Consider the following 57,671-nt stretch of genomic DNA (forward strand, 5'->3'; position numbering starts at 1 on the left):
GACCTTCCAAAAATGTTGTTTTAAATGTTTTTCAAACGCATTTACCATCGCTGTTATATCAATTTCACCGTTGCTCTTTTTAAAATTGTACTTGCCAGTAGCAATATGCGCCCATGCAATCGGTGAAATCCGGGCAAACTTATTAATAAGCTCCTGACTTACACCCTCGGCGAGCATTTGTTCATACACAATGTTCAAAATAATGCTGTTATACGCAATGATGCAATTCGCAACCAATCTTACAGATTTCGTTTTTTTAATTTTGAAGGACTGATTTTCGTCACGATTAATTCGATTGGTTGTTCTCTCCCATGCACGGTCTAATTCATCCAGAACCTCATCTAAACGTTCATCGCAATAAACAGGTATTTTTTTATAGCCAAATTCATTGGCAATTTTTTCAGCATCATCAACCACTGATTCAGCCACCAAATCATGATCAACATCACAATAGGTCACGCTATCGTTACAACAGAGCAAATTTTTATCTAACCGGTGATACATTTTTTGATATACAAAAAACTCAAACAAATGCGGATCGATTTGTTCATCGTTCGCGGTTTTCTTCAAATAGGCCTAACAGGTGAATTACGAGAAGATGGAAAGAAACTACTTGGAGTGTCATGACTCAAAATTTATGAAAAATATTTTCGCGATGATAACTGCTTAGAGTAACTTTTCGTTCCAATGATTGTCACACCCCTATTTATACGGGTCCAGGTTCTAAATAAAAACAGTTTACAAGTTGTCAACAGGCTCTATTTATGTCCTACCGCAGTTAATAATATTATATATTTCTCTGTTCCATTAATTTTGAGAATAGTTCGCAACTCATCATCATAAAATGCGCCAACCGCGCAAGTACCTAGTCCACGCGCTTGTGCGGCAAGATAAGTGATTGCTCCACCTATGCCAGACTCTAAATTAGCATATCTGTAATCTCTTTCTCCATGGAGTAGGCCTATCTTATTCAAATCAATACTCCATGCGATAACAAAAGCAGCTCTTTCAAGAAGCTCCTGAGAAAGTCCAGCCTCATAGATCCTTTTTGAGAAATTGCCAGCTCTGATTTGCTCCAAAGCTATTTTTTCAGGAATATATCGATATACACCTTTTGATAAGCCTTTTACATTGCTAACAATAGTATATAATTCAACCCTCCTACCCTCTTCGACAATATGTGGATTCCTAAGCGGAGCAAATGACTGTTGAAGTATCCCAGTAAAATCTTCAAGACTAACCTCTTGTTTGGAAAACTGCCGAAATGATCTGCGATTTTTGATAATGCTAAAAACATCCTCATCTGCTGCCGAACCATCGGGTAATTGAATCAATGCGTCATCGGCTGGTATTTCATTGAGGTTTTTTTTCATGTTGATTTTTGGAATGTTCCTAGTCCCTATTTTCCATTGCACCGAAGTTACTTGATATGAAAGACGAGTTAGTTCAATATCTTGAATCTCCTTAGGTAAATCTGCTACTGTAAATTGTGGTATTTCTGTAAGTGCAGTTAGCTTGTTCTTCCCAAGTACAACCATGGATAAAACACCCTCATCTTGTTGTGATAATCCTAGAACATTTTTCATTTTTTCATCGTCAAAAAAAGCGGTGCTTATATAAGGAATCTGCATTGATGATGCTACAAGAGTAAGATTACCCAAAATATGTCCTGCATCTGGCAGTATGTATCGGAAAGAACGCTCATAATATTTCCAATTAGTACGATCAAAATTGGATGCAATAATAATAATGGCCGAAGCGTTTACATGGATGTCCCTGTAAGGACTGGCATCAGAAAGAGATTGAAGTGATTCTTGGTTACTAATTTTTGTCAGACTATGATTTGCCGGATGATAATAATAGATACCTGGACTAAGTCCTTCCACATTGATTACAGCAACATACAAATCATTGGGGTATAAAGCACCTGCAGATGCGGCAGCCCGTAATAATAATTGTCCTCCGGGATAGTTTAGTGTTTTGGTCACCCCATCTGCATAGTAAAGTACATTAGATAAACTCTGTATATTTAAAGTTACTGCAGATTTTGATACTTCTTGGGACAAACCCTGGGTAAGAGATGTCCCTGAACGGTTGCCTGGTTCCGGCAAAACAACAACTGGATGATGAGGATAACTTTTAAATTCATCAGGTTTGAAAAAATTAAATCGAGGACGAAATCCACCACGACGCGTGATATCTCCTTGATGATGAATATAGTTAATAGAGTTTATTTTTTCTCCTCTGGATTTAAACCAAATACGTTGGCTGTTCGGTATTTCTGGATTACTTTCAATAATAGTTGTAGTTGCTGGGGTCATAAATTCATATACGATAACAGTAATAACCAAGTAGCTGATTGCAATTAGGTTAATTAGAGCGATCTTTCTGACCGAAGGTTTCCATTGGGTACCTGTTTCGTCAAGAAAAACAGAAGGACTATTCTTTTTAAGCCACATAAGAACGAGTGGGAACTGAAACCAAAGATGAACAGCAACTAAAAACAGCAAACAATAACCAAATAAATAATGTAAATCAAAAGCCGGTAAATCCATTCGTGCTACCCAAAATAACCCCAATCCGGCGGTAATGAGCAGATAAAAAATTAAATAAATTGCTGAGATCATATTAATGTCTCTTCGTTTCATTGGACGTCCAATGACGGCGCGAAAAAGCAAATAAGCAATCATCAAAGTAATGGGAAGAGAGAACCAAAAAAATTTATCCATGGTCTATATTTGTTCCGAAGCTTTAAGCGTAAATGTAAAATGATCACTTTATTTAAAAGAGTAATGAATAAAGTAGACCGATTATTTTTAATAATCAACAATGAGGTGAATAGGACAATAAACTTTATTGGTAATGCTTGGATTAAAATCCCACGAACTAGCTCCTATTAGTCAAGCCTATGCAACAAGTTTTAAGAAAGTAAGATAACTTACACTGCGGGGGATGGAAATTTCCATTCTTTCTGCCTGTACACTATTCGCTTATTATTTTCTTTAGAAAGAAATCCCACTTCTTCTACACTTGTTTGACATAGCCATGTAGTTAATTTTGATGGTTTGTGACTATGAAAAGCCTTCGGTGTAAATAAAGCAACATTTTTCCCCTACATACTGGGCCCCCCTTTTTTTGGATTTGGATTAACATCATCAAAGTCACTGTCAGATGAAAAAGATGGCCAAAATGAAAAAGGCTTGCTTGTTGTTTTTTGTTTTTCCTTTTCAGTTTTCCATTTGTTATCTAAGTTAATTCCATCAGTTAATGCAGCGCTCAAATTTTGTTGGATAAATTTAGCAACATTGGAATAAGCTGAAAGTTTATTAAGGCCTGATTTTAATGCTTCTATATCCTCATCTTGACTAAAGTTAGTTAGTAGTGTACGAACTTCATTCAATGCTTTTTTATCCGAAAAATCAAAAATACCGAGTTCTTCCTTGTATGCGTAATCAATAAACTCTTTCAATTCCTTAATTCTTTTCTGAGGTGTTCTAGGTTTGTAATCTTCAATATATTTGTTCATTTCAATGAATAGCTCTGCTAATCTTTCACTTCGAGTTTTTTGTCCTTCGATGATTAGTTCGCAATTGGAGAATTGACTTATATTCTCTAAAGCCTCTTTGACAATAGCAAACATCTTACCTGTTTTTGTATCTTTTTTTCTGTCTTGACATAGGTAGTTGATTTTAGATCGTAATGAAGAAGAATACTCGTCCCCATTCCAAATAAGATCAGTATACATCCTTTCTCGTTCCCATGAATTATTAGCAGTAGCAGCCTCTATAGCTAAAATCAGTTTCATTACTCCCATGAGAAATATTTCAGCAGCTATATCACCGTCTTTGCCGGAGCCAAAATATGTAACTGATTGCAAATCCTCTGCTACTTCTTTTAAATTTCTTGACATGATATATTCCGCAATCATTTTTTGGACGCATTTTGGTGGTATAGCCTGAGGCGATAACACTGGAGGTGTGTCCTTATTCGTCTTAATCTTATTTTTTAGCTCTTTCATAGCTAATAGAAATGTAATGACGGCTTGATTCTTGTCTTCTTTTGATTTCATAATTTTTTCTCCACTATCCACAATAAATTAAAATTGGTCATGTTATATTATAGTTCCAGTTTGAATATTATAAGATCAATGAGTCTTGGGTTTGACCTGATAGATCAATTTAATGGAAGTGTAAAAGCCTATCCGAAAAATCGGTGGTATAGCCCGATCCAGATCGATTTTTCGGATAGGTTCTAATAAGATGAACCATGGTTTCAGCATTAATGACACTGATCTAGAGAACATGGCCCCCATCAACTTCAAAGACTTTACCAGTAATCCAATTAGCCTTTTCCGAAGCAAGAAATAAAGCCATATGTGCAATATCATTTGGTGTGCCTGGTCTTTTTAAGGGAATATTGCTCAGCAAATAGCTCCATAAATCTGGGTTGCTAGCAGCAGTATCTTCATTCATTCCCGCCTCAATAACACCAGGTTCAATAGTATTTACTCGTATTCCATATTTTGCTAAATCCAGAGCAGCATGTTTAGTCCATTTATTTAATGCTGCCTTTGAAGCTCCATAACCAATACCTTTAGGCATGGTTATAGTTCCACTTATTGATGAAATATTTATAATGCACCCTTTATTTCCTCTTTCTGTCATATTCTTAGCACAAAGCTGTGTTAAATAAAGTGGAGAAATACTGTTTACCTGGAAAACTTGTTGCATTTTTTCTGGAGGCAATTCAAATATCGTTTCACGAGATGACATTCCAGCATTATTTACTAATATGTCCACATGTCCTAAATAATTAATTGCTTGTTCAGCAAAAATTGGAACTTGATGCATTTCAGAAAAATCAACATGGAAGGCTTGAGCATTTCTCCCTATTTTTTTAATGGATTGAACGGTTTCCTCTGCACCTTTAGAGTCATTATGATAACTAATGACCACATCAGCTCCTTGCTCAGAAAAAGCCAAAGCTATTCTTTGCCCTATGCTGCGGTTCGCTCCCGTAACTACTACCTTTTTATCTTTAAAGTCCATAGAGTCCCTCGTGATAATCAGCTAAAAACTTTTACAAATCATACATGTACAATAAATACAATTACTGATAAACTGTCAAGTAGGATAATAATACGTTACAAAAAATGGAATACTTATGCGTGTCATTTCATATATCTTGTTATTTTTTCTTAGTATTGCAACTGTCCATGCTGAAATCAAAATAGGAACTATACATTATTATCCTCCTTTTATTATTAATAAATATCAAGGATTTGATATTGATTTAATGAATTACCTTTGTCAAAGGATGAAAATCAAATGTTCTTATACTCAAATGAATGAGAAAGAATTATTTCCAGCGTTACAAAATCAAAAGGTTAATCTAATAATCGCTGGTATCATGATTTCCCCTCAAAGAGAAGCAAACTATTTATTTAGCCTGCCTTATTTACGTAGTCGAGGTGTATTTATCGTTCCCAAACAAAGTAATCTGAAACAGATAACCGATCTTAATGGAAAGAAGGTTGGCGCCAGTAATGACCTCAATGGAGAGGTTTTTATCGACTATTTGCAAACCAGGTTTCAAAATCGATTGAAGATTAAAAAATATGATTCTGTTGATGCTCTGATAAATGCTTTAGAGAATGGTTCTTTATCCGCTGCATTTGTTCACGAATCCTATGCAAATTATTGGAATAATAATGGTCTAGCCAATATTAGAGTATTGGGTCGGCCCAGGAGTGTTGGAGATGGTGTAGCCATAGTAGCTATGCCTGAAGAGCAGGATTTAGTCGAGAAGATTAATAAAGAACTGCAAGGTATTGAAAATAATGGCATCTATCTAAATTTATATAGAACTTATTTTGGTAATGATAAATAATTAGCTTTTCGTGAATTATTCCACGATCTCGCCTTTGAATAGTTGTTTGCCACCAGGCATGGCATTTTTTTCAGTTATAGAGAAAAAACTCAATCAAGTTGTCATTTTTGCTCAATTTTTGTCTAATATTAAAGTAATAACAGTTCCATGAAGAATAGAAATGTTTCTACGTTTCATTTTATATATTACGCTGTTTCTTTTTTGCATCTCCAATGCTTGTGCTGAAGTTAAGATTGGAATTGTTTATTATAACCCCCCTTTCATTATCAATAAGTATGAAGGATTCGATCTTACATTGATGAACACGCTTTGCAAAAGGATGAAGCTCAAATGTACTTTTGTGCGAATGGGTGAGCAACAATTATTTCCTGCACTAGAAAACCGAACGATTGATTTAGCTATTAGTGGTATAGTAATTTCTCCTCAAAGAGAAGAAACCTATTTATTTAGTTTACCTTACTTGCTAAATCATGGCGTGTTTGTTGTGCCACCCCAAAGTAATCTGCAACACATATCCGATTTAAAAGGAAAATTCGTAGGGGTTAAGAACAATCAAGATGATTCTGTTTTTGGTGAATATTTGCAATTTAAATTTAGTAATCAATTTCAAATTAAACAATACGATACTACTGAAGATATGTTTCGTGACTTAGAGAACGGTTTTTTGGATGCTGCATTTGCTCATCAAGAAATTGTTAATTATTGGTACGAAAATGGATTTGCCCGGTTTAAAATTATTGACAGACCCCATCTTGTTGGATATGGCATAGGGATTGTGGGGCTTCCCGACAAACAAGATTTAATAAATAATATCAACAAGGAATTACTAGAAATTGATAAGACTGATTTTTATCTGAATTTATACAAAACCTATTTTGGTAATCAATAAGGTCGTAACAAAGCATTCAAAAAGTGGAGTGATTCATTTTTATGTTTCTTACCCGATTAATATTTCACTAATTTCATACAATATCAATTTAATTTGATTGAATAAATGGGCTAATTATTCCATTTTATTGGTTAGGAGGTCCAGTTAATTTCAGATCCCATCGTTTCCCATCTATTGTGTAAACTCTTAAAAAGTAATGTCCAGATGGAAGAATTATTATCTTTGTTGGAGGTAAGGTGATTTCTGCTTTGGCACTTTCCGGTGCAATTAAACCATACATATCTACGCCGATTTTATTATAATCATAACTATTAAGAATCGCAGATTGTGGTAAAAGACTTAGTTGGCTTGCTGTCCAAATCTCAACCTCATCTTTGGTGTTGTTGAGCAGCTCTATGCGCATAATATAGCTGGGAGTACTACTCGGACCTGAGTTTACCGTGATAGTAAAATGGACTGTTCCATCTTTTTGTAGTTGTCCCCTAGCTAAATCAAGATGAAATACATCCGGATTAACGGGGCCTGCATGGTAAGGTGTAAACACCGCACCTCGATAATAGTTATATGTGCCCACACTAAAGATCGCAGTAAAGATAAAAAAAATCAAGGCAGTTTTTTTAATCGTTGCATAAGCCCATGGACCACTGTTCAAAAATTGGAACCACGATTTCTGCGCTAATTGTGGGTGACGTTTTATAATCCATGCATCAATAGAACAGACTGTGCCCCCCGTCAAAAATAAAGTTAAACCCATTGACAAATTTGAGACCGCCATGGTCCATTCATCAAGACAAGTACTTCCCTGCCAACCAAATAATATCATTAGGACAATACTAATAAATACCGTTAGCATGGCAGAGGCGCGGGTAAAAAATCCAAATATCAGTCCAAGTCCACTGAGAAGCTCCACTAAACTGAATAAGATAATTGCTGCATAAAGAAAAGTAAAATGATGCAATAAAAAGCTAACTACCGGACTTAAATCAAATAAAGCACCCGGCATGGCAGATTGAATTTTATTTGCCATCCATTGAGTTGAATAAGGATCGATTTTTTGGGGAGCATAAATAAAACGCCGAGATCCTCCTCCCCAAAAAATCCAACCCTGAACAAATCGAATAGAAAGAGCCAACCAACCAAACATCCGCCATTCATAAATATTTTTAGTTGCATCTTTGTAGTTAAGCTCCATTATTCTTTGTTCCGAAATTAAAACTTCATCATATATGATTCAACCTTATCCTTATTAATTTTCTTAACAAGGTCTTTGCTCAACCCTGTAGCACCTTCAATTGTACCCACATCGAAATGTTGAACACCATTCATTAGAGTAATTTCATTGATTAGATCAACATGATTAAATCCTTCATAAACCTCCAAGTCATCATTACCAATATTTAAGAAACTATGGAAATTTCCTACAGGGATTGAAATCAAATCTCCGGGATGAATGACTGAGTGATAAACTTTTCCATCATTATCCATCATAGTAAAGAATGCTTCACCTTTGAGTACGAATAATAAGACATCCCCAGAGGTATACCAATGTGGGATCCGTAATACCTTAGGCTTCATTATTGTTCTTTGAATTGCCATTGCTTTCATATGCGGATTAACCGTTGGATCAATCCGTGTAATGGATCCTAAATCAGATTGATATATCGGCTTGGTAGTTATAAAGCTATTTGATAGTACGCTGTATGTATCTGCTTTTATTGAAGATGCTGCTGGATCAAAGGCGCTTAATTTATTTACAGTTGTATTTTTAATTCCAGCTATATCACTTTCCTTAAGTCCCACGGCGCGTGCAAGCACCGCATCAGGTAATGATGCCCAAGCAGTTAAGAAATCTCTATCTGCTGCAATAGGAGAGTCATAAACAACAAGGAATTTCATCTTTTCCGAGCCCACATTTTCTAATGAATGCAGTTTCGCTATAGGAATTATCCAAGTACCGTTTTTTTCAACTGTATAAGTCTTTGTATTCCCTGATCCTTCCCATATAGTAACGCGCATTTTTCCACTAAGTACCGTACCTATTTCTGTTGCATTAGAATGCCAGTGCGGAACTCTCATAGCATCATTAACTACTTCATAATAGAAAAGTAATCCTGAGTTATTAGCCTGTAATTGATTTGCTGTTTCAGCAATTCTAATTCCAGCACTATTTTTATCAATTTGTCCCTGAGTAAATAAATTAATCCTATAAGGAAATTCTGCAGCTATATTTTGTTCCTCATCCTTTAATAACTGTTGAATTTTAGGATCAGAACTTAATTGGGTTGTTTGTGGTCCTAATGAGGTGGTTTCATCACTGTATGGTGCTGCTTGTACTTGCAAAGGCATGAGTCCAGTAAGAAAAATAGTACCAATGATCGTTTGTCGAGTCTTCCCTATCATCACTGCTCCTTTAAATAAAAATAAAATACACTGAATTGATACCGGATACAACTCTTAACCTATTGATAAATTATAAATACAGAAAGAAGTTGATGATGACAACTTTCTAATAATTATGTTATCTATGCATTTGTAATGAATTCAATTTAATACTTTGCTAAGATATACAAATAAATCATTTTTTGACCGAAATGTGCTTTGGAGTTAATTAAAATGACTGATAAGATACGAAAGGGCTTTAGCAAATCGATTGACTGGAATGTAACAACTGATAAAAAAAGAACAAAGACACTCAGCGAAAATACAAAAACAATCGCCAAAGAATTGGATAAAAACCCTATCCCTGATAATAATGAATTAAATCCACAAAAGAAACAATAATTTTGTCTGTTGGTAAATTTGTTTTCACTAAGAGGTTGCATGAACCTCATGTTAGTTCAAATGGATTCACATCGTTCGGATCTCATACATAAAGAGTGAATGTAAAAATTGTCAACGCGCCCTAGCCCTAAATATTTTTAGATATAAAACTTGCTTTTTATTTATAAAAATTTATTATCTTGTAATCATATTTTAGAAAAGGAATTGCTCATGATGTTTTTTAAAAGATTGATCACCCCGAATACCCTTAGTAAAATAATTAAAAAACCCTCTGCTTTTAAACAAATGGATTGGTCTTTAGTTAAAAAAAATGAATATGATCAACTAAGTAGGCCTGTCCAAACGATTGTGAAAGAACTTGAAAATACTTCTTCAACAGATGCTCAAGGACCGACATTAAAAAACTATTAAAAAATAGAAAACCGTCCCTGGTATTGCTTCTTACAATATGGTACAGAAGCTTGAAGGTTTTTTAGAGGTTAAAGTATCTAAGACTTCAAAGTGTTCCGGTGCAGTTAAATGCAGATCCTTGAAGTGCTTTTCATCTAAAACGTCAAGAGTTCCTTCTTGAACAACAGCGACAATATTTTTCTCTAAATTATTAATTGCTGTTGATGTAACATCTGGACGAACAAAAGCAATTTTAGCAGAACCAAATTTGCTTGGATCAATTACTCTTTTAATACTACTTAAAATTGAAAGATCTGCGTTTTGGTAAAGTTCTTGAAGATTAGTAGCTTTACTATTGAGTTGGCTTTGATTAATGAAATCTACATATTGTAATAGATTTACTATATAGATTGTATTGGTTTCACAATCTACAACAACAGCAGGTTTATTCTCCTCAAACTCTTGTTCTTTATCCTGTTCTTTGCTGAATTTTTTCTCAATAGCAAGCTCGTTATTTATCACACTAATAATCACCTTTTTAGACTGATTTTCTTGAATAACGAGTGGAAATCGTTCACTAACACTGCGATATGAACTTAATACATACTCTGGAGGAGTAACAAAATCATTATTTTCAATTCCTCTTTTAATAACACCCTCAACTGCTTTCTCGGGCTTTCTTGTTGAGACAGTGATTAAATAAGTACCATCTTTTTTTAAGCCTATATCAAGCCAACTAGGCCATATATTGCACATTTCTTTGAATACATTAGGTACTTTTTTATTCTGATTCATACGAAGTAATAAGAACTCTCCACTCATGTTATAAGTCACAACAGCTTCATCATGAGTTAATGTTCCAATATGCTTTTTATGAGTTCCCTTAACGCACTCATCATCATAATAAATGGTTCGCTTTCTATCAACAGTAAGAAGTGCGAGCTCGTCTAATGCATATCCAGTTTGTTTCTTTAATTGCAAAGCAAAGCTTTCTGTTGAAATCGATTTACCACTTCCAGGTCCTCCGGCCATCAATACTGTAAAACGCTCTGGATAACTTGTTAAAGGCTCTGGTGCACCAATAAAAGTATTCGCTGCAATTGCGGATACTAATGGCAATGATTCAAGCTTACCTGTATCAATAAGGGACTCAATTTTGTGTTCTGTAATAGCAAATAATTGTTTATCCATTTCTTGTTTAAGCAATGCATCTGCTACTCGTCTTACAGCTAACTCCATTAGTTCAGAGTCAGATAAAGTAATAGTCTCTTTTTCTCTTCGTTTTATGAGTTCCGCTTTGGTTTGGTTAAAAAAATGATGTATCTGTGGATGTTCCGCTTTTGTATCGCTATTAGTTACAATCGAATGAACCCAATCAAAATATTTTGCCCGCTGCATCAACATGTTTAGAACAGGAAGCTCAGGAACTATGTGTTGTGCATGGAACTCTCGTACAAATTGACCAAAATCATTATTTTTAGGAGGGGTTTTTACTAATAGAGGAATTAAAGCTCCTGTGAGTTGTAAGGAGCGTCGTTCCGTTTCAAAAACCATCAAATTACCGATTGATGACCCTTCGTGACCGTTGTAACGTCCAAAACCTTTCAGCATTTGTGTTAATTCTTCTTTCTTCTGGACTGAGTTTTTTAATGCTGTAAACTCAACAGAATCATCTTGAAATATATCTGGAAATGATTTTCTACCTGATAATAGTACTGTTTCAATTGAACAAGAACTTTCGTTGAACTTCTTCCAATTATAATCAGAATAAAACCGCACAATACTTGTATTGGCGCCTAAATATAAGTTTCTGGATAGTTTTGCAAATTTATTTAATTTAGTAAACATGATATACCCTCTTCCAATCGTAGTGACATAATACCCAAAATATATTAATTAAATATTAAGCAGAGGGATCATTTTTTTTCTTATATGTTTTTTATATGCATAAATTATCCTAAATTCAGCAGTTGAATCGTAGTGAGAGAGTCTAATGTGTTGATTTTTTCAGATTTTTTTATCGAAGGTGTATCACCCATACGGTGGGATGAAAAATCAGAAAAATAGCCAGAAAAATCAGTGCGGTAGGCACTCGAAGTAGGTTCAACTGCTGAATTTAGGATAATGCAACTTGTAGTTTTTAAGAAATTTATTATAAACAACAGAAAGAGAGTATTAGCTTATATCAAGGGATTTTGGTAGCGTTGTAAATAACGAGTTGCTAAATGATAAGAAGCATAATCGGTAATATGCCCAGAGTCCCGAAATACTGGTATGCCATTAATATCCGCATTACATTGGCCTTCGATGCATTGCGCCTGTTTAGGATCAATGATGATTAATTGGGTATATTTGTTTTTAAGCCGTAAAAACAAATCATCTTGCCAATTTGATTGCATTGCAAAATCACATTCTTTAGGCTTGTATTTTTTTCTTAATTTAATGTGATTCAAAAAACAATGGTAAGAATCATTTATTACAATTGTTTTGAGTAAAACAGGAGTAGCGCCAGAAGTAATAATAATTTGCAAGGCATCCTCCAGAGCTTTTTCGATTCTTTTTTGAGTAGACTCAACAGGTTCATTGGTAATGAGTTTACCACCTAAATACCCATCCCAATTTTGTCCTAGGATCACAAAATCATAATGATTGTTCTTGATCATTGTATAATAGCGTTTAATTTGTTCATGACATGCCGTATAAACCTCCCTATTCCAATCATATTGCTCGATTCCAGGTAGTGAAAGGCAAGCAGCGGTTGTATGAGCCAAAATAGAGAGATTCGCTTTTTTGGCGAGAGCATCCATAAACCCCCACAAATGATTCGCATGCGAATCACCAAACATGAACCCAGTCCTCGTATTGGAGTTTTTTGCCCCAAGAACACAATTAGTATTTATTTCAACGCTCTTATCTTGAAGACACAATGGTCTGAGTGGATAAGAATATTGTTTTAACTGCTTATTAATTCGTGCCATTTCCGTGAAGCGTTGGGGGTATCCTTCCTGTTTTTTGATCGCGTAGTCACCCATATGAATTAAGACAATAGGAAGTATACATAAATAGATTAAGCTATAAGCAAATCTAATAGTGTGAAACTGTCGTGCTGGTTTTTCAATAAATCGCCAAGAAAAATAAGCAATAATAAAGGTTAAAGCACCTGCGCATAATAAAACCGGTGTTGTTTCTTCAATTTTTAAATAACGAATAAAAACGAATATAGGCCAGTGCCAAATATATAATGAATAAGAAAGCAAGCCGATGAATACGATTGGTTTCATAGAAAGCACGCGTGTTAGAATTGTCTGAGGATGATTTCCTCCTGAAAGGATAAGTATTCCTGTTGCACAACACAGAACCACAGCATACCAGTTTGGGAAGCCTCTATTAATAGGTGCATGCATTGCTATATAAAATAAGATGCAAACAGCAGCAATATTTAGACCCTCAACAAGATGCTTATTTAATGAACATGTATTTTGCCTAAATGCGATACAAGAGCCAATTAAAAATTCAAAAACTCGACTCGACAGTTGATAGTAGTTTTTTGCCGGCTCTTTTACAGAAAAAAATAACGCTACAATTAAAAAAAATAGCGTGAGTAAATAAGTGATTCTTGCAATATACTTTTCGTTAACGACTCGATACACCCCATAGATCAGTACAGGGAGGATTAAATAGCATTGCCATTCTATAGATAATGACCAAGTATGTACTAATGGTAATTGATTTACATTTGGTGAAAAATAACCTTTTGTTATTCTTTCAAAGAATATATTTGAAAGAAATAAAGAGGTTTTTCGAGCGCTCTTAGAGTATTGAATCAAATCTTCAGGCAAATAAAAAATTAATGTAAGCAACAAAGTGCTTACTATCATGCAAATAAATATCGGTTGTAACCGCCATAATCTTCGACTGTAAAAATCAATGAAAGAAAAACGGTTATTTTGCAAAGAATTATAAATAATATTGGTGATTAGAAAACCAGAAATAACAAAAAAAATATCAACGCCAATAAAACCAGAAGGAAATAAACTAAATCCTGCATGAAAACAAATAACAAAAAAAATTGCAATAGCTCTTAAACCATCAACATCGGGTCGATACCTCATTGTATGTATATCCACTCACTATTACACTGTTTCTTCGATTTCTTTGATTTCTTAACAGTTATTGTCCAATCAGGGCCTGAGCCAATGTGGTGAACTTTAGCAAAATTACCTTGATTTCTTGCTAGGGCTAACTGAAGCAAACTATTTAGATAAAGTAAGTCTTGATCTTTTGAAGTCTCGCCAAATGTATTCTGATATATTAATAGACCTACGAATCTGTTTTGATTTTTTTGATAGATTCTCACTTTATAGCATGTATTTGGCTCAAAATCATATTTTTCGAGTAATTGCTTATCAATATTAGTCCAAAGATTTCCATATTGAGGATCAATAATTACTACTGTACCTCGTAAGTTACCATTTTCGATAGTTGGTTTTTGATAAGGGATTTTTACGATAGGTTCATTAAGCTTAGGTCCAACCTCCTCAAAAGAAATTTGTCCAGAAGCTAATTTTGCAGCAGTATAACCATATACATCTCTACCAAAAAAAGTGTATGAGGCGCCGGATCCTGCTAAGCGATTCTTAGTTTCATCGATTTCTCGTACCTCTTTAATTCCAAATTGATCATCAACAAGAGTTAATGTTCCATTATCAGGGGTTACAAAATATTGTCCATTATTGGTTAACGCAACTATAGAACGACGCTTAGTGCCAACTCCAGGATCAACCACGCTTACAAATACAGTATCTTTTGGCCAATATGGGGCTGTTTGATAGAGGCGGTATGAAGCATCCCAAATATTATAAGCAGGTATTTCATGGGTTAAGTCTGATATAATAAGTGAGGGATCAACAGTGTGCATAACCCCCTTTACTTCGCTCACGGCACCGTCTTTAGTACCAAAATCACTTTGAAATACTATAATTCCTGATTTAGCCCAACTCACTGATAAACAAAGGAAAAGACTCAGTAAAAAACTAATTAAGCCATAGAATATACTTTTTATTCGTACCATTAATGAATTCATTTATTTTTAAAGTTATCTATAATAAACATCTGATAGATTATGGTCTATACCAAAAACAATTTTTATTTCAATCCATCAAAAATTCATATGAGCTATACTCAATAAAGAAGGTAGAGCCTATGAACTTGAAAAGACAGTATATTAAAATAGCGGAAGGTGTTTTTTTATCTTTATCGCTGGAATTAGCCTATCCAATCTTTAGAGAAGAGGCCGCGCAAGCTGTTGCGAGCCAATCCCAGGTACTCAGGACAAAAGATCTTGTGGATGGTAATTGGCTTCCTGATATTATTGGTTTGCCCAATGAAGAGCAGGTTGAAAGTCTTACCAGGCATGTTGCTGATGTGATGGCAGAAGAGCAAGATAAGAAATGTAGCGCGATAGACTATAATCTCAGGATGGTTGTTTTTCAAAACTTTGTAATTTATCAACATATGGCAAATGCACAACATCATTATTTTAAAGAGAAAATGATACTAAAATATGCTCACGTTCTTGCCATGATTTTAAAAGAAAGCAGTGGTGATCCAACTAATGTCACAGACATGAGCGGCCGCTCAATATCTACCAGTAAACCTAATACAAATTTGCAACGTTGGAAAGATCTCTTAAAATTATCAAAGCAAAGTGGAATTAAATTTAATGCTCAAACTAACTTTGGATTGACCCAACTTTCAGCAGACAGATTATTTATTGCCTTTAAGTTAGCCCACGAGGGGCATGGCAAAGATTTTCTAGAAGGGAAATATGGTGATGCAACTTCCAAAAAAGTGATTTTGGATACCGCCATAGCCATTCGTAGATTGGTTTGGTTTTACCAGGATTTTGCTCAAGGACGATTACAACAAGAGGACGGGCGTATTCATCAAGAAGATATTTACAAAACTGAGTTTAATGAAAGATATCAAACTGGTTTAAAGATGGCCCTTTTGTATTGTGGTACCCGATTTTTGTTTAACGTTGATAATCAATATATTTGGAGCAATGAACTTTCAACCTTTGAAAATGCTATGGCTTCTATTGCTTATTGCAAATTGGGTAATTCACAATCAGGATATGGTAAATATCAAATTGATGAACGATGTTTTGCCGAATGGGTAACTTTATGTCCGGCTTTAAACATAAATATAGCCCTCCTTACACCGCTTAGTTATTTTCAAACCAGAGGAAATAAACCTGTTTGTATCGATACATTGAAGCGGCTGCTTAATAAAGAACCCAATAATTAGCGTAAGAGCTCACGGAGGATGGTGAATCTTGGCCAGAACGGACAGGTTCAACCTAAACCCAACATAACCGTTCTCTGAATCAGTACACAAAGCCTGATTTGTTAATGCTTCTCAATGTCATACCCGGCGATGGATGGGCATGCATAATCACCATCTTCAGAAGATGTTTGAACATTCTTTCAATAAACAGCACTATCCAACAAGCCGTTTAATTTCATCCGAAATATCAGCAAATTTATGAAATAAACCATTATCTAAATATTCAGAAATATATTCACCTTCTGATATATTTTTCAATATAGCATCAGTACTTGAAAATATGGATGATAAAGATTTAATTTCCAATTCTACATTTTCTGATCCTTGATGACCTTTTCTTAGTTTTTTATATTTATTTATTTTCATCAAAATCAAACTGATTTCATTCCTCTTATTAGGAATAGGCTTTGAAGAAAGAAGCGCTTGGTTGATTTCTTCTATTATCGGATCAAGTCGTACTAGTAGTGCTTGAGTCTTTTTGTTATCTTCATCATTGTTCATTATAATTTCCTCATTATTATCAATTATTATTGGATGGTCTAGTAGCTAAATATCCAATAGCAAGAACAGCAGTAACACCAATACCAATACCAAAGGCACGAACCATGTTATAAAGAGTGGATGATTGTGATTCTTTTTTTAGATTATCTTTTGGAGCAGTATTCTCTACTTCTTGCTTCTTCATTCGCTCTAGAAAAGCTTCCGGTCCAGTACCTACAGCCTTGCGCGCAGCTTTTCTTTGCTCAGTTCCTACATGTTCTAATTTTTCCAGTGCACTATTATAGTGCTCTTTTTCTTCATGACTTAGGTTTTTCACTACATTCTCGATATCCGTATTTGATGTCTTTTGACTTTGCTCTTCCTCTACTTTTTCTAGCACGTTTTTTTCTTCTTCTGTTAGATCTGCTTCTGGAATTTCTGACAATGCAATACGCGCGTCTTCAACAGCCATTTTAGCGGCTAACACTACAGGGTGGTCCTTTATTGTGTCAGGGAAGCCCACTTTTTCAGCGCCAGAAGCTATAGCAAGAAGTTGACCCCATGTATATCCATCTACTTTAACCCGTTTGATTTCGTCCCCTTCAAAATCACTGCCTTCGCAGCCAGGCATAAACGGTTCCCCTTCCCGGCCAACTCCATCCACAACAGCGATCCCGCCCCGGTTAATGAATGTATCATAAGTTATATCGTTTGTGTGATCCTCGATCCACATATGTTCAGGAGTCATACTTCCCTCTCTGAAACCACCGCAAAGATACATGTCATCGACAGGCAATACTGTTTCTTCATTTTGTCTAATTTTTAAAATTTCTTGCATGTTTTCATCGCGTTCTTCGCTGCGCTCCATTTCGGAAACTATCGCATCCTCTTCACGACTGAGTATTTTTTCGAGGCCGACCTGTATATATTCGTCGTTCACCTGCGCGGCTTTTTCCCATGAGGTTGGACTCGCAATGGCAAACACGTGACAGGATATACCTGGGTCATATGAGGGTTCATTTGTGTTATCTCTCCCCGTTATTGCTCTTTTAGGTGGTGTATATTCTTGAAATAGTGCGTTATATACTTGATTTGCTGTCGGATTTTTAGGCATAATGCATCTCCTAATTTATCAAATTAAAGTAATATTGTTTTTATTATAGTACAATAAATGAGAGACAAACCGGTTATGTTGGGACCTACAGTTCATGGTAAAAATTGAATTATCAGCGAAGATTTGTCTTATACTAAAATCTTTGTGATCCAACTTTTTAATTTATTATAGTGAGATCCTTCCCAATAAATTTTTACAAGATGACATCGCATAAATGTTTACGATCTTTAACTGTGTTTTTTTGATTCAGAGTATAAACAAAATATATTTTACCCTTTAGGGAGAAAATCATTTAACTCTTCACAAAGCGTAATTGTAGAGTGATCATGTCGTTTGATGTGTACCGAATACGGCAATACCCTGCCTACGAAACCAATATTCATCATTCTCTAAAAGATACGGCTTAAGCTCAGGAATATCATAAATATTTGCATAACCAGTGGTGACAAAATAACGTTTTCCAATAAGATAAAAATCTTTAGTCTCTTTAGAAGGACTTACTATAATACGACCATTAGGAATGATTTTAATCAGTTGTTGCATAAACTGTATTATTTCCCTTTCCTTCTCAATTCCATTTTCAACACCTAAAAGGTAGGGAACAAATGCAGTATCAAAACTCTGCTTTTTATGAGTTACAGTAATTTTATCTACCGTACCTACATAAAATTGAATTTTTTTATCAAGCTCATAGTTCTCCTCTGTTTTCGTTTGAAGGGCTTTTTGCACCAAGGCCACCATATAATGAATATAAGCTCGTCTTAATGAATTGGGATGCAGAACCCAAAATAAAAAATGAACCCAATTCCCTTTGGGTAAATTGACTAAAGAGGGATACCAATACGTAAGTGAGGTGAATAGCTCACCAATTGATGCCTGAGGATTACCTTGAACATCATATTCCCGATAATGATAATATTTTTTAAATGCTTTCATCCATGCAATCGTTACAGGATCTTTATCATAAGCAGTAACTGATTTTGCTCCCGCTTGCGCCATTAAAAAACTACTATTTCCATGGCCAGGGATCACTAAAACATTTTTCCCTTCTATATCAGCTCGAATGTTGTATCGATTCTTTCGGTTTCCAATTAAAGCAGAGGATAAATATCGCTCTGCGCCCATTGGATATATTTGTACCTCTTTATTATCAGAGAGTCTTGTTACTCGCCGCTCTAAAATCCATTCTTTTTCTTGCTTGCTTAAAATCGTTTCATAAGCGTGCATAAATACTTCCTGCTCTTATTGTGATTGATTTAACTTTAATGGTTTTATTCTTCTTTTTATAAATAGATTTGACTTTAAATAACTCAAGTTAAATTCTGCTGCAACTTTTCTCCCCAATGCTTGCGAAGGTTTTTCAATAAATAGATGAAGAAACCAAGAAAGCATCATTGCAATAGTACTGACCATAATTAAAGATAGTCCTGTATTAATCCCTTTATCTAACAGAATGCGAAGAAACACATAACCACTAATACAATGAATAATATATAAAGGATAACTAATATCTGCTAAAAACTTAAAGAGTGGATTTGTCTTAAAAAAATAAGGAAAAGTATAAGCAAACATAAAGGTTAATAATGCTAAAGCATAACTCCATGCTAAAATTAAGTTCTCTGAATAAGAACCCACCCACCAAGCAATACAAAATAAAAAAAACAAAAAACCTATTAGAAAATATCCTTGATTCGGCTCAAGCTTATGACAATAAAGATAGTGAAACACAACACCAAGAAACATAAAAATGATGTATTGAGAGGGCAAGATAAAAACGCTACTCCAAATAAATGCAGTAAAATTACTTATTGCCCATTCAGGAAGCATATAAGAGATATAACAGTTTATAAGAAAGAAAAGTACAGGGATAAAAAATACCTTAAGTGAGTATTGACGAAACCAAAATCTCAATAAGGCTACCAACACATAAAATTTCATTTCGATTTCTAAAGTCCAAATGATTGAATCAATATTTTTCGTCCCAATGATGTCCCGGATTCCAGGAACATAGTGAATGATTATTTCTTGGGATGCGTAAGGCCACGAGGTTAAAAAATATTGGGTTCCTAAAAAAAGAACAAATATAGTGATACTAAACCCCAAAATATAAGTAGGAATAATTCGTAAAAAACGACTCACTAAAAAGCCTAGGCTAGTTGTTCTTTGTAATGAAAAGGGAATGACAAAACCGCTAATCAAAAAAAATAGACCTACGCCATAAGAGCCCCAATCAAATAAAGAAAAGTTATTGAACCATGATATATAAATGGGTGTACTATAGTTTTCTGAGTCAAGTAATGGCGCATTGATTAAGTGAGCTACAGTATCTCTTTTATACCAAAAGGTGCTGAAATAATGAGAGAGAACAACAAATAGAGCGGTAATCCCACGTAGTGTATTCACAAATTCAATCTTAGTTCCGGATTGTATGTTTTCTTGCACGCTTACCTGGCCTAATTTTTTAGATGAATCTTGTTCAAATTATTTATTTCTTTGTTGACTAGAGTTTTAAATTGCTTTGCTTTAAGTTCCTTGGGTTGATTGCCCACACTATTGATTAAGACATTCATATAAGTTCTATAACCAATGTTTGTTATTAAATTATTGTAAGCAGGTATATCTAATTTTTGTAAAGACTTATTTTCTTCAGGCATCTTTGGTTTTATTCTGGGCTGAGATTTCTTTTCATAGGAGTATGCCATTTCAATTAGTTTCCCTTCGCTGAATTGTGTTCCGATTAATTCCACACCAATAGGCATTTGATGTCGATTATATCCAAAATTAATTGTAATTGCTGGTAGACCGGAATTGGAAGAAACAGGTGCAAGCCATGTGTTCACTTCATCAGGATCATAAGTTGCAATGCCTACCGTACTGATGGGCATTAATAGAGCATCAAGTTTTTGTTGTTTCATTATTCGTTCAACGTATGTTCTATTTTTTGCAAATACCGCTAATGCTTTTTCATACTTAGGTCCATATTTAATGGGCATTGATGCAAAAAATTTGATGCACTTTTGAACTTCACCAAAAACTCTTGTCCTATTTGAATCACATAAATCTTGGAAATTTTTACGTACTGAAGGATAAGAACTTAGATAATGATCGACATCTTGTCTCATGCCCGCCATGTTAGGAGTGCGATCGGTGTTGAACTCAGGTAAATTCACTTCATCAATGATGATAGCTCCCGATTTTTTCATCCTATGTAATGATTGTCTAAATAGGTGTACGATGTCATCGGGCATATCTTTAAAGACATTTCTAGTTCCAACCTGATGTACAATTCCTATATGCTTTCCAGTTAACCCATCTTCATTTAAGTAAACTGCATAAGTTTTTTCTCTTGGAACATTTCCTATTTTCGCGTCATCTGGATTTACTTTTGCAATAACATCCAAAACAGTTGCAAGATCTTGAACTGTTCTAGTTAAAGGCCCAGCGGTACCATCCAAATTTCCAGAAGGAAAGATGCCACTTTGACTAATTAAACCAGTACTAGGTCGTAAACCGTAAACTCCATTAAAAGCCGCCGGGATCCGAACGGAACCACTATTATCTGTGCCAATTCCAATCACCGCAAAGTTAGCGCTGATCGCAGCTGCAGATCCTCCACTTGAACCTCCAGGATTGTTTTCCGTATCATAAACATTACCAATTCGCCCAGTTCTACTGCTGATACCAAACATACCTGCAGCCAACTCATCCATTCCCCCTTTTCCTAAAATAATTGCTCCGGCTTTTCTTAACTCAATTACTAAAAAAGCATCCTGAGTGGGTTGATTACCTAATAATGCTAAAGAACCAGAAGTTGTAGTTGCATCATAAGTATCAATATTGTCCTTTAATATAACAGGAATACAATGCAATGGCCCCATTAGCTGTTGCGTATTTGCATGCATTTTATCGAGTTGCCTCGCTTGCTCAATTACATTCTGATTAATTTCTGAAAATGCATTAATAGGTGCAAATTCTGCCGTACTCAAATTGTATTTTTTAATTCGTTCAAGATAGAGATTAACTAATTGCTCGCACGTTAATTGGTGATTTTTTAGTGCATTATGAATTGAGTTAATCGTTGTTTCTTCTAAAGAAAATAAGGAATTTTTAGGGATAAAATCAACATTATCAGCCTTAACAACATAAGATAGAAAAAATAATATTGAAAAAATCAATGAAATAGCCTTATTCATCACAAAAAGCCTTTTACATTCAATAAATTTCGTACGGCTTACCAGTATAATGCAATTTGATAAACAAACATAAGAAATCTTTCGCTTGTAACGAATAATGATGCTACATTATGGGTTCTGCTATTTTTGGCTGATCGAAAGCAAACTTTTTCTAGATTTAAGCACAATTCATACCCCTTTAACCATTTAATTTAAGGAAAAATTATGGCTAAAATTCTGTGTGTTCTTTATGATGATCCAATTCATGGTTATCCCAAAATTTACGCGCGTCATGATCTACCCATCATAGAGCAATATCCTGATGGACAAAGCATTCCTACTCCTAAGCATCTCGATTTTAAACCAGGTACTTTATTGGGTTCAGTATCTGGGGAGTTAGGCTTGCGTCAATTTCTTGAATCCCAAGGACATCAGTTTATAGTAACCTCAGATAAAGAAGGTCCAAACTCTATTTTCGAAAAAGAATTACCTGATGCAGATGTGGTTATTTCACAACCTTTTTGGCCTGCATATTTAACTTCGGAACGAATCGCTAAAGCTAAAAAACTAAAATTAGTAATTACTGCAGGTATAGGCTCGGATCATGTTGATTTGCAAGCGGCGATAGAAAATCATATTACAGTCGCTGAAGTGACTTACTCAAACAGCATCAGCGTGGCTGAGCATGTGGTGATGATGATTCTGGCATTAGTACGTAATTATTTACCCTCTTATCATTGGGCTGTACAAAAAGGTTGGAATATCGCTGATTGTATTCAGCGTTCATATGATCTTGAAGGTATGACTGTAGGTTCCGTTGCATGTGGACGCATAGGTCTAGCAGTCATGAGACGTTTAAAACCTTTTGATGTCAAATTGCATTATACCGATCGCCATCGTTTACCTGAAAAAACAGAAAAAGACTTAGGCTTAATTTTTCATGAGAATATTGAATCATTGGTACAAGTATGTGATGTGGTTACCATTAATTGTCCTTTGACACCTGAAACAGAAAATCTGTTTGATGAAAAACTTCTTCGTCAAATGAAGCATGGTGCTTATCTTATCAACACAGCTCGAGGTAAAATATGTAATCGCGAGGCAATTGTAAACGCTTGTGAAAATGGTCAGCTTGCTGGCTATGCGGGTGATGTTTGGTTTCCACAACCTGCGCCTAAAGATCATCCTTGGCGAACTATGCCCCATCATGGAATGACTCCACATATTTCTGGAACATCTTTATCAGCACAAGCACGTTACGCAGCAGGAACACGAGAAATTTTGGAGTGTTGGTTTGAAGGACGCCCAATTCGTGATGTTTACTTAATTGTTGATAACGGTGAACTCGCGGGTACCGGAGCGCATTCGTATACCACAGGTAATGTAACCTCCGGAGCTGAAGAAGCCTGAGTTGGCGTTTACTTTACTAGTGCATGCTTAAAATTTGTCCGCATAGGCACACTGCCATTGACTTAAGAATGTTGTCATTTTCACGACAGCGGAAATCCATTTCTACAGAAGCATTGTGCCTCCATCATCATGGCTCTCGATTTCCCGATTTCTGAAGCTAATGGCAGTGTCGCAGGCCTATTAGCCTAGTTTCATTATAAAACGTATATACTTATAGAAAAAAGTACTAAAAAAAGGCTAAGAAGCATTATGATTCATCCCATCAAAGTGAGTATTTATTTATGCATTATTACCTTATTTGTGCTTTTATTAAGCCTTGTTGGTTCAACTATTATTAGCATTAATTATGTCGCATTAAATAAAATACTAAGTTCCAGTGCCCATAACTCAATCGAACAAACATCTGAATTAATTAGAAATCATATTTCTAACTATTTACGCCCATTAAATCATGATCTTATCCAAATTCAATACATGATAACCCATGATATCATTGACGATCGAGATGAATTTGAAGCCTATATTTTTAATATCGTTCGTGAAAACCCAGGAATTTCAGCAGCTTATTATGCAACATTAAATGGAGATGTTTATGGAGTGGATCGTCAAGAACAAGGGATAATTGCAGTTGATATTATTACCAATTCAGTAAAACCTCCTCGTAAAATTCGTTATGACTATGATGACCAAGGACATTTTCTAAAAAAAACAACACTAACTATAAACTATGATCCTAGAACCCGTCCATGGTATCAAGAGGCAGTTAAAGCGAAGAAACTGGTGTGGACTAACATCTACAAATTCCATTCATTCACTAAAAATACCTATTATACCTATGGCATTACTGCAACAGTTCCCATTTACGATAAACATAACAAGCTGCAAGGGGTGTTGGGAATGGACATTGCAATCAATAGTATTCAACGATTCATCAATAAATTGCAAGTTACACCTAACTCAATTATTTATATAACTAATGAAAAAAATCAAATTATAGCCTATAGAAATCCAAAACAACTACTAGACATCCGTGGGGAAAAATTAACACCAAAAGATCTCAGATTTAAGATCCCCATCCCCTTTTCTGAACTGGATCGAAGCGATCAGCAAACTCCAATTACATTCTATGAGTATAACAATCAGCAATTCTTTTTAGTAAATCAACCTATTTTTAACGCAAATTCAGAAAAAATTTGGCATATTACGATTATTGTACCAGCAAGCGATGTTTTATCTCCACTAAGAAGCTTAAGCATCAAAATATTATTTTTGACTGTTTTTGTTCTTATTCTAGGTGTTCTAATTGCTCGTTTGGTTTCACAAAAAATATCACGCCCGATTATTAAACTGTCTAAGGATGCTCAAGAAATTACACAATTAAAACTTCACCCCAAGCCTTTACTGAAAACAATGATCAAAGAAATCAGCTACATGGATAAAAGCCTTTCAAATATGCGTTCGAGTCTTGCTTCATTTCAGCGCTATGTACCAAGCTCATTGGTAAAAAAATTATTACGTAGTGGTAAAATTGCTAAGGTAGGTGGAGAACATCAAAATATCACTATACTCTTTTCTGATATTAAAGATTTTACCAAGCTCGCTGAAGCTACCCCTCCCAAAAAATTAATGAATTATCTCTCCGAATATTTTCAATTGATGACAGATACAGTTCTTATTCATCAAGGAATATTAGATAAATATATAGGCGATGCGATTATGGCGCTTTGGAATACCCCCTTACCTGATGCAGACCATATCCTTCATGCCTGCCAAACTGCTGTCAGCATGATAGAACGAGTTGCCCAGTTTAATGTTAAAAATCAGCACCTTGAATTCCCCAAGCTTATTCTAAGAATTGGAATCCATTCAGGAGATGCCATTGTTGGTAATGTTGGCTCAGAGGAGCGACTGAGTTTTACAGCTTTAGGAGATTCAGTAAATTTAACCAGTCGTCTTGAAGCAATTAATAAAGCCTATAATACTCAGATTATTGTCAGTAAGCCCATCTACGACGCAGCCAAAAACCACTTTCCTTTTCGTTTACTTGATGAAGTGGCTGTTCGTGGAAAACGGGAGAGTACTACCATTTATGAGCTTATAACAGCACAAAACCTTCAAAATCTAAAACAACATATAGCAGAATTTGAATCTGCCTTTTGTTATTACCAAAAAGGGAATTGGGATGAAAGTCTTAAGTTATTTGCACAACTTACTCCTGCCTATCCCGGTGATCAGTTAGCAGAACTTTATATGAAACGTTGTCAAATATTAATAAAAAAGCCATCAGAAATTTGGGATGGAATCTGGCGAGACGAAAACGAATTTTAATTATGTTTTAAAGACAACCTCATTATATTCAAATTAATTAATCCTATCTTTAATAAAATCAACTATACTATTCTATAATTTTAACTACTAAGGATGGAACGTAACATGTATAAGAAAATCGCTCAAACAGTTTTATTTACCTGCACTTTAGTGCTTAGCCCAGTAGTTTTAGCTAATTCCTGTGGTTGTGGGAAAGGATTGAAACAGATGGTTGAATCTTTAAAACTTGATGACAACCAAAAAGATAAAATCAAACCTATCTTAGAACAGCTTGCATCGACAATAAAAAACGATGCCAGCCAAATGCAGGATTTAGAGCAACAACTGCAGCAACAATCTGAATCAGCTAATATGGATCAAGCAACAGTAGATAGTTTGATTGACAAAAAATCAAAACTTATTGGAGACATGATTAAAGCAAAAGTAACCGCTAAAAATCAAATATATGCTGTTCTTAATCCACAACAAAAAACTGAGTTGCAAAGCAAAATAAAAAATATGGACAAAAAAATGGCAGATCAATTCAAAAGCTGCCATGATGATGAGTAGCTAATTAACATTTCAATTCAGGAACAATAATTGTTCCTGAATTTTTAACCAATGTCAGGTAATTTAATGTTATTAAATGAATATCTTCGCTGTGATGTACTCGAGCTTGCTCAACTTATTAAAAAAAAGGAAGTAAATGCTTATGAAGTGCTTGATTGTGCTCTCATGCGAGTCAATGAAGTCAATCCCTTACTTAATGCAATTGTACTTAGTTGCCCTGATTTTGCAAAAAAATGCCTTAAAAATCTTCGTGGAGATGAGCCCTATTATGGAGTTCCCTTATTAGTTAAAGACTTAGGACACCATATTATGGGTATTCGCAGTACAGAAGGATCGCGTTTTTTTGCTATGAATATTGATATGTTCACGAGTGATTTGGTGAATAAGCTTATTTCTTTGGGTTTTATACCTTTTGCAAAAACAAACACACCTGAATTAGGCCTCTCTTACGTTACTGAATCCATTTTACATGGACCTTGTCGGAATCCGTATGATCTCAATCGAACTTGCGGAGGATCTTCAGGAGGCTCGGCAGCAGCAGTTTCAACGGGTATTGCTCCCATAGCGACTGCAAGCGATGGCGGTGGTTCGATCAGGATCCCTGCTTCATGTTGTGGTTTAATAGGATTTAAGCCAACCAATGGATTAACACCATCAGGTCCTTCAACTAATGAATTATGGTCTGGTTTAGCAGTAAATTTTGTCTTGACTCGTTCACTTAGAGACTCTGAGACATTATTTCATGAATTAATAGCTCCTCGAAAACTTTCACCACCTTCACCTAAGAAGAGATTAACTATTATTCGCCTAGATGGAGCATTTTCGACGGTTCCAATTGCATCACCATACCTTATTGCAATGCATCACGTTGAAGAGTTATTAAGAAAATTAGGCCACACAATACAAAAAAGAAGTTTGGCTTTGGATTTCAAAGCAATTGGTGAAAACGCCATAACCTTAATAGCCGCTAATACATTTACAACAATAAAAATCCAAGAAATACAATTAAAAAGAAAAGTAATACCCGATGAACTCGAGCCAATTACTTGGGACTTTTATCAACGTGGGCAAGCAATTTCTGCATATGAATATCTAATTGCTAAGAGACATTTATATCAACTATTTCGTCCCTTGCATCAGTTATTGAGTCAAACCGATGTAATCCTAACTCCTGCTTTAGCTCAACTCCCTTTATTAATCGGTGAATTAAAAACGCATGATGAGTTTGAGTATTATTTACAAAAAAATCTTGAGTTTTCTCCATTCACCTCTTTGTTTAATCAAGCTGGCCTACCCGCTATCACTATTCCTATCCTGTTCCATCACCATCTACCAATTTCAATCCAATTAGGTGCTGCTCAAGAAAATGATTTGCTGCTCTACTCACTGGCAAAACAGCTACAATTGATGCTACCGGATTTTAGCCAAGCAATAAATGTTGCAACAAATCAACACAAATTTAATGATACTTTATAGACTCGTCTAATTTCGTATATGTTCAGTGAACCACCTAATTTCTACCTGCCATAACACCACCATCAACATTAATGACTTCACCAGTTATCCAACTTGCTTTGTCAGATAAAAGAAATTCAATCGCATCGGCGACATCGCTCACTTTACCTATCCTCCCAATAGGATGAAATTGATTAAAGCTCTGCAATGTCAACTCAATTTTATCTTCAGCAATAAATGACTTATAAATAGGAGTGACTACTACTGCAGGTGCAACCGCATTAACTCTTATATGATATTCTGCAAGTTCCATAGCTAAATGTTGGGTCAAAGAATGAAGCCCTGCTTTTTGGATGGAATATGCTGAAGAAGGTGTTGCTTTAACTGCTTGATTGGCCCACATTGATCCTATGTTAACTATTGCACCTTCTCCATTTTTCTTCATGTTTTGAACCACAGCCTGAGTAATAAAAAAGAATGCTTTGTTAATATTTATCTGGAGATCATAATCCGTTACTGTATGCTCTAAAAAGCTTATAGGTTTAAAACATCCAGCTGCATTAACAAGATATTTTATTTTACGAGCTTCGTCATTGATTTTATGAATGAATCGTGAGATATGATCTTCATTATGGAGATCAACTACAGAAATCTCCACTGTCGTTTCATTCCCATCAATTTCTTCAGCAGCTTTTATGAGCTTTTGCTCATTTCTGCCTGTGATTAGCAAATCCAGACCATATCTAGAGAGTCTTTTTGCTGTTTCTAATCCCATACCACTTGACCCACCGACGATAATAGCTAAATCTTTATGTAACATGTTTATCACCTTTTTTGTTTCGTTCTACCCAATTAATTATTAAAGAGATATAATTTTTAAAAAAGTAAGCACCAATTGGTACTGTAAGAACTTTTAGGTTCAACTTATTGAAATGTTTGAGAAAAAAAAATTAAAGCAAAAAATACCACCGCTAAAAGCGGCTACGATGGTGGAGACTATTTACGGATGTAAATGGTCTCTTACTGTCTATTCTCTTTTGCGAAATGGAATCAATCGTCCTGGCGAAATGGTACGAAGTGTTGAAGGCCTTTCAACAAAAGTTTTAAATCAATGTCTAAGAAAGAATGTTGATTTTGGTATTCTTGACAAAAAAACGTATAATGAAACGCCTCCAAGAGTGGAGTATTTTGTAACCTCTTTTGGCGCAAATTTTTTAAAGATTCTGGATAAAATCGAAGAATTAAATGCTCAAATTAAGTCGTAACTCCTTCAAAAAATTTTTATTCTAAGCAACCTCAAAAATCTAGGTTGCATATAGAATAATTCATGAAGTCAGAAATCTTGTAATAAGAAAAATTGCTTTTAATGTTTTTGGACATTCAGATCTTGTGTACTACTTTTTTCAGTAACAGTATTCACAGGTATATTTTCATTAGTAGTCCCAGTTGGAGTACCTTGGCTTATTGGTTCTTTTGCATGAATAACACTTGTTTTTGTTTGTGCTGAAGTAGTGCTTTTAGCCTTCTTCTTTTCGCTTTTTGGAGCAGGATTTTTACTCACTTTTGCAGCTTTCGTATCTTTTTTTGTATTGGCTGATGCGATGCTTGAAGCAGTTTTTTTTGCTGTAGATACTGATTTTTTTTCAGTGGGGGCTGATTTCTTTGTTGCAGTTTTTTTAGCGCTGCTTTTAGCTGCAGTAGCTGTTTTTTTAGCACTTTTTTCTGCAGTAGTATATGCCTCTTTCATCATTTTTTGTGGACTTTGATCAAAATTGCGAGAAACATTGAGCCAATGGTTTTCTAATATACCGAAGGTAGTTCTCATGTAATCAATCATCATATTACTATTTTGAACAAATAATTCGATTTGTTTTTCAAAAATCTCTTCTGGTTTTTTGACACTTAATAAATCCATGGGTTTCATGTAAGACAAGTTTTGCATCATTTTAACATTGAGCTCCATTAGTTTTTGTATTGGAGCATCCAAATTATTAAAAATTTTTTGATCAAAAAATTGATTTTTCATAGCATCTCCTTATGTTGCATTGCACAATTCAAGATTAGTTACTCACTTTATATTTGTCAAATAGAATTAATTTTGCTTAAATCTAGGTTGAATCCCTTTTCTAAAATATTTTTAAACACTAAAGATGTTTTCAAATTCAAAACATCCTTTGCCCTTGCTATATAATATATTCATTAATTACTTTAGGAAAGTTGGTAAATAGAATTTCTGATCGTTGCAACTGCTTGGTCTGACTTGGTTTGTGAAAATAAACCTAATCTCCCTGTAATCTGATAATTAACTCCTAATGCAAAAAGATAACCAATTCCTAACAAACTAATTGCAGTAATTATTTCGGCAACTATCCATCTTGAATCACGGTGCTTTTGTAACAACCCTCTAGAGGAATCTATTTTTTTTAAACACTTTTTACAATAATCATTAAATAGTGCAGGATCCGGATTTTTAGCAAGAGTTTCTGTATATTGCCTCAATTTCTTTGCTAAGTATTCAGCTTTTCTACCTTCTTGTTTAAATCCTCTATGGATTAACTCGTCTCCTTTTTTAGAAAGTCGTAAAATTAAGGTAAATATTGTTTGAATTTGTTCTTCTGTTGTTTTTTCATACCGTTTAAGCTCAGTTTTAGACAGGTTTTGAACTTTTTTTAATTGATATTTTCGCAGATCAATTTTTAAAAATTGTTGTCTTGCTTCTTCTACAGTCCAACGTGCTGCAACATTTTCATTTAAAAGACCATCGAGGCATTGTTTTATTTGATCTGCATCTTTCTTGAAAAGCACTACTTGCGGATCTGAAAACAAATCATTATTTGTTGTTTTCTTTTTAATTTCACTCCAAGGAGATTTGTGGTGTAAATAATAATTTCTATAATCATCACCCCATAAATAGCTTAAAATTCGGCCAACAGCATAAGCGTCTGATTTTTGAGTATAATTTGGAATACCCAAATAGAGTTCAGGGGATCTATATGCAGTTGTTCCTACTCTGCGGTTTTCTATACGCTCCCCTCTTATTGCATTCCCATAATCAATAATTGTTACTTTAGAGGGAGAATCAATTTTCATATTCCCTTCTCTATTAATAGTGATGGAAGATGTCTTACTTAAATCAATTATCATATTGCCTGGTTTTAAATCGCGATGAATCAAATCCTTATCGATTACCTGTTCTTTTACTGCATCAAGGATTGCAAAAGTAATTTCCATGCGTTTTTCTACAGTAAGCATGGGAATAAGATCAACAATTTTTTCGCGCTCTTTAGGATTAAGCAATACTTCGAGAGGGATACCTTTCGCTTGTTTCATTACTAATAAGCTTTTTTTCCCATTATTATGAACAAACACGGGAGGCTTAGCACCTAAATGTCCCACATGGACTAAATTATTATACTCTTGTATTACAGAATCACTTCGATCACGTTCATTATGCTGTTCTATCTTGACAATTCGATTTTTACTTGCTTTTACAATTGGATTATTTGTCTCAAATTTAATTGTGCCTAATATAGGATAAACAGTGGCGTATCCGCCTCGACCTAAAGGCTCAGAACTTAAATCAAATATCTCAAATCGCTCTCCCTCCTTGCCCTTACTTCTTTTTCTTCGTAGCAATGATTGAGTAAAGCAAAAAACATAGTCAATACCCTGAACTGTAGTATATTGATATTCTTGGTTTTTGATCCACATATCATCAATATGTTTACTTTTAAGGAACTCATGGAGAGCCGCTCTCTCAGATATGCCTAGATTTGCTTCATAAATTTTTGTGGGATCGAGCTCGATTTTTATCGACATGTGTTTAAAAAATAATATTTAATCAAAGTGTTTTATTGTATATCAATATAATTGATTCGTTAACTCATTTCCTAATAAATGTTTTTTTCATAAAAAAAATAGCATATTTCCCATCATTTCATGTAGGATGAATAGGGTTTATTTGATTCTTTTTTTCAAGGAGAGTACTGTGGGCAAACTAACTGTTGAAGGAATGACTGCCGTTGAAAAAAACAAAAGGGAACGTGCAGACGCTTTAAAGATTTTAACTTCAAAACCCTTTAACCTGAATAACGATGAGCAACAAGCCACGCTCAGAAAATACATTAATAATTTTGAATACAATGCCAATATGATGTATCTTTTTCAAGGGATGAGTACAGGGCTTACTGCATGGAGTGGTTCTTGGCTCGTAGGCTTTCTTTTACCCATCCCTGAATTTGCGAATTATTTTCTAAGTATGTTTCTCTATTGTGGGGCAGCTGGTTATATCCTCCAAAATTTTAGTCTCGATGATTTTCATCATCAACTGGATGAAATGAAGACTATATACAATTGGTGCTTAAAAAATGGGCAACCAACCTACGATGGTACCGACAATACTGTTGTACTCTCTAATCCTGATATCCAACGATTAATCAAATTAATTGCCCCCCTATGTACCACAGAGTTTATGTTGGCATGGAAACCAGTATCAGAAGCTGAACAACCTAAAAGCACCCTTTGGAGTAGTATTTCATCTGCTTATTCATTTTTTACAGCACCCACACCTAGTGTCGATCACAATCGTCTTTTAGATTTAAAAGCCAGCGTAGAAAGACGAGAACTTGATGTAGGTGTTTTTAAAGGTGTTGAAAGTGCAGTTCGTTATTTTGCAACAGACTCTCATTTTAGAGAGCTTTTGATAACTAAAGTAAAACAACCAGTGGAACAAATAAAAGGAATGCTTCCTTCTGTACTCAGTATGAATTATTCCAAGTCTGACTAATCAATGCATATATAGGAATTTTTAGGTGAAGCAAAGAATTATATAACTTTTGCTTCATCCCCATCATACGCTAATCATTTGATTTGACATTAATTTTTTATCAAGTAGAATCTCTTAAATTTTATTGGAGCTAAAATATGGGAAATAGTTCTTCTTTCGATAAATCAATTGAAAAACAAGAAGCATATGTAAGGAAACGCATGAAAGATCCTGATATGAGTCATTTAAAACATGGTTTTTTTAGAGATGGCCATGAGAAATACTCTAATCGTCAAATTAAGGGTTATTTACGACAAGAATATAATCATACACGTAAATCGGATTCTTACGTATCTGATCATGATCTCCATGAATCTAAACGATATAGGATGTCTTAGGGAATATTAGGAGTAAACAGCATTTAATGTAACCCAATACTCTCTGCCGCTCCATTGATAGGAGCGGATTTTAGGCATAAACTGCTCAGATTTTCGTGCAGATATTAATCAGAAACTTAACTGGATTCATGATAAATTCCTCTGTGTAATTGGGAGTTTTCATCATTGATGATGATGTTTTGCGAAATTTTCCAATGATCATTCTCTTGTTGCTTCTGCTCAATGACCGCCACCAGGCCCTCCGAACCCACCTCCCGCTCCACCAAAGCCAGTATGAGCTTTATGAGCATGATGACTTGACTCATTATGCGTGGTGGTGCATGCTGACAACAATCCCATAAAGATGGCTAACAAAAGAATTCGATTCATATGAGTTCTCCCTGATTTATCATAATCCTTATCAATAAAATCTAGTACAATCCCTAAAAACAACAAAAAAATCAATAATATAACTATTATTTTAAGATACTCTTTTAAATTGCTCTTATTTGTCGTTCCCTAATAAATCCCTATTTTTTTCAAATGCCAAAAGGATAGGACATGGCGTGGCATTCGCGTTCTTACATTCTTTTACCAAGCGGTTAAGAGCCTCTCGAGATTCTGTGAGCTCGGCAATTTGGGCATCCAGTTTTGTAATGCGCTTTTGTGCGATGCTTCTTACATACTCCCGATCATTTTTTGCATCAAGATCTAATAATTCTTTTATTTCTTTTAGGATAAATCCTGCTTTTTTTGCTGAAAGAATAAACCGCAAACGACGGATGTCTTGATCGTCATAGCGCCTTATTTTTCCTGAACTACATTCTTTTTCAAGCAAAGGAATATTAAGAAGTCCTTGTCGTTGATAAAAACGAATCGTTTCTACTCCAACGCCACATAATTTAGCGAACTCGCCAATTGTTTTACCACTCATCACTTGACTCCGTACTATAGTACACACTTTATATTATTTATAGTCTGTGAATCAATGAATTGCAACGATCATCAATGTGGAGCTTAGTGATGATTAGAATGATCTCTGGCAACATGAGGGTATGCAATGAAGTTGCAACTCAGTTAGATTCATTGAATTTAGTCGTTAACTTATCAGGAGCAGCTTATGCGCTTTTTATCTTCTCTATTATGTTTAGGGCTTATGCTCAACGGAATTCCATCTTACTCTCAAGAACAACTCCATCACGCCCACCAAAACCCTGTTACGCATAAGACGAAAAACAACCATAACATTAAGATTTCTCTTAAAAAGGCACCAAACAAAATTATTGCTAATAAACCAGTAACCATCAGATTTCAATTGCTTCAGGATAATAAGGCACTCGCGTTTCCTGATTTAAAAGAAGTACATACCCAGAAAATTCATGTACTTATCATTGATCCCTTACTTAATGATTATCATCATGTTCATCCAGTGAAAGACAGTGAAAAATCGGATTTTGTATTTAGTTTTAGCCCCAAAAACACAGGCTCCTATCAAATGTGGGTGGATATTACTCCTATCCAAACAAATCAGCAGGAATTTTTAGTGACTGATTTGGGAACTCCCTCCAAAAATCCCTTAGTTAAAGAAGAAGTCATATTAAACACTATTATGAGTCCTTATGAATTCACTTTAAAATTAGACAGCGCCCCTAAAGCGGGACAGGAAGTTATGGCAAACATCACAGTTACCAAAAATGGCAAACCATTCATGAATCTTGAACCAGTAATGGGAGCATTTGCTCATGTTGTTGGTTTTAGTGGCGATCATTCATCGATTCTTCATATTCATCCCATGGGAAAAGAACCGAGGAAAGAATCTGATCGAGGTGGTTCTGACTTAATGTTTCATATAGGTTTTAAAAAATCCGGTTATGTAAAATTATTTGCGCAATTTCGGATTGATGGACAAGATGTATATGCCCCCTTTGGTATTAAGGTAAGTTAATACACCTAGTTCTCACCCCAAACATCAAGTGACTTTCACTAAACGTTCCTTGGGAGTTATCATTCGTTCTATTATAAAATACATACTAATTCCTAAAATGATGGCCCCATCTATAACAAGTGCAACCGGACGCATCGAACCATCAAAAAAAAGACCCGTTAGTGCAACGGCTCCTGATGAAATAAACAAGCGTGTTGACATAATGAATGAGGAGCATGTTCCCTTAAGATTAGGTAAAATTTCCAATGATTGTGCAAAAGTAACGCTCATTGGAAAAGCACAACCGACTGCCATCCAGCACATTGCGAATGTAATCAAGCGTGGAGAATCTGGATGCTGAAAAGCAAAATAAGTGAAAAGTACAATGGAGATTGTACAACAAACCATTCCGAAATTGACTGCCTTCCGACTCCCAATTTTAGCAACCACTTTTTCAGCATAAAAACTGGTAAGCGAAAATATCAATACAATTAACCCTTGTTGCATAGCAAATTGAAAATAAGATAATTTACTCGTATTAATATAATAAAACGAGGCACTACCCACAAAAGTTAAATAAGCAGTGACTAACATATTGGGCATACTGGCATAAATTAAAAACTTACCGTGTGAGAAAACTGTCCAATAATCTTTAAATAGAGTCAAAACGTTTAAAGGTTGTTTTTTTGTTTTGGTTTCTGGTAATTGCCAAATTAAAAAAAGCCATGAAATCAATGCGATGATCGCAACGAAAGTAAAATTAGCTCGCCAAGTAAAATAATTAATGATGGCACTGCCTAAAATAGGAGCAGCAGCCATAAAAATGGTAACGTAAGCATTAATTTTACCAATATAATTTGCAGCCACTTCGCCACTATACCGATCGGAGATCATAGCAAAGCCCATCACTAAAGTACTGCTAGCTCCTAAGCCTTGGACAAAACGCCAAAACATCAATTGATATATGGAAAAGGAAAACACACAACCAATCGCTCCAATCAAGAAGCAAGTTGCACCAAAAATCATCAATCCTCGTCGTCCCCATGATTCGGATAATGGTCCATACAGCAAACCTGAAAGACAGAATGCCAAAAAGTTAAGGCTCAAAGTACTTTGAACTTGTGCTTCTGTGCTACCGAAATAAGTCATAATGCTAGGAAAACTGGGCAAGGAAATATCGATTTCCATACAACAACCTAACAGTGAAATAACGATGAGTGCTACAAGTGGTAGCTGAAATAACCTGGATAACATGATGGCTTCTTCTTAAAAATAGGATAAAACGATGGTAGTATCGTATTAGCTGAGTGAAATCTTAACAGCTATGTAATTATATCGACATTTGTATATTTTTAGAATAGCAAGGAGCTACCAAATCTGTTTTTTATAAGGACGGGATGATCTGCAGCATATCGATAGGTTAAGTATTTATCGATCAAAAGTGCACATTAGCAAGCATTAAGATACTCTTTATTAGTACTCTATGATTTTTGCGGTAAAACTGCTTCTTAGATAAAATCCACGTGGTAATGTTTTGATTTTATTTCCATGACTATCAAATCCATAACATAGAGATTTTCCGTTTGCAGCTTTAGGTCTAACTTGTAAATAATCTCCAAATTTTGCATCAAGGACCTCAAGATTCCCAGTGCTGATTTGTAATGTTAAATAATTCCAATCAGCCTCTAAAATACGTTCTTGTACCTCATCCGGAGACCATAAAAAACCTTGGCCAATTCTTCTTTGTGGATAAGGAATATCGGTATCTCCTTCGATAGGAACCCATAAAACTCTTTTTAACTTAGCGTAGCATTGTGATGTTTTCCATTGTTGTTGATGAATGGTTAATAAAGGAATAGAGGTAATAAAAGTTGATTCAGTGGGTCTTCCAGATTTACCAATAGGCAGAGTTTTGAGCTCTATACCCAAATCTTTGAAATCAGGTAATGATTTATTGCTCGCATTGGTCCCTAAAGCTAATTCAAGTGCCTGTCCAACCCACCCTTTTCGTTGATTAGGATCGATCGGGATAAGTAAATCTAAACCCATGCTTAATTGTGTAAAACTCAGGCCAGTAATACTCAAGCAACGTTCTATTAATTCAGCTTCAGTTTGTGGTGGTTTGCTTTTTAGCAATGAAATCATTATGGCCCTCTTTTTCTTTAATCTCAACAGCAATGGGTTCAATAGGTGGTTTCACATTTGCTGCTTTAAATTGAGCCATAATAGCAAATAATACTTTGGATCGTACTTCAAAGCGAGTATGAATTTGAACATTTATAAAATAGCGTGCCTCAAACTCCAGGAGTGCCTCATCAATTTTCTTGAGAAAAACTTGAGCTGGTGGATCAGCAACAATTTCAGAGGTAGTTGCTAAAACATCTAGAATAATTTGTTGAATCATCACAGGATCATCTGAGCGATTTACTTTTATTGGAATGACTGTTCGAACAATACCGTCTTGATGTGTCCAATTAGTAAATGGCTTATTAAAAGTTTCTGCGTTAGGAATTAATACTTCCATATTATCCCATGAAGAAACACGCATAGAACGAATACCAATATGAGCTACTCGTCCTTCATGCTCACCTATAGTCACTAAATCACCTTCTCTTACTGGTCTTTCAATCAGGAGCATAAGGCCACCCACAATATTGCTAGCAAAGTCCCGTAAGCCAAATCCCATACCTACAGCTAACCCTCCAATAATCATTGACATACCACTAAAATCAAATCCAAGTACATGAAGCGTTACAAAACCACCTAATAGAACAACAGCATATTGGCTAAAAACAGAAAGACTATTACGTATCCCTGGATCTTTTGTATTTTTATATACCCATCGGTAACAAAACTCTCGTGTCCACTTAGAAGCCCAGGCAAAAAATGCAAGTAGAATAAAAAATTCGATTGTGCTATATACCGTAATATGAATACCAGGAAAATTAACAATCGTATATTGAGCAAATTTTCCTAAACTAATCATCACTAAAGAGTCAGAATACCAACCAAATAATTGGAATAAAACAAGAATACTGGTGATAAGTAATAAAATGCGCAGTATATTATCTATCGGCTTTAAAAAAACCTCGATCCATAACCATCCGTTTCGTAATGACGAAATCATTAATTCAGAAAACAATTCAAGTGCATCAAATAATAAACCTCGAGCAAGAATGTATCCTACCAATACGAGTAAAACATAGGCTAAATATAAACTCATGCTCCACGCTAAATTGGTGAAACCCAATAATCCAATAACGGCGGTAGAAAATACCGTGATTGGCACTAAAACAACCAATAGAGAAATAGCATTTCTAACATATCGTTTCTGGCTATTTAATAAAGGACCAAGTAAATATGGAATGACATCCTTACTTTTCCAAGCAACCAAAGATACAGTTAAAATAAACAACATAAATAAGCGATTAAATATATCTTGGATCAAAATAGACAAAGGAAGTGAATGACCAATAGTCATTAAAGCTGTTGTCCATCCTCCGAAAAGCAATAACCATTTTAAACGATAATACAACTTAACATCTTTTCCCGAAGAGTCAGTTATTCTCTCTAATAAAACTAAACGGGCTATTAAAATTAAAATCTTAAAGGTGAACCACACTGCAATTAATTTAAATAATAATTGATAATTCGCAAAGGAGATATGTGTAATAGAGAGCAGAACCCACAACATTGAAACCACACAAAAATAAGGTATGTTTCTTTGTACTAAGACCAGTACACCATCATATAAGTAACCGGTTAAACGCGAACGTTCCTTATCTCTACCTAAAGTTTTTAAGAAGCGACTTATTAAAAAGGAAATAACCGCTATGATTACAAAACTACTCCATAAGACAACTACGGATAAAGGAGTTAGCCATAAATAGCTATCATAAACTTTTAAACTTAATATCTTAATGTATTTATAAAATAAACCAGGAATAGCGGCTATCTTATTAAGGATAATTGGCCAACTATTAATATTATAATCAGCTAAAGTTTGTCTTGAAGACATCAGTTTTTTCAGCTGTGCTTGATAATCTGTTAAACTTTTAAGCAACAGTTGTTTTTGTTTCTTCGATTCATTGATCTCTTCGGCCAAGGTTTTCTGTAATGCGTTGATCGATTGTTTTAAACTGGCGACAGTAACAAGCTTTATTTCACTCTCAAGAAAAATATTTATTTGCTGTAACGATTTTTCAATCTTGGAGTATTGATTTAATGCATCCTTGTAAATATCGGTAATTAATTGTAAATTTTTTGTATCAGGATTTTTAAGATAAATCATATCTCCTTTAACAACTGTTCTTTGGATGCTTAAAGCATTAAGACGATTTTGGATTACAGCAATATACTGATTATTAATGAGTAGCTTTGCTTCATAATCAGATGAAGATAAGGGTACTGATTTAGAGCGCTTATCCGTCTGATTGTTCGTATTTTCATAAAGATCAAGTAATTGTCGATTAAGCTTTTCTTTTAAAGTTCTTATTTGCACTAACTTTTGTTCAAGAACGAATGTTGAGTGCCAAACTTCTAAATTTTTTATTTCATCATTGAGTGCAGACTGATAATCATTTGCAAGTTTTAAATTATCAGTAGTTAACTGTATTGTTTGTTTATTGATTAGAAGTAAATTTTCTACCTTTGCCACTCGCTCAGGAACAGTTGTATCTTCTTTAATAATAGGTAATTGTTGAAGGAGCTTTAAACGCTGATTTAAGTCGTTTTGCTCTTTATTCTCGTGATCTAGAAAACTCTCTAGGCTTTTTATTTTAACATCTATCATTGTGAGTATTGAAGATACCTGCTTCATTTTAGCGGCATACTCTTGTTCGTTTTTAAGGGTTATGGGTTGCTTTGTCTCCTGAATTGAGGCCATCAAATGTGCCTTTTCTTGGGTTAAGTATTCAATAAAAGTAGCAGGACTTTTTACAGGCACTGGAGCAGTTGTTGTTGCTGCATATAATGAACAACCAAAAAACAAAAAGAATAAAAAAATGGTGCATTTTCGACTTATAGCTATTGCTTGAAAAGCTAATTGCTTAATGAAAAAAAACACATTATGCATGAAGGATGGACGTATGTTATTAGTTCCTGTCGTCAACAGACGCCCTAATCCTAATAAATTATTTAGTTTGCGTAGTTGGAGCAAGTCTTATTCCTAATTCTATTAGTTGTGCACTACCCGTGGGGGATGGTGCACTCGTTAAAGGACACGATGCTGTTTGAGTTTTAGGAAAAGCAATTACATCTCTAATTGATGTTGAATCTGTTAATAACATAGCTAAACGATCGATGCCAAGCGCAATGCCTCCGTGTGGAGGAGCTCCATATTGTAAAGCATCCAGTAAAAAACCAAATTTTTCCTGAGCCTCTTGTTCATTAATTCCAAGTAACTCAAACACCGCTTTTTGTAATTCTGATTGATGGATACGTATCGATCCACCACCAATTTCATAGCCATTAATCACTATATCATAGGCTTTAGCTAATATATGTGTAGGGTTAGCACGTAAATGATTAGGATCTAAATCTTTTGGTGAGGTAAAAGGATGATGCATAGGACTTAATTTGTTGTTCTCATAATCCAATTCAAACATGGGCCAGTCGATAATCCATAACAGCTCCCATCCCTCTTTGAGTAATTTTTTATCATGTCCCAATTTAATTCGCAATGCACCCATTGATTCATTGACTGTATGATTTTTATCCGCACCAAAGAAAATAACATCACCGGTTTTGGCTTCAGTACGACTCAAAATAGCATGAACGGCTTCTTCTGAAAGAAACTTCAAAATTGGTGATTGTAGTCCTGCCATTCCTTCATCACGATTATTTACTTTAATATAAGCAAGTCCCTTGGCACCGTAAATAGCGACAAAACGTCCATAATCATCCAAATCTTTTCTACTAAGATCACAACCACCAGGTAATCTTAGAGCAACTACTCTTGAGCCAGTATCATTGGCTGCAACTGAAAATACTTTAAAATCACATTCTTTTACTAAATCTGCTACATCAACAAGTTCTAAAGGGTTACGCAAGTCTGGTTTATCACTGCCAAAGCGTCTCATTGCTTCAGCATAAGACATTCTATGTAGTTTTTCAGGTAAATCCACATTAAGAATTTGCTTAAATACCGTTTTTAGCAAACCTTCTATAAGATTTAAAATGCGTTCTTCATCAATAAAAGCCATTTCAATATCAAGCTGAGTAAATTCAGGTTGTCTATCAGCGCGCAGATCTTCATCGCGAAAGCAACGAACAATCTGATAGTATTTGTCGAATCCTGAAATCATCAATAATTGTTTAAATAGTTGTGGTGATTGCGGTAAAGCATAAAATTGTCCGGGGTGAACTCGTGAAGGAACTAAATAATCTCGTGCGCCTTCGGGTGTTGCCTTCGTTAACATAGGTGTTTCAATATCAAGAAAATTTTGCTCATTAAGATAAGTACGAATACAGCTATTTAACTGATGTCGTACAGTTAACTTATGCTTCATAACAGGACGTCGCAAATCAATATAGCGGTATTTATAGCGTAAGTCTTCATTAACTATCTGAAAGTCATCAGGCAAAAAAGGAGGTGTAGGTGATTGATTTAAGATCTCCAACCGTGTTCCAACTACTTCAACCTTTCCAGTTGTCATCGCTTCATTAATCATACCATCAGGTCTTTGACGTACAATTCCAGTTATTCGTACCACAAATTCAGAACGTAGTTTTTCGGCATCAGAAAAAGCGTTTACATTTTCTGGTTCATATACAACTTGCAATAAGCCTGAGCTATCACGAATGTCTAAAAATATCACTCCACCATGGTCACGACGATTATGAACCCAGCCGCATACAATCACTTCTTTCCCTAAACTTAATTCATTAACCTCTAAACAATGGTGTGTGCGCATATAAAACCGCCTATGTATTATTTATCAACTTGTTACTATTAATGCCGCACCTTGCGTAGGTGGCATTACTCCTAAAGAAATTATAAATTTCAGTGCTTCATCAATACTCATATCCAACTCCACAACATCTCGCTTAGGAATCATCATCAGAAAACCTGACGTGGGATTAGGAGTAGTTGGTATAAATACAGAAATCAGTGTATCTTGTATTTTATCATTAATTTGGCTATTTGCTGTCCCCGTTTGAAAAGCAATACTCCATAATCCTTTACGCGGGTATTCAATGATGACTACTTTACGAAAAGCTTCGCTGTTTGTTGATACAACTGCATGAATCACTTGCTTTACTGTCTTATAAATAGAGCGAACCAATGGAATTTTTGAAAGGATAGATTCGCCCCATGCCACAAGTCTTTGCCCAAAATAATTAGTAGCGATTACCCCTGTAACAAGCAATATAACTAACGATAAAATAACTCCTAAACCAGGAATATGATGTCCTATCAATTGTTCAGGCTGATAGACTTTAGGAATTAAAGCTAAAGTATTATCAAGTAAGTCAATAATGAAGCGTAACACACCAATGGTGATAAGTATGGGCAACCATACCACCAATCCAGCAAGTAAATAACGTCTTAATGACAGTGCTTTCACTTAGTATCACCATCTTGTGTTGCTTTAGCAACAGTCGACTCTTTTGTTTGAGCAGTGGTAGTAGCGTTATCTTTTTTAGTTCCTCCCTCTTCCGACTTACTGCTTTTATTTTTAAAGTCAGTAGCATACCATCCAGTGCCCTTCAATTGAAAACCAGCAGCGGAAACCAATTTAACTACCGTATCCTTATAACAAACAGGACATTGTTTTACTGGTTCGTCACTAATTTTTTGCATCAAATCAAATTGGTGATGACAACTTGTACATTGATATTCATAAATTGGCATCTAAAGCAACTCCATAAACTTCATATTATTTAGTTTAACCTATAATTATAGCTAACTCATAAAGAATGAACAATATGTGTAGGTAATCTCGAATATCTCACTAGAATCAACATGATCAAAAGCATTCCCACCATGATTTTATAAATACAATATATATTATTTGAAGTTTTTCAAGACAGTTAATAGATGAACTCACCCGCTTTTGTTCACGAATTAGAAACACGCCTTTCTATATTTTAATAAAAATTTTTCGCCAGTATAAAAAGGAAGCTACTAAAAAGTTTAAGAAAAGAAACATTAATGAATAAAACAGCCCCGCATTTTTAGGACTAAAATTACCGAATAAATATTCTGTAATCACCACACGTATTATATCCTGTGTTCCATCGGGTAATGGTAATAAGAAAAAAGATTGGATTTTTAATAACATCACATGGAAAATAAAAATAAATAATGCATTCATACCAAGGATCTTAAAAGGAAATGACCATTTGGTATACCTCATTATATCAATAATAAAATAACATAAACTAAAAACAATAAGTGAAAATCCACTACACCATAAGACAAAAGAGCTTGTCCACAACTGTTTATTTATTGGAAAGCTATAATTCCATACCCATCCTAATAAAAGAAAGAGCAAACCTACTGCAACCATCATAATACATTTCGTTTGTTTTTGAGTATGAGTCAGCAAAAAACTTCCTGCAATGACGCCAGAAAGCGTTGTGGCAACAGAAGGGATAGTACTTAAAAGTCCTTCCGAATCAAAATTTTTAAAGAATAAGTGGGGCGGAGAAAAGATTAACTGATCAATATAGCCAACCCAATTTCGAGCCATACTTAATTGATTCACTCCAACACCTGGCAGGTGAATTTGAGTCAGAAAATACCAATAACCTAATAGTATGCCCCAAAAAATAAAAATCTGTGCTCTTACTGTTGTATGAAGATAAAGAAAAGCACAAATTAAATAACACAGGGCGATGCGTTGCAAAATACCATAAACTCTTATTGTTGATACATCAATAGGTTTAGGAAAAACATTAATCAAAATACCGAATAAAAACAAAATGATAGTGCGTTTAAAAATACTATAATAAACTTCCCTTTTACTTTCTTCTTTTACATGTTTTTTTAAACTAATAACCGTAGTCATCCCAACAATAAATAAAAAACTTGGAAATACCAGATCAGCTAAAGTACAACCATCCCATTCGGAATGCAGTAAAATAGGATAGGAAATCCTCATTCCTAAGCTATTTACTATGACCATAAGTGCCATTGTCAAACCACGAAAGACATCTAAAGATAAGATCCGCTCGTTTTGAAGCAAATGAGTACTCATAAAATAATTTATCTAAAAAAGAAACATAATAACAGGATACTAAATTGTCTTCAAACCACGCACAGGAACATCCATGTGATACACATAATGTTTGATGATCTGCTCTGCTTGTTCACAAGTTAATGGTTTACTAATTGCACCCTCCATAAAATAATGCTGGCAATCATATTTCACTACATCCGCTTCAAATCCTGTTAATGCAATAATAGGCACATGATATTGAGTCTCTCTTTCTTTTTGTCGAAATTGCTTTGCTACTATATAACCTGAAGAATCTTCTAAACCGATATCCATCAGCACTAAATCATATTTCCCAGGTTGGAATAATTTCACAGCACTATCCGCTGAATTGGCAATATCTACATGACAATTTAAAGCGGTTAATAATGCTTTTTCAACATTCTGTGCAATAATATTATCTTCTACCATAAGAATTTTAGGTAAATACACCTCTTTTAATACCTGCTCTGCATGTTGAACGTTTTCTATATAATTTTCTGTATGTACTTCAATTTCCTTATTTTGGGGTAAATGATTCAATATAACAATCAAACCAATTAAATCTTTTTTACGATCATGCATCGGTATACGAGAAGATCGAAAGTAATAATTCTTACCCGAACTATCTACAATGGGTTTTTCTTGTACATTGTGTTGAGGAATGCCTGAAAAAAGTACTTTCATATCATCCAGCTTTAATTCTTCTACTCGATCTTTATTCCAATGACCAAATTCTTCCATTTGTTGATAAGGGGTACCTTTCAAGTCTTTCAGAGTATTTAGTCCTAATAATTTTATAAAGTTATTGTTACATCCTTTTAAATTACAATCAGTGTCCAACCAATAAACAATATTGGGCATTGAGTTAATAATTTCCATATAATATTGATGTATGGAATCAATATCTTCTTGAGATTCATTTTTTGCGTAGGAAGACATGCAAATACTCCAGTAAATTTATAATTTGCATGTAAATTATAGTACAGATTAATTAGCGTCAGTTTGATATAAAAATAAAGTATTTTTTATATCAAACTGTTTTATTTGGAACTACTAGAAATCCTCTTGAAGAATATCTAATTACTGCAGTTGCTTAAAAAACAGGTATTAACTAATAATCCATTCAACTTGCTGTTTCAAGTCAATAGAAATCGCTGAAAGCTCTTCAAGCTCATAATCCATATATGGATTTTCAACTGTGCCATTTACCTCATGTTCCAAGATTTTCTTATCGCGTTCTTGATGTAACCATAAAATCTGTGGAGTAAATATATGAAGCATTCCCTCTATCCATTTGTCAAGTACTTGCCAATAAGGATCATTAATTAAGGTCATTTTATAACGTTTGATTAAGCGAGCAGTTTGTTCGGAACCATACCAAATTTCAGAGGTTACCCATCGATTTACAGTAAATAAGCGAATTGGCTGTCCTAATTGATTCATGCCGATAGCCACCAAATGCGTCATAGGGTTATCAATGTATCTGTCCCAATCTGCTAATGGTGTGGGTTTAACGCTTTTAGGAATATGCTTGTAACGTAAAAAACAATGAAAATGACCATGCTCTGTGCTTTCATAGTTTTCGCGATGACAATGGTAAAAATATTGCGATCCAGTTTTATGATCGATGCGATCTCCTTGTGGATAATGGCTCATTCGTTCAAATTTTCGCTTATTTTTTAAAGTATAATGAAGAATGTTTTTTCCTTTAGATGTCATCAATTGTTGTGCTTCTAAAATTTGTTGTGCGTAGCCTAAGTAAATTTTCTTATGCCATTTGCTGAGTTGAGGTAAATTAAATTCAGAGTGAGTAATCATATCTTTACTACATAGAGAAGATGAAATAATAAAGAGGTAGTACTACAACTACCTCTTTACAGACACTGATGATTAGTCGCCAGAGCAACCACCACAGCCTTTGCAACCAGCACAACCTTTGCAGCCTTTGCAACCAGTACAACCTTTGCAACCCTTACAGCCTTTACAGCCTTTACAGCCTTTACAGCCTTTACAACCATTGCAAGAGCTTGAAGTAGCTGTAGAAGCATCATCTGCATAAGCAACAGAAACTACAGGTGCTGCTAGTACAGTTAGTAGAGCGGCTACTGCCATTGTTGATTTTTTCATAATTTTACTTCCTTGATAGTTAATGATTTTTTAACCCACTTAGATATTAGCAAATAAATTAGGATTTTGCCTCTCTTTTTAATAAAAAAATGCGTTATATATATACTTTTCTTGAAAATTTACTTGGTAATAGGAGCGCAAATTTCTAAATGTTCATTGAAAACTCATGATAACTCTTTTCTAGAAGTAAATATAAGAATTCTGTCAAGCATTTTAGTACTTAAAATCCTTTTTAGAAAAATCATTACATGAGCGGGAATAGTTATCGGATATTTTGCTTTAGGCTTTTTAGATTCTATAGCATGAACTAATTTTTTGATTACTGCATCCGGTTGCTTGGTAAATATAGAAGTAGATTTTTTCTGCTTAAATGCTTCTAACATGCGCACATACTGCTTGCTAAAATAACTATTTTGCTTCTCTATATTATTTAAAGAATTATCAACACAATTATCCCTAAAACGACTCTCTATAGGCCCAGGCTCCACTGTAATAACATCAATCCCTGATGGTTGTAATTCTAGCCTTAATGTATCGCTTACACCTTCTACCGCATATTTTGAAGCATTGTATGCCCCACGAAAAGGCATGCTAATAACACCTAGTATGGAACTAATATTAATTATTCGACCATTTCCTTGTTTACGCATAACAGGAATAGCTAAATTTGTAAGCTCAACTAAACCGAAAACATTCGTTTCAAATTGAGCACGCAATACATCTCGAGTAATGTCTTCCAACGCTCCTGCTTGGCCATATCCAGCATTATTAATCAAGACATCTAATCGGCCGTTTGTTATGGCTAATACCTTATCAAAAGCGCTTTGAATCGAAGATGAATCAGAAACATCCAATTGAACTGCTTCAAATCCAATGTTTAGTAACTTTTCAACATCTTCTATTTTTCTACATGAGCCAACTACTCTATGCCCTCTTTTCTTTAAAGCAAAAGCAGCATCAAATCCAATACCACTAGAGCATCCAGTAATTAGAATTATTTTTTCCATCATTTCTTGATCCAAAATAGTACAGAAAATAATTTATAATCGATAAATATATTCTGATCAATTGTGAACTTTAGCTCAAGATAATTAAGTTGAAGTTAATAAATATTACTCAAGTGTAAAATTTAACCAAATAATCTGTTTCTTATTTAACTTGTGGTGCTAATCTGGGCGTACATAAATCACAGGAAAATACCATGCCTTTTTTTAATCAAAATAATTCTCACAAATCTGCAGTAGAAAAAATAAACGAGGCTAAGAGTTTGTTAGTCAAAAAACAAATAGCAGAGGAACAAACAACTTTTTTTCTTGAGATGTTAAATGACCGAATTGATGACTTTGAAACGGCACTTAAAGAAAAACATGATCCTTATGAACGCGAACAAATAATAGAACAATACAACCGCTTCGCTAAAGCTTTATTCCACTGCCTGTCTAAGCCCGAATTTACACCGTTTTACATCAATAATTACCATAATTTAAACTATTATCCTGTTGGGATTGATGAAAAAGTAAAAAAAGATTCTTTAAGGCATAATATTTCAATTGCTGGCACTGTTTTAGGTGCTGCACTTATCTTAGCATCTTTTGCTGCCTTTGCATTTAATCCGCTTATTGGAGCAATACTGTTACCCATTGGCATTACTTTATTAGCTCCCGCTTGTTTCTCTTTAGTAACCCCAGAGCCACTTGATTTAACTTCTAAAAAATTTGAAGAGAAAATTATTTTCCAAACAGGTGCAAAACTAATCAAACCTTCTCTAAATTTTGATGAACTGCACGAGTTAGATGCGCCCATATATGCTAAGGTAATGTAAAAAGCTAAAGTGAATTTAGTAAGAACTCATGGAATTTTCTTAAATTTGAGCTATCATTCAATTTTTGATTTCAGGAGCTTTTTATGAAAGTAGGTCGTGACAGCTTGTCAACAAAATGCGTATTGCAGGTAGAGGATAAAACGTATCATTATTTTAGTTTAAAAGAAGCGGAACAAAAACATTTTAAAGGTATTGGCCGTCTTCCCTACTCTCTAAAAGTTCTTTTTGAAAATCTATTACGCTTTGAAGACGACAATACGGTCACGACCAAAGACATTAAAGCCATCGCAGAATGGTTGCATGAAAAAACATCTCAACATGAAATTGCATTTAGACCTGCACGTGTACTCATGCAGGATTTTACTGGAGTGCCTGCGGTAGTTGATCTCGCTGCCATGCGTGCTGCCATCGCGAAAATGGGAGGTAGTCCCGATAAAATTTCTCCACTTTCTCCGGTTGATTTAGTTATTGATCATTCGGTAATGGTAGATAAATTTGGTACTCAGGATGCCTTAACCGTCAATACTGAAATTGAAATAAAGCGTAACCAAGAGCGATATGAGTTTTTACGTTGGGGACAGAAAGCTTTTGACAATTTTCAAGTGGTTCCACCAGGAACCGGTATCTGCCATCAAGTAAACCTTGAATACCTAGGACAAACAGTATGGACCAGTGACGATAATGGCAGTTTATATGCTTACCCCGATACTCTAGTTGGAACCGATTCTCATACAACAATGATCAATGGCCTGGGTATTTTAGGCTGGGGAGTGGGTGGGATTGAAGCAGAAGCAGCAATGTTAGGACAACCTGTATCTATGCTTATCCCTGAAGTGATCGGATTTAAATTATCTGGGAAAATGAAAGAAGGAATTACAGCAACTGATCTCGTGCTTACTGTAACTCAAATGCTACGAAAAAAGGGAGTTGTAGGCAAGTTTGTTGAGTTTTATGGCCCGGGTTTGAGTGATTTGCCACTCGCTGATCGAGCAACTATCTCTAACATGGCCCCTGAATATGGAGCAACATGTGGATTTTTCCCAATAGATAAGGAAACGATTCGTTATCTTGAATTAACAGGACGCGATAAACATACTATAGCTCTAGTTGAAGCTTATGCTAAAGCTCAAGGCATGTGGTATGACAAAGACAGTGAAGATCCCGTATTTACTGATACATTAGAACTTGATTTAAATACTATTGTTCCTTCATTGGCAGGTCCCAAAAGACCACAAGATAAAGTGACTCTGAGTACATTACCTGTTGAATTCTCCAATTTCCTTAAAGAAGCGGGTAAAGAAGATCAGAAGGATACTTCATTTGTAGTTAAAAATCATGACTTCCCAATGAAGCATGGAAATGTGGTTATTGCTGCGATCACCAGTTGCACTAATACATCCAATCCAAGTGTGCTCATGGCTGCGGGTTTAGTCGCTAAAAAAGCTGTTGAAAAAGGGCTTAAACGTAAACCTTGGGTTAAATCGTCTTTAGCTCCGGGTTCCAAAGTGGTTACTGACTATCTTAAACAAGCCGGTTTACAATCCTATTTAGATCAATTGGGCTTCAATTTGGTAGGCTACGGTTGTACGACTTGCATCGGTAACTCAGGCCCACTTCCTGATGCAATTTCTCACTGCGTCAGTGAGAACGATCTTGTTGTTTCCGCAGTTTTATCAGGCAATCGTAATTTTGAAGGACGAGTTCATCCTCAAGTTAGAGCAAACTGGTTAGCTTCTCCACCTTTAGTTGTTGCTTATGCTCTATGTGGAACAACCACAATTGATCTAAGTAAAGATCCCATAGGAAAAGACAACACGGGTAATGATCTCTATTTGAAAGATATTTGGCCTACTAATGCTGAAATTGCTGCTGAAGTATCAAAAGTTACAGGCAGTATGTTCCGCAAAGAATATGCTGAAGTATTTCGTGGTGACGAGCATTGGCAAGCAATTACAACCGGTAGTGGTAAGACTTATGAATGGGATAAAAACTCAACTTACATTCAACATCCACCCTTTTTTAATGACTTAAAAGCAACACCAGATCCAATTAAGCCAATTAAACAAGCTTATGTACTGGCTGTGTTTGGTGATTCAATTACTACAGATCATATTTCTCCTGCAGGCTCAATTAAAGCGAATTCACCCGCTGGTTTATATTTGAAATCTAAGGGAGTCGATGAAAAGGAATTTAATTCTTATGGTTCTCGACGTGGTAACCATGAGGTAATGATGCGAGGTACTTTTGCAAATATCCGTATTCGTAACGAAATGACTCCTGGCCAAGAAGGAGGAATTACACGTTACATTCCTTCAGGTGAAATTATGCCCATCTATGATGCAGCGATGCTTTACCAGAAAAATCATCATGATTTAGTTATTATTGCTGGTAAGGAATACGGTACTGGTTCATCAAGAGATTGGGCAGCAAAAGGCACTAATTTACTTGGGGTCAAAGCAGTAATTACAGAAAGCTTTGAACGCATCCATCGCTCTAATTTAATTGGGATGGGTGTTTTACCATTACAATTTTGCAATGATATGACACGTAAGACTTTGAATCTAAAAGGAGATGAGCGAATCAGTATCGACGTATCTGATTCATTAAAACCTGGTGCAATGATCTCTGTAACCATAGCGCGTGCGGATGGCCAAGTAGAACAAATTCAAACCTTATGCCGTATCGATACCGCTGATGAACTCGAGTACTATAAAAACGGAGGTATTTTGCAGTACGTTCTAAGAAATTTATGTGATTAACATAAAATTGGGTTGAATTTTTAGCTTAGCTGTAATCTAGTTTTTCTAAAAAGAACTTTGATATCGAAATGCTATCAATATACATCCCTCTCGATATCCCGCGGATTTAAATCTGCGGGATATCGTAGACACTTGAAAAACCAACCGATAGTAACTCTACATCCACGCTATTGGCGGTTTAACTTAGACCGCAATTATTAAGGATTAACCCATGAATCAACCCAAAAAGGTTTTAAGCGTTTTCTCTTTGGTAATGATTAACGTAATCGCTGTCGATAGCTTACGTACTCTGCCCATCAGTGCAAAACTCGGGCTACCATTAATATCTTATTACGTTGTTGCCGCACTCGCCTTTTTTATTCCTGTTTCTCTTGTAGCAGCAGAGCTAGCAACAGCATTCCCAACTACTGGTGGAATCTACGTGTGGGTTCGAGAAGCATTTGGCAAACGCATAGCCTTTATCACCATCTGGCTTCAATGGATATATAACGTAGTTTGGTACCCCACAATACTCGCGTTCATAGCGGCAACACTCTCCTATTTATTCGCTCCCGAATTAGGGAATAATAAATTTTATTTATTAGGCACAGTACTCGTTTTATTTTGGTTATTCACCGTCCTTAATTGTTTTGGAATGAAAATATCGAGCATAGTAAGCACCATTGGAGCAACAATTGGTACCATATTTCCGATGCTTTTCATTATTGTTCTAGCTATATTCTGGGGAATGGAAGGAAAACCAATGGCCGTTGGCTATCCTTCTAATTGGTTACCAAATTTTGAATCTTTAGGTAATTTGTCACTTTTTGCAGTTGTTTTATTTGGTTTACTTGGTATGGAAATGTCCGCAGTCCACGCGGAAGAAGTTAAAAATCCCCAACGTGATTACCCAAAAGCATTGCTTTATTCTACCATTCTAGTGATCTCTACCCTTTCTTTAGGCTCCTTAGCTATTGTTGCTGTCGTTCCTAATGAGCACTTAAGTGTTGTATCCGGACTTATTGATGCATATTCGGCATTTTTTAAAGCGTATCATATGCCTTGGATGACCTCAATCATCGCTGTGTTAATCATCTTAGGTGGACTTAGCGGTGTGTCCGCATGGATTATTGGCCCTACTAAAGGATTAATGGTTTCTGCACGTGATGGCTCTCTACCCACAAAATTTGCACAAACTAACAAATACGGTGTTCCCACGAACATTCTGTTAGCTCAAGCCATCATTTTTACCCTTTTAAGTACTGCCTTTATTTTGCTGGATTCCATCAATGCAGCTTATTGGATGCTCAGTGATTTATGTGCACAAATGGCATTATTAGTTTATATCTTCATGTTTGCGGCAGCCATAAAACTAAGATACAGCAAACCAGACCAACATCGAGCTTATACTATTCCTGGAGGAAATATAGCCATGTGGTTTGTATCTGGAATAGGTATTTTATGCTGTCTTGCTGCAATTCTTATTGGTTTTGTACCCCCTACACAAATTCCAGTAGGCAATGTAATTATTTTTGAATCATTTCTAATTGGCGGATTAATTATATTTGTATTGATCCCATGGTTTCTTGCCAAAAAACATTAGGGAGCTCCAATTTTAGGGCGTTAACAATACGCCCTAGAGATACATAATAACGTGAGTTCCAAGTCTATAAAGCAGGGGAAGATTCATGTATGTACTCTGATGGTAAAGGAAATTTCGTGCGTGGAACTGAGGCAAAAAAATCCAGCTAAGCAAGAACTCAAGCTTTAGTCAACTTCCAAGATCCCGTTTGCTGTGCCCTGACTACCTATCCATTAATCCGGCAAAGACATTAAACTCGCATTACCGCCTGCAGCAGTAGTATCTACAGTATAGGTCCGCTCATGACAAAGTCTAATTAAATAATTAGGTCCCCCTGCTTTGGGTCCCGTTCCCGATAACCCCTCGCCTCCAAAAGGCTGTAAACCTACAACAGCCCCTATCATATTGCGGTTAACATAACAATTGCCCGCATGGACTCTTTGCCTGATGTACTCAACGGTTTCATTTATTCGACTATGAATTCCTAAAGTTAAACCATAGCCGGTCGCATTAATTTGTTCGATAACTTGGTCCAAATCCTTTCTCTTGAATTGAATCACATGTAATACAGGACCAAATACTTCTTTTTCCAATGCATTAATATGATCAATTGCAATTGCAGTTGGTGGCATAAAATAGCCTGATTCAAGGGACTCATCTAATGAACATTGATAAATAATTTCAAATCGTTTTTTCATATTATCAACGTGATTTTTTAAGGTAGATAAAGCGGTTTTATCAATAACAGGTCCCACGTCAGTGACTAACCAGCGCGGATCACCAACTACTAATTCAGCCATTGCCCCTTTTAAAAGTGCTATTGTTCGTGGATAAACTTCTTCTTGGACAAATAATACACGCAGTGCCGAACATCTTTGACCTGCGCTTCCAAAAGCAGAGTTTACTGCATCCACCACAACTTGTTCCAACAAAGCAGAAGAATCAACTATCATCGCATTTTGTCCTCCTGTTTCAGCGATTAACGGGATAATTTCGCCATCGCGTGCCGCCAAAGTACGATTGATAAGATATGCTGTGTCTGTTGATCCAGTAAATAGTACTGCTTTTATTCTTTTGTCTGCCACTAATGCAGCACCTATCGTCTCTCCAGAGCCAGGAAGTAATTGTATCACCCCTTCAGGAATTCCTGCTTGATGCATTAATTTAACAGTATATGCAGCGATTAATGGCGTTTGCTCTGCAGGTTTGGCTATGACACAATTTCCAGTAGCTAGTGCGGCAACAACTTGACCTGTAAAAATAGCCAAAGGAAAATTCCATGGGCTAATACATAATACTGTTCCACGTGGATGAAGACTTAACTCATTTAACTCCCCTGTATAACCAGATAGGCGTAAAGGTTGAGCTAATATTTGTTGCGATTGAGTCGCATAATAACGACAGAAATCAATCGCTTCTCGTATCTCAGCAATGCAGTCACTCATCGTTTTACCGGCCTCAAGACAGGCTAAGGCCATAAGTTCAGCATCATTTTCTTGCAACAAATCAGAAAAACGCTTCAGACATGCAGCTCTTTCTCGAACAGATGTATTTGACCAGATTGGAAAAGCTTTTGTTGCTTGTGATAAAGCGTGTTCCACATCTTCAAGTGTTGCATTTTGAACAACTCCAACGATATTTTCAATGTGTTGCGGTGATTCTATAGGTTGCTTTTCACCTTTAGACATTATATTTCCCGCAACGATAGGACCTGAAGTCCATTGTTGCAATTTAATTTTTTCCATTTTTTGCTGTAATAAAGTTCGTTCGATACGATCAGAAAAATCAAATCCTTTAGAATTTTTTCGAGTGGATTGAAATATATCTTCAGGTAAGGGTATATTTTTATTCATTTTATGCAATAAAGATTGCGCTTTTTCTACTGGATCTTCAACTAAAGTGCTTATGGGTGCCTTATCATCAACAATACGATTTACAAAGGAAGAGTTAGCACCATTTTCTAATAATCGCCTTACTAAATAGGGCAATAAATCTTCATGACTTCCTACCGGCGCATAAATACGACATGGAATTCCATAACGCTCTGCGGGTACAACTTGTTGATACAATTCATTGCCCATCCCATGCAGACATTGAAATTCAAAATCTCGATAATCTCCAGTGATATTCAAGATCATGGCCACAGAATAAGCATTATGTGTAGCAAATTGTGGATAAATCGCATCTGTCATAGTAAGAATTTTTTTCGCACAGGCCTGAAAAGAAACATCTGTAAAAACTTTACGTGTAAACACCGGATATTCTGCTAATCCTTGCATTTGAGTCTTCTTAATCTCACTATCCCAATAAGCTCCTTTAATTAAACGCACCATGATGCGTCGCTTATTTCTTCTTGCCAGTGCAGCAACCCAGTCTAATACATAAAAAGCTCTTTTTTGATACGATTGTACCGCCAATCCAAAACCATCCCACCCATCTAGACTTTCATCATTAAAAACACGTTCGATTACATCAAGGGATAACTCTAAACGTTCAGATTCTTCAGCATCCACTGTTAAAGCAATTCCATATTCTTTGGCTAAAGAAGCCAATGCCAATAGCTTAGGCGATAACTCCGTCATCACTCGTTCGTGTTGACTTTCATTATAACGTGGATGTAATGCAGAAAGCTTGATAGAAATTCCTGGGCGTCTGTATACATCGGAGTCTTTTGCAACCTGTTTGCCTATGGACTCTATCGCTTTTTTATAAGCCTCAAAATAACGCATTGCATCAACTGAAGTAAGAGCAGCCTCACCTAACATATCATAAGAATAACGATAACCTTGTGCTTCTTTCTTTTTGGCACGAGCTAGTGCTTCATTGATGGTACGTCCCATCACAAATTGCTTACTCATAATACGCATTGCTTTATCCACAGCTTTTCTGACTACGGCCTCACTACTGCGATTAATAAGTTTCATGAGTGACTTAGTTAAAGTAGTTTGTGCTTTTTCTGGTGTGAGTATCTTACCGGTTAACATTAATGCCCAGGTGGTTGCATTTACAAAAAATGAATCACTTTGACCCATGTGAGATTTCCAGTCACCGCTAGATAATTTATCTTTAATCAAATTGTCAATTGTGGCGCTATCAGGCACCCGAAGTAATGCTTCAGCAAGACACATAAGTGCAATTCCTTCGTCGCTTGATAAAGCATATTGGGTCAAAAATGAATCAATTCCTGTGCTTTTTTTACGCTCAGTTCGTACTAATTCAACTAATTTAGTTGCACTGTTTCTAATTGCAATCAATTGCTGTTCACCTAATGTCGCTTTTTCACAAAGTTCGGTTATCAACGATAACTCATCGACACGATAGGCCTGACTAATGGCAGCTCGTATTCCTTCGGGTAACTGCATGATTTGCTTTTCCAGCATAGTATTCTCCGAATCAAACGTGGAACTATTCTCTTGACCTCTCGCCCTAAAAACTTAGCAGAAATAAGCGGAGCCTGGGTTTAGGATAGTTTTAAAAGAAAGGATGAAGTATAGTTTAGTACCCTACAAAATGGAATGCACTTAACCTATTTTTGCTGTTAAAATTGACTCAATCGAGCCTGATATTAAGATAAAGTACCTTATTTTTAAGTGCAAAAATAGATTAATTTTAATCAATTTAATTAAATTTAATGCAGTTTAATTAATTTAAAAAGACATTAATTGATCATTATTTGGACAATTAGATCTAATAATGGATTATTGCGCGCCGCAAAACGGAACTAAGCTCATGAATTGCATAATATTTCACCCTAATGACTAATTAGGATCCTTCTAATTTTACAATTACATGATTTGTTAATATAATCACCATTTTTTGAAGAACAGTAACTGTGAATAAAAAAAAGAAAGGAGAAGTATGAATACTTTATTGACTCTTATCTCAACCTTGATTTTGACCAGTAATATTACAACAAGCACGGCTTCGTTTGCTCAGTCTGAAACTGACATCAATACCAAAGTAGAGCACTTAAGCCATAAGGCTCCACAGTTAAATAAAAAAGTATTAAAGCTTGCTTTAACTGCTTATAAAAATGCAAGCAAAAAGGGTAATGTTAAAAAACCCGTATTGACTGTGATTGATTACTCTTTACCTTCAAACAAGCAACGCATGTGGATATTTGATCTTCGCAGAGAACGTCTTTTATATAATACCTATGTAGCACACGGTAGAAACTCTGGGGTGAATAGAGCAAGTCATTTTTCTAATGTCCCTTCCAGCAAACAATCAAGTTTAGGAACTTACATTACAAAAGATACTTATATTGGTGGTAAAGGATATTCCCTAAATCTACAAGGCTTAGAAAAAGGTATTAATGATAATGCGTTAAGTCGACGCGTGGTCATGCATGGTGCTTGGTATGTAGAACCTGACTTTATAAAGAGAGCTGGACGTGCAGGATTATCCTGGGGATGTCCTGCGATCGCACAAACGCTAGCAAAACCAGTGATTAACACCATCAAAAATGGTTCTGTAATTTTTGCTTATTTTCCTGACAGGAAGTTTTTATCGCGTTCTGGTTACTTGGTAGGATAGAAATAAAAAAGCCAGGGTTCCCACCCTGGCTTTCGCAGTCATCCGTATAAGAACTCAAAGTTCTTATGGTCATCCTGACAAAATCACATCCTTATGATTACAATTCCTTTTGTTTGACTTACATCCATATAAGCCATGACTTAAATGTAGCAATAGAAAATAAGAAGTGCAAGAATGTTAAAATCGAAAGTTTCTTACTTTTGACAATAATAAAATATATTGAATTTGAAAATAAATTTTTAAAACAATCAGTTAACTTAAGCCATGATGAAATTATATTAAAATAAGAGCTATTTTCTTGAATTGAATTGAGAAATTTCTTACAAGAAATCAAGCAAAAAAGTCATGTTTAATTTTGTAAAAGAGAGCATACCAATCTATTACAAAAAGAAATAATCAGCTATATACATTATCTAATGCTTGATTCTATCGGAAGATATGCTAGTTTATTCAGCATCTCGATTACGCTTTAGAGAAAAATGATGGACAAACAATCGTTATCAACAACAAAAAAAGACAAGCTTCAAATTATTGACTGGCTTGTAGAACATTTTCCCAATGCCTTTTTTAAAAAAGGCAACCAAATTAAACCCCTAAAGATTGGTATATTTGATGATATCATTGATTTCTATGAACGATTGGATTCTCCTCCTTTTAGTAAAAAATCGCTGCGTGAAGCATTAAGCTACTACAGCGCATCTCCTGCCTATTTAAGTTGTCAAAAAGAAAATGTCGCTCGAATTGATATTTATGGCAATGAAGTTGACGTGGTATCCCAAGAACAAGCCAAAT

General features: G+C 35.3%; 49 protein-coding genes (1 of these 49 only partly in view). 18 read left to right on the plus strand and 31 right to left on the minus strand.

Annotated elements, in window-relative coordinates; genetic code table 11:
- The 4 genes from Lgra_RS09750 to Lgra_RS09765 form a co-directional block, all read right to left on the minus strand.
- Window positions 1-570: Tn3 family transposase (locus Lgra_RS09750; protein ID WP_131743515.1), on the minus strand; the 570-nt coding region annotated here is incomplete at its 3' end.
- A 188-nt stretch (window positions 571-758) separates the two neighbouring features.
- On the minus strand, window positions 759-2,729 hold the full coding sequence (locus Lgra_RS09755; RefSeq protein ID WP_058499059.1) for a SagB/ThcOx family dehydrogenase: 1,971 nt from the start codon (window positions 2,727-2,729) through the stop codon (window positions 759-761).
- Between the two features lie 383 nt (window positions 2,730-3,112).
- Window positions 3,113-4,069 carry a hypothetical protein gene (locus Lgra_RS09760; protein WP_058499060.1) on the minus strand — a complete coding sequence of 319 codons (957 nt, stop codon included), beginning with the start codon at window positions 4,067-4,069 and terminating at the stop codon, window positions 3,113-3,115.
- Window positions 4,070-4,292: 223 nt separating this feature from the next.
- A complete protein-coding gene (locus tag Lgra_RS09765; protein WP_058499061.1) occupies window positions 4,293-5,048 on the minus strand; it encodes an SDR family NAD(P)-dependent oxidoreductase in 756 nt (251 codons plus the stop codon).
- 115 nt (window positions 5,049-5,163) lie between these two features.
- Here Lgra_RS09765 and Lgra_RS09770 point away from each other — a divergent pair, with 115 nt between their 5' ends.
- Window positions 5,164-5,889 (plus strand): transporter substrate-binding domain-containing protein, encoded by a 726-nt coding sequence (locus Lgra_RS09770; protein WP_058499062.1) that lies wholly within the window; start codon window positions 5,164-5,166, stop codon window positions 5,887-5,889.
- 160 nt (window positions 5,890-6,049) lie between these two features.
- On the plus strand, window positions 6,050-6,778 hold the full coding sequence (locus tag Lgra_RS09775; RefSeq protein WP_058499063.1) for a transporter substrate-binding domain-containing protein: 729 nt from the start codon (window positions 6,050-6,052) through the stop codon (window positions 6,776-6,778).
- A 124-nt stretch (window positions 6,779-6,902) separates the two neighbouring features.
- On the opposite strand, the gene Lgra_RS09780 is transcribed toward Lgra_RS09775, so the two are convergent.
- Together Lgra_RS09780 and Lgra_RS09785 are read right to left on the minus strand one after the other, a co-directional pair.
- Window positions 6,903-7,970: a TQO small subunit DoxD gene (locus tag Lgra_RS09780; protein ID WP_058499064.1), complete on the minus strand. Its 1,068-nt coding sequence runs from the start codon at window positions 7,968-7,970 to the stop codon at window positions 6,903-6,905.
- A 17-nt stretch (window positions 7,971-7,987) separates the two neighbouring features.
- On the minus strand, window positions 7,988-9,178 hold the full coding sequence (locus Lgra_RS09785) for a cupin domain-containing protein (protein WP_058499065.1): 1,191 nt from the start codon (window positions 9,176-9,178) through the stop codon (window positions 7,988-7,990).
- A 213-nt stretch (window positions 9,179-9,391) separates the two neighbouring features.
- Here Lgra_RS09785 and Lgra_RS17995 point away from each other — a divergent pair, with 213 nt between their 5' ends.
- Both Lgra_RS17995 and Lgra_RS09790 read left to right on the plus strand, forming a co-directional pair.
- The gene (locus tag Lgra_RS17995; RefSeq protein WP_165482859.1) at window positions 9,392-9,559 is read left to right on the plus strand and encodes a hypothetical protein; all 168 of its coding nucleotides are present in this window, start codon (window positions 9,392-9,394) and stop codon (window positions 9,557-9,559) included.
- 210 nt (window positions 9,560-9,769) lie between these two features.
- Window positions 9,770-9,970: a hypothetical protein gene (locus tag Lgra_RS09790; protein ID WP_058499066.1), complete on the plus strand. Its 201-nt coding sequence runs from the start codon at window positions 9,770-9,772 to the stop codon at window positions 9,968-9,970.
- A 30-nt stretch (window positions 9,971-10,000) separates the two neighbouring features.
- Here Lgra_RS09790 and Lgra_RS09795 read toward each other — a convergent pair whose 3' ends face one another.
- The 3 genes from Lgra_RS09795 to Lgra_RS09805 all read right to left on the minus strand — a co-directional run bounded on the left by Lgra_RS09795 (window position 10,001) and on the right by Lgra_RS09805 (window position 15,020).
- Window positions 10,001-11,797: a hypothetical protein gene (locus tag Lgra_RS09795; RefSeq protein WP_058499067.1), complete on the minus strand. Its 1,797-nt coding sequence runs from the start codon at window positions 11,795-11,797 to the stop codon at window positions 10,001-10,003.
- Window positions 11,798-12,129: 332 nt separating this feature from the next.
- Window positions 12,130-14,061, minus strand: coding sequence for an acyltransferase family protein (locus Lgra_RS09800; RefSeq protein ID WP_058499068.1), 1,932 nt, complete (start codon window positions 14,059-14,061; stop codon window positions 12,130-12,132).
- A complete protein-coding gene (locus Lgra_RS09805; RefSeq protein WP_058499069.1) occupies window positions 14,058-15,020 on the minus strand; it encodes an SAM hydrolase/SAM-dependent halogenase family protein in 963 nt (320 codons plus the stop codon). Before Lgra_RS09805 ends, Lgra_RS09800 begins: the two co-directional genes overlap by 4 nt.
- Before the next feature lie 131 nt (window positions 15,021-15,151).
- Between Lgra_RS09805 and Lgra_RS09810 the strand changes: the two genes are divergently transcribed.
- Window positions 15,152-16,258: a hypothetical protein gene (locus tag Lgra_RS09810; RefSeq protein WP_058499288.1), complete on the plus strand. Its 1,107-nt coding sequence runs from the start codon at window positions 15,152-15,154 to the stop codon at window positions 16,256-16,258.
- Between the two features lie 192 nt (window positions 16,259-16,450).
- On the opposite strand, the gene Lgra_RS09815 is transcribed toward Lgra_RS09810, so the two are convergent.
- The 5 genes from Lgra_RS09815 to Lgra_RS09835 all read right to left on the minus strand — a co-directional run bounded on the left by Lgra_RS09815 (window position 16,451) and on the right by Lgra_RS09835 (window position 22,084).
- Entirely contained in the window at window positions 16,451-16,798 is a 348-nt protein-coding gene (locus Lgra_RS09815; protein ID WP_058499070.1) for a hypothetical protein, read from the minus strand.
- A gap of 19 nt (window positions 16,799-16,817) precedes the next feature.
- Window positions 16,818-17,891, minus strand: a complete 1,074-nt coding sequence (locus Lgra_RS09820; protein WP_058499071.1) for a hypothetical protein — start codon at window positions 17,889-17,891, stop codon at window positions 16,818-16,820.
- Between the two features lie 324 nt (window positions 17,892-18,215).
- Entirely contained in the window at window positions 18,216-19,118 is a 903-nt protein-coding gene (locus Lgra_RS09825; RefSeq protein ID WP_058499072.1) for a hypothetical protein, read from the minus strand.
- 15 nt (window positions 19,119-19,133) lie between these two features.
- Complete coding sequence (locus Lgra_RS09830) at window positions 19,134-20,294, minus strand: acyltransferase family protein (protein ID WP_238584416.1); 1,161 nt, start codon at window positions 20,292-20,294, stop codon at window positions 19,134-19,136.
- 50 nt (window positions 20,295-20,344) lie between these two features.
- On the minus strand, window positions 20,345-22,084 hold the full coding sequence (locus tag Lgra_RS09835; protein ID WP_058499074.1) for an amidase family protein: 1,740 nt from the start codon (window positions 22,082-22,084) through the stop codon (window positions 20,345-20,347).
- Window positions 22,085-22,288: 204 nt separating this feature from the next.
- Between Lgra_RS09835 and Lgra_RS09840 the strand changes: the two genes are divergently transcribed.
- The 4 genes from Lgra_RS09840 (at window position 22,289) to Lgra_RS09855 (ending at window position 27,826) form a co-directional block, all read left to right on the plus strand.
- Window positions 22,289-23,473, plus strand: coding sequence for an NAD-dependent formate dehydrogenase (locus Lgra_RS09840; protein ID WP_058499075.1), 1,185 nt, complete (start codon window positions 22,289-22,291; stop codon window positions 23,471-23,473).
- Between the two features lie 249 nt (window positions 23,474-23,722).
- A complete protein-coding gene (locus Lgra_RS09845; RefSeq protein WP_058499076.1) occupies window positions 23,723-25,801 on the plus strand; it encodes an adenylate/guanylate cyclase domain-containing protein in 2,079 nt (692 codons plus the stop codon).
- A gap of 105 nt (window positions 25,802-25,906) precedes the next feature.
- On the plus strand, window positions 25,907-26,350 hold the full coding sequence (locus tag Lgra_RS09850; protein ID WP_058499077.1) for a Spy/CpxP family protein refolding chaperone: 444 nt from the start codon (window positions 25,907-25,909) through the stop codon (window positions 26,348-26,350).
- 66 nt (window positions 26,351-26,416) lie between these two features.
- Window positions 26,417-27,826 (plus strand): amidase, encoded by a 1,410-nt coding sequence (locus Lgra_RS09855; protein ID WP_058499289.1) that lies wholly within the window; start codon window positions 26,417-26,419, stop codon window positions 27,824-27,826.
- Between the two features lie 34 nt (window positions 27,827-27,860).
- Here the strand turns inward: Lgra_RS09855 and Lgra_RS09860 are convergent, their stop codons facing one another.
- Window positions 27,861-28,625 carry an SDR family NAD(P)-dependent oxidoreductase gene (locus Lgra_RS09860; RefSeq protein WP_058499078.1) on the minus strand — a complete coding sequence of 255 codons (765 nt, stop codon included), beginning with the start codon at window positions 28,623-28,625 and terminating at the stop codon, window positions 27,861-27,863.
- Window positions 28,626-28,737: 112 nt separating this feature from the next.
- Here Lgra_RS09860 and Lgra_RS09865 point away from each other — a divergent pair, with 112 nt between their 5' ends.
- Window positions 28,738-29,070 (plus strand): winged helix-turn-helix transcriptional regulator, encoded by a 333-nt coding sequence (locus tag Lgra_RS09865; RefSeq protein ID WP_058499079.1) that lies wholly within the window; start codon window positions 28,738-28,740, stop codon window positions 29,068-29,070.
- 98 nt (window positions 29,071-29,168) lie between these two features.
- Here the strand turns inward: Lgra_RS09865 and Lgra_RS09870 are convergent, their stop codons facing one another.
- Window positions 29,169-29,831, minus strand: coding sequence for a hypothetical protein (locus Lgra_RS09870; protein WP_058499080.1), 663 nt, complete (start codon window positions 29,829-29,831; stop codon window positions 29,169-29,171).
- A 182-nt stretch (window positions 29,832-30,013) separates the two neighbouring features.
- Window positions 30,014-31,624, minus strand: a complete 1,611-nt coding sequence (gene legK1, locus Lgra_RS09875) for a Dot/Icm T4SS effector kinase LegK1 (RefSeq protein ID WP_058499081.1) — start codon at window positions 31,622-31,624, stop codon at window positions 30,014-30,016.
- A 169-nt stretch (window positions 31,625-31,793) separates the two neighbouring features.
- On the opposite strand from legK1, the gene Lgra_RS09880 reads away from it, so the two are divergent.
- Window positions 31,794-32,591, plus strand: a complete 798-nt coding sequence (locus Lgra_RS09880) for a hypothetical protein (protein ID WP_058499082.1) — start codon at window positions 31,794-31,796, stop codon at window positions 32,589-32,591.
- 137 nt (window positions 32,592-32,728) lie between these two features.
- Window positions 32,729-32,968 (plus strand): hypothetical protein, encoded by a 240-nt coding sequence (locus Lgra_RS09885; RefSeq protein WP_058499083.1) that lies wholly within the window; start codon window positions 32,729-32,731, stop codon window positions 32,966-32,968.
- A 219-nt stretch (window positions 32,969-33,187) separates the two neighbouring features.
- Here Lgra_RS09885 and Lgra_RS17825 read toward each other — a convergent pair whose 3' ends face one another.
- Both Lgra_RS17825 and Lgra_RS09890 read right to left on the minus strand, forming a co-directional pair.
- Window positions 33,188-33,337: a hypothetical protein gene (locus tag Lgra_RS17825; RefSeq protein ID WP_157068267.1), complete on the minus strand. Its 150-nt coding sequence runs from the start codon at window positions 33,335-33,337 to the stop codon at window positions 33,188-33,190.
- Between the two features lie 115 nt (window positions 33,338-33,452).
- Window positions 33,453-33,881, minus strand: a complete 429-nt coding sequence (locus tag Lgra_RS09890) for a MerR family transcriptional regulator (protein WP_058499084.1) — start codon at window positions 33,879-33,881, stop codon at window positions 33,453-33,455.
- A 186-nt stretch (window positions 33,882-34,067) separates the two neighbouring features.
- Here Lgra_RS09890 and Lgra_RS09895 point away from each other — a divergent pair, with 186 nt between their 5' ends.
- The gene (locus Lgra_RS09895; protein WP_058499085.1) at window positions 34,068-34,892 is read left to right on the plus strand and encodes a hypothetical protein; all 825 of its coding nucleotides are present in this window, start codon (window positions 34,068-34,070) and stop codon (window positions 34,890-34,892) included.
- A 24-nt stretch (window positions 34,893-34,916) separates the two neighbouring features.
- On the opposite strand, the gene Lgra_RS09900 is transcribed toward Lgra_RS09895, so the two are convergent.
- From Lgra_RS09900 to Lgra_RS09950, 11 genes are all read right to left on the minus strand, one after another.
- A complete protein-coding gene (locus Lgra_RS09900) occupies window positions 34,917-36,125 on the minus strand; it encodes a multidrug effflux MFS transporter (protein WP_083502890.1) in 1,209 nt (402 codons plus the stop codon).
- 219 nt (window positions 36,126-36,344) lie between these two features.
- On the minus strand, window positions 36,345-37,016 hold the full coding sequence (gene mutH, locus Lgra_RS09905; RefSeq protein WP_058499087.1) for a DNA mismatch repair endonuclease MutH: 672 nt from the start codon (window positions 37,014-37,016) through the stop codon (window positions 36,345-36,347).
- Window positions 36,979-40,029: a mechanosensitive ion channel domain-containing protein gene (locus Lgra_RS09910; RefSeq protein ID WP_420795202.1), complete on the minus strand. Its 3,051-nt coding sequence runs from the start codon at window positions 40,027-40,029 to the stop codon at window positions 36,979-36,981. The genes mutH and Lgra_RS09910 overlap by 38 nt, the downstream gene beginning before the upstream one ends.
- The gene (aspS, locus tag Lgra_RS09915; protein WP_058499088.1) at window positions 40,004-41,785 is read right to left on the minus strand and encodes an aspartate--tRNA ligase; all 1,782 of its coding nucleotides are present in this window, start codon (window positions 41,783-41,785) and stop codon (window positions 40,004-40,006) included. The genes Lgra_RS09910 and aspS overlap by 26 nt, the downstream gene beginning before the upstream one ends.
- Before the next feature lie 24 nt (window positions 41,786-41,809).
- A complete protein-coding gene (locus Lgra_RS09920) occupies window positions 41,810-42,439 on the minus strand; it encodes a DUF502 domain-containing protein (protein ID WP_058499089.1) in 630 nt (209 codons plus the stop codon).
- Window positions 42,436-42,726: an FmdB family zinc ribbon protein gene (locus Lgra_RS09925; protein ID WP_058499090.1), complete on the minus strand. Its 291-nt coding sequence runs from the start codon at window positions 42,724-42,726 to the stop codon at window positions 42,436-42,438. Before Lgra_RS09925 ends, Lgra_RS09920 begins: the two co-directional genes overlap by 4 nt.
- 229 nt (window positions 42,727-42,955) lie before the next feature.
- A complete protein-coding gene (locus Lgra_RS09930; protein WP_058499091.1) occupies window positions 42,956-44,074 on the minus strand; it encodes an acyltransferase family protein in 1,119 nt (372 codons plus the stop codon).
- Window positions 44,075-44,113: 39 nt separating this feature from the next.
- Complete coding sequence (locus tag Lgra_RS09935; protein ID WP_058499092.1) at window positions 44,114-45,013, minus strand: ATP-binding response regulator; 900 nt, start codon at window positions 45,011-45,013, stop codon at window positions 44,114-44,116.
- Between the two features lie 168 nt (window positions 45,014-45,181).
- Complete coding sequence (locus tag Lgra_RS09940; RefSeq protein ID WP_058499093.1) at window positions 45,182-45,892, minus strand: DUF6969 family protein; 711 nt, start codon at window positions 45,890-45,892, stop codon at window positions 45,182-45,184.
- Window positions 45,893-45,964: 72 nt separating this feature from the next.
- Complete coding sequence (locus Lgra_RS09945) at window positions 45,965-46,201, minus strand: hypothetical protein (RefSeq protein ID WP_083502891.1); 237 nt, start codon at window positions 46,199-46,201, stop codon at window positions 45,965-45,967.
- Between the two features lie 164 nt (window positions 46,202-46,365).
- A complete protein-coding gene (locus tag Lgra_RS09950) occupies window positions 46,366-47,211 on the minus strand; it encodes an SDR family NAD(P)-dependent oxidoreductase (RefSeq protein ID WP_058499095.1) in 846 nt (281 codons plus the stop codon).
- Between the two features lie 191 nt (window positions 47,212-47,402).
- Here Lgra_RS09950 and Lgra_RS09955 point away from each other — a divergent pair, with 191 nt between their 5' ends.
- The 3 genes from Lgra_RS09955 (at window position 47,403) to Lgra_RS09965 (ending at window position 52,364) form a co-directional block, all read left to right on the plus strand.
- Entirely contained in the window at window positions 47,403-48,023 is a 621-nt protein-coding gene (locus Lgra_RS09955; protein ID WP_058499096.1) for a lpg1689 family Dot/Icm T4SS effector, read from the plus strand.
- A gap of 83 nt (window positions 48,024-48,106) precedes the next feature.
- Window positions 48,107-50,782: an aconitate hydratase AcnA gene (acnA, locus tag Lgra_RS09960; RefSeq protein ID WP_058499097.1), complete on the plus strand. Its 2,676-nt coding sequence runs from the start codon at window positions 48,107-48,109 to the stop codon at window positions 50,780-50,782.
- A 211-nt stretch (window positions 50,783-50,993) separates the two neighbouring features.
- On the plus strand, window positions 50,994-52,364 hold the full coding sequence (locus Lgra_RS09965) for an APC family permease (RefSeq protein ID WP_058499098.1): 1,371 nt from the start codon (window positions 50,994-50,996) through the stop codon (window positions 52,362-52,364).
- A 212-nt stretch (window positions 52,365-52,576) separates the two neighbouring features.
- On the opposite strand, the gene putA is transcribed toward Lgra_RS09965, so the two are convergent.
- On the minus strand, window positions 52,577-55,723 hold the full coding sequence (putA, locus tag Lgra_RS09970) for a bifunctional proline dehydrogenase/L-glutamate gamma-semialdehyde dehydrogenase PutA (RefSeq protein ID WP_058499099.1): 3,147 nt from the start codon (window positions 55,721-55,723) through the stop codon (window positions 52,577-52,579).
- A 478-nt stretch (window positions 55,724-56,201) separates the two neighbouring features.
- Here putA and Lgra_RS09975 point away from each other — a divergent pair, with 478 nt between their 5' ends.
- Window positions 56,202-56,879, plus strand: a complete 678-nt coding sequence (locus Lgra_RS09975; RefSeq protein WP_058499100.1) for a murein L,D-transpeptidase catalytic domain family protein — start codon at window positions 56,202-56,204, stop codon at window positions 56,877-56,879.
- 482 nt (window positions 56,880-57,361) lie between these two features.
- Window positions 57,362-57,671, plus strand: the 5' portion of a protein-coding gene (locus Lgra_RS09980; protein ID WP_058499101.1) for a ProQ/FINO family protein. The gene runs 62 nt beyond the window's last position; only the first 310 of its 372 coding nucleotides appear in the window; its start codon is at window positions 57,362-57,364; the stop codon falls past the right edge of the window.

It is taken from the genome of Legionella gratiana (assembly GCF_001467695.1).
Lineage (GTDB): Bacteria > Pseudomonadota > Gammaproteobacteria > Legionellales > Legionellaceae > Legionella > Legionella gratiana.

What these genes read in the sequence shown, in the direction of transcription:
- Lgra_RS09795 (WP_058499067.1), bottom strand. Translation starts at nt 11,797, where the DNA reads ATGTTTACTAAATTAAATAAATTTGCAAAACTATCCAGAAACTTATAT.
- Lgra_RS09805 (WP_058499069.1), bottom strand. Translation starts at nt 15,020, where the DNA reads ATGGTACGAATAAAAAGTATATTCTATGGCTTAATTAGTTTTTTACTG.
- Lgra_RS09855 (WP_058499289.1), top strand. Translation starts at nt 26,417, where the DNA reads ATGTTATTAAATGAATATCTTCGCTGTGATGTACTCGAGCTTGCTCAA.
- Lgra_RS09870 (WP_058499080.1), bottom strand. Translation starts at nt 29,831, where the DNA reads ATGAAAAATCAATTTTTTGATCAAAAAATTTTTAATAATTTGGATGCT.
- mutH (WP_058499087.1), bottom strand. Translation starts at nt 37,016, where the DNA reads ATGATTTCATTGCTAAAAAGCAAACCACCACAAACTGAAGCTGAATTA.
- Lgra_RS09760 (WP_058499060.1), bottom strand. Translation starts at nt 4,069, where the DNA reads ATGAAATCAAAAGAAGACAAGAATCAAGCCGTCATTACATTTCTATTA.
- Lgra_RS09900 (WP_083502890.1), bottom strand. Translation starts at nt 36,125, where the DNA reads ATGTTATCCAGGTTATTTCAGCTACCACTTGTAGCACTCATCGTTATT.
- Lgra_RS09955 (WP_058499096.1), top strand. Translation starts at nt 47,403, where the DNA reads ATGCCTTTTTTTAATCAAAATAATTCTCACAAATCTGCAGTAGAAAAA.
- Lgra_RS09950 (WP_058499095.1), bottom strand. Translation starts at nt 47,211, where the DNA reads ATGATGGAAAAAATAATTCTAATTACTGGATGCTCTAGTGGTATTGGA.
- Lgra_RS09790 (WP_058499066.1), top strand. Translation starts at nt 9,770, where the DNA reads ATGATGTTTTTTAAAAGATTGATCACCCCGAATACCCTTAGTAAAATA.
- Lgra_RS09780 (WP_058499064.1), bottom strand. Translation starts at nt 7,970, where the DNA reads ATGGAGCTTAACTACAAAGATGCAACTAAAAATATTTATGAATGGCGG.
- Lgra_RS09930 (WP_058499091.1), bottom strand. Translation starts at nt 44,074, where the DNA reads ATGAGTACTCATTTGCTTCAAAACGAGCGGATCTTATCTTTAGATGTC.
- Lgra_RS09975 (WP_058499100.1), top strand. Translation starts at nt 56,202, where the DNA reads ATGAATACTTTATTGACTCTTATCTCAACCTTGATTTTGACCAGTAAT.
- Lgra_RS09935 (WP_058499092.1), bottom strand. Translation starts at nt 45,013, where the DNA reads ATGTCTTCCTACGCAAAAAATGAATCTCAAGAAGATATTGATTCCATA.
- Lgra_RS09925 (WP_058499090.1), bottom strand. Translation starts at nt 42,726, where the DNA reads ATGCCAATTTATGAATATCAATGTACAAGTTGTCATCACCAATTTGAT.
- acnA (WP_058499097.1), top strand. Translation starts at nt 48,107, where the DNA reads ATGAAAGTAGGTCGTGACAGCTTGTCAACAAAATGCGTATTGCAGGTA.
- Lgra_RS09770 (WP_058499062.1), top strand. Translation starts at nt 5,164, where the DNA reads ATGCGTGTCATTTCATATATCTTGTTATTTTTTCTTAGTATTGCAACT.
- Lgra_RS09815 (WP_058499070.1), bottom strand. Translation starts at nt 16,798, where the DNA reads ATGAACAATGATGAAGATAACAAAAAGACTCAAGCACTACTAGTACGA.
- Lgra_RS09865 (WP_058499079.1), top strand. Translation starts at nt 28,738, where the DNA reads ATGTTTGAGAAAAAAAAATTAAAGCAAAAAATACCACCGCTAAAAGCG.
- legK1 (WP_058499081.1), bottom strand. Translation starts at nt 31,624, where the DNA reads ATGTCGATAAAAATCGAGCTCGATCCCACAAAAATTTATGAAGCAAAT.
- Lgra_RS09965 (WP_058499098.1), top strand. Translation starts at nt 50,994, where the DNA reads ATGAATCAACCCAAAAAGGTTTTAAGCGTTTTCTCTTTGGTAATGATT.
- aspS (WP_058499088.1), bottom strand. Translation starts at nt 41,785, where the DNA reads ATGCGCACACACCATTGTTTAGAGGTTAATGAATTAAGTTTAGGGAAA.
- Lgra_RS09825 (WP_058499072.1), bottom strand. Translation starts at nt 19,118, where the DNA reads ATGCACGCTTATGAAACGATTTTAAGCAAGCAAGAAAAAGAATGGATT.
- Lgra_RS09940 (WP_058499093.1), bottom strand. Translation starts at nt 45,892, where the DNA reads ATGATTACTCACTCTGAATTTAATTTACCTCAACTCAGCAAATGGCAT.
- Lgra_RS09800 (WP_058499068.1), bottom strand. Translation starts at nt 14,061, where the DNA reads ATGAGGTATCGACCCGATGTTGATGGTTTAAGAGCTATTGCAATTTTT.
- putA (WP_058499099.1), bottom strand. Translation starts at nt 55,723, where the DNA reads ATGCTGGAAAAGCAAATCATGCAGTTACCCGAAGGAATACGAGCTGCC.
- Lgra_RS09850 (WP_058499077.1), top strand. Translation starts at nt 25,907, where the DNA reads ATGTATAAGAAAATCGCTCAAACAGTTTTATTTACCTGCACTTTAGTG.
- Lgra_RS09835 (WP_058499074.1), bottom strand. Translation starts at nt 22,084, where the DNA reads ATGAATAAGGCTATTTCATTGATTTTTTCAATATTATTTTTTCTATCT.
- Lgra_RS09820 (WP_058499071.1), bottom strand. Translation starts at nt 17,891, where the DNA reads ATGCCTAAAAATCCGACAGCAAATCAAGTATATAACGCACTATTTCAA.
- Lgra_RS09860 (WP_058499078.1), bottom strand. Translation starts at nt 28,625, where the DNA reads ATGTTACATAAAGATTTAGCTATTATCGTCGGTGGGTCAAGTGGTATG.
- Lgra_RS09845 (WP_058499076.1), top strand. Translation starts at nt 23,723, where the DNA reads ATGATTCATCCCATCAAAGTGAGTATTTATTTATGCATTATTACCTTA.
- Lgra_RS09895 (WP_058499085.1), top strand. Translation starts at nt 34,068, where the DNA reads ATGCGCTTTTTATCTTCTCTATTATGTTTAGGGCTTATGCTCAACGGA.
- Lgra_RS09885 (WP_058499083.1), top strand. Translation starts at nt 32,729, where the DNA reads ATGGGAAATAGTTCTTCTTTCGATAAATCAATTGAAAAACAAGAAGCA.
- Lgra_RS09755 (WP_058499059.1), bottom strand. Translation starts at nt 2,729, where the DNA reads ATGGATAAATTTTTTTGGTTCTCTCTTCCCATTACTTTGATGATTGCT.
- Lgra_RS09765 (WP_058499061.1), bottom strand. Translation starts at nt 5,048, where the DNA reads ATGGACTTTAAAGATAAAAAGGTAGTAGTTACGGGAGCGAACCGCAGC.
- Lgra_RS17995 (WP_165482859.1), top strand. Translation starts at nt 9,392, where the DNA reads ATGACTGATAAGATACGAAAGGGCTTTAGCAAATCGATTGACTGGAAT.
- Lgra_RS09810 (WP_058499288.1), top strand. Translation starts at nt 15,152, where the DNA reads ATGAACTTGAAAAGACAGTATATTAAAATAGCGGAAGGTGTTTTTTTA.
- Lgra_RS17825 (WP_157068267.1), bottom strand. Translation starts at nt 33,337, where the DNA reads ATGAATCGAATTCTTTTGTTAGCCATCTTTATGGGATTGTTGTCAGCA.
- Lgra_RS09785 (WP_058499065.1), bottom strand. Translation starts at nt 9,178, where the DNA reads ATGATAGGGAAGACTCGACAAACGATCATTGGTACTATTTTTCTTACT.
- Lgra_RS09840 (WP_058499075.1), top strand. Translation starts at nt 22,289, where the DNA reads ATGGCTAAAATTCTGTGTGTTCTTTATGATGATCCAATTCATGGTTAT.
- Lgra_RS09775 (WP_058499063.1), top strand. Translation starts at nt 6,050, where the DNA reads ATGTTTCTACGTTTCATTTTATATATTACGCTGTTTCTTTTTTGCATC.
- Lgra_RS09890 (WP_058499084.1), bottom strand. Translation starts at nt 33,881, where the DNA reads ATGAGTGGTAAAACAATTGGCGAGTTCGCTAAATTATGTGGCGTTGGA.
- Lgra_RS09945 (WP_083502891.1), bottom strand. Translation starts at nt 46,201, where the DNA reads ATGAAAAAATCAACAATGGCAGTAGCCGCTCTACTAACTGTACTAGCA.